43 protein-coding genes and 1 pseudogene (1 of these 44 running past the window's edge) are annotated in these 57,671 nt (G+C 67.8%); 15 read left to right on the top strand and 29 right to left on the bottom strand.

All coding sequences use genetic code 11. The features are described from left to right. From ACOZHM_RS10740 to betA, 5 genes and pseudogenes are all read left to right on the top strand, one after another. Nucleotides 1–583, top strand: partial view of a thiol:disulfide interchange protein DsbA/DsbL gene (locus ACOZHM_RS10740; RefSeq protein WP_421569243.1) — the 3' portion only. It extends 248 nt beyond the left edge of the window; only the last 583 of its 831 coding nucleotides appear in the window; its start codon lies beyond the left edge, outside the window; its stop codon occupies nt 581–583. A gap of 53 nt (nt 584–636) precedes the next feature. Then, a complete protein-coding gene (locus tag ACOZHM_RS10735) occupies nt 637–1,377 on the top strand; it encodes an endonuclease/exonuclease/phosphatase family protein (protein WP_421569394.1) in 741 nt (246 codons plus the stop codon). A 178-nt stretch (nt 1,378–1,555) separates the two neighbouring features. Next, nucleotides 1,556–3,462 (top strand): annotated as a pseudogene (gene betT, locus ACOZHM_RS10730) (choline BCCT transporter BetT). Nucleotides 3,463–3,497: 35 nt separating this feature from the next. Next, a complete protein-coding gene (gene betB / locus ACOZHM_RS10725; RefSeq protein WP_421569242.1) occupies nt 3,498–4,970 on the top strand; it encodes a betaine-aldehyde dehydrogenase in 1,473 nt (490 codons plus the stop codon). Between the two features lie 25 nt (nt 4,971–4,995). Next, nucleotides 4,996–6,672, top strand: coding sequence for a choline dehydrogenase (gene betA, locus ACOZHM_RS10720; protein ID WP_421569241.1), 1,677 nt, complete (start codon nt 4,996–4,998; stop codon nt 6,670–6,672). Nucleotides 6,673–6,726: 54 nt separating this feature from the next. Here the strand turns inward: betA and ACOZHM_RS10715 are convergent, their stop codons facing one another. The 3 genes from ACOZHM_RS10715 to ACOZHM_RS10705 form a co-directional block, all read right to left on the bottom strand. After that, nucleotides 6,727–7,599, bottom strand: a complete 873-nt coding sequence (locus ACOZHM_RS10715; protein ID WP_421569240.1) for an EamA family transporter — start codon at nt 7,597–7,599, stop codon at nt 6,727–6,729. Between the two features lie 56 nt (nt 7,600–7,655). Continuing rightward, on the bottom strand, nt 7,656–8,369 hold the full coding sequence (locus tag ACOZHM_RS10710; RefSeq protein WP_421569239.1) for a hypothetical protein: 714 nt from the start codon (nt 8,367–8,369) through the stop codon (nt 7,656–7,658). A 72-nt stretch (nt 8,370–8,441) separates the two neighbouring features. Continuing rightward, complete coding sequence (locus tag ACOZHM_RS10705) at nt 8,442–8,921, bottom strand: VOC family protein (RefSeq protein WP_421569238.1); 480 nt, start codon at nt 8,919–8,921, stop codon at nt 8,442–8,444. A gap of 304 nt (nt 8,922–9,225) precedes the next feature. Here ACOZHM_RS10705 and fhuE point away from each other — a divergent pair, with 304 nt between their 5' ends. Further along, on the top strand, nt 9,226–11,388 hold the full coding sequence (fhuE, locus tag ACOZHM_RS10700; RefSeq protein WP_421569237.1) for a ferric-rhodotorulic acid/ferric-coprogen receptor FhuE: 2,163 nt from the start codon (nt 9,226–9,228) through the stop codon (nt 11,386–11,388). A gap of 69 nt (nt 11,389–11,457) precedes the next feature. Here the strand turns inward: fhuE and ACOZHM_RS10695 are convergent, their stop codons facing one another. The 3 genes from ACOZHM_RS10695 to ACOZHM_RS10685 all read right to left on the bottom strand — a co-directional run bounded on the left by ACOZHM_RS10695 (nt 11,458) and on the right by ACOZHM_RS10685 (nt 15,797). Continuing rightward, nucleotides 11,458–12,087: a LysE family translocator gene (locus ACOZHM_RS10695; protein ID WP_421569236.1), complete on the bottom strand. Its 630-nt coding sequence runs from the start codon at nt 12,085–12,087 to the stop codon at nt 11,458–11,460. A gap of 122 nt (nt 12,088–12,209) precedes the next feature. Further along, entirely contained in the window at nt 12,210–15,080 is a 2,871-nt protein-coding gene (locus ACOZHM_RS10690) for a TonB-dependent receptor plug domain-containing protein (RefSeq protein ID WP_421569235.1), read from the bottom strand. Nucleotides 15,081–15,389: 309 nt separating this feature from the next. Beyond that, nucleotides 15,390–15,797, bottom strand: coding sequence for an ExbD/TolR family protein (locus ACOZHM_RS10685; RefSeq protein WP_421569234.1), 408 nt, complete (start codon nt 15,795–15,797; stop codon nt 15,390–15,392). Nucleotides 15,798–16,028: 231 nt separating this feature from the next. Between ACOZHM_RS10685 and ACOZHM_RS10680 the strand changes: the two genes are divergently transcribed. After that, complete coding sequence (locus tag ACOZHM_RS10680) at nt 16,029–18,008, top strand: transglycosylase SLT domain-containing protein (RefSeq protein ID WP_421569233.1); 1,980 nt, start codon at nt 16,029–16,031, stop codon at nt 18,006–18,008. A gap of 69 nt (nt 18,009–18,077) precedes the next feature. Beyond that, nucleotides 18,078–19,313: a multifunctional CCA addition/repair protein gene (locus tag ACOZHM_RS10675; RefSeq protein WP_421569232.1), complete on the top strand. Its 1,236-nt coding sequence runs from the start codon at nt 18,078–18,080 to the stop codon at nt 19,311–19,313. On the opposite strand, the gene ACOZHM_RS10670 is transcribed toward ACOZHM_RS10675, so the two are convergent. From ACOZHM_RS10670 to ACOZHM_RS10640, 7 genes are all read right to left on the bottom strand, one after another. After that, the gene (locus tag ACOZHM_RS10670) at nt 19,310–22,111 is read right to left on the bottom strand and encodes an autotransporter outer membrane beta-barrel domain-containing protein (protein ID WP_421569231.1); all 2,802 of its coding nucleotides are present in this window, start codon (nt 22,109–22,111) and stop codon (nt 19,310–19,312) included. The two genes, ACOZHM_RS10675 and ACOZHM_RS10670, sit on opposite strands and share 4 nt — an antisense overlap. A gap of 128 nt (nt 22,112–22,239) precedes the next feature. Continuing rightward, complete coding sequence (locus tag ACOZHM_RS10665; protein ID WP_421569230.1) at nt 22,240–25,170, bottom strand: autotransporter domain-containing protein; 2,931 nt, start codon at nt 25,168–25,170, stop codon at nt 22,240–22,242. A 141-nt stretch (nt 25,171–25,311) separates the two neighbouring features. Beyond that, a complete protein-coding gene (locus ACOZHM_RS10660; protein WP_421569229.1) occupies nt 25,312–26,379 on the bottom strand; it encodes an acyltransferase family protein in 1,068 nt (355 codons plus the stop codon). Then, nucleotides 26,376–27,524 (bottom strand): N-acetylglucosamine-6-phosphate deacetylase, encoded by a 1,149-nt coding sequence (nagA, locus tag ACOZHM_RS10655; RefSeq protein ID WP_421569228.1) that lies wholly within the window; start codon nt 27,522–27,524, stop codon nt 26,376–26,378. Before nagA ends, ACOZHM_RS10660 begins: the two co-directional genes overlap by 4 nt. Further along, nucleotides 27,524–28,552: an SIS domain-containing protein gene (locus tag ACOZHM_RS10650; protein ID WP_068854024.1), complete on the bottom strand. Its 1,029-nt coding sequence runs from the start codon at nt 28,550–28,552 to the stop codon at nt 27,524–27,526. Before ACOZHM_RS10650 ends, nagA begins: the two co-directional genes overlap by 1 nt. Nucleotides 28,553–28,559: 7 nt before the next feature. After that, nucleotides 28,560–29,627, bottom strand: coding sequence for a LacI family DNA-binding transcriptional regulator (locus ACOZHM_RS10645; RefSeq protein ID WP_421569227.1), 1,068 nt, complete (start codon nt 29,625–29,627; stop codon nt 28,560–28,562). A 42-nt stretch (nt 29,628–29,669) separates the two neighbouring features. Then, nucleotides 29,670–30,962, bottom strand: coding sequence for a sugar MFS transporter (locus ACOZHM_RS10640; RefSeq protein WP_421569226.1), 1,293 nt, complete (start codon nt 30,960–30,962; stop codon nt 29,670–29,672). Between the two features lie 413 nt (nt 30,963–31,375). Between ACOZHM_RS10640 and ACOZHM_RS10635 the strand changes: the two genes are divergently transcribed. The 3 genes from ACOZHM_RS10635 to ACOZHM_RS10625 all read left to right on the top strand — a co-directional run bounded on the left by ACOZHM_RS10635 (nt 31,376) and on the right by ACOZHM_RS10625 (nt 37,611). Further along, nucleotides 31,376–32,350, top strand: coding sequence for a glucokinase family protein (locus ACOZHM_RS10635; protein WP_421569393.1), 975 nt, complete (start codon nt 31,376–31,378; stop codon nt 32,348–32,350). A gap of 152 nt (nt 32,351–32,502) precedes the next feature. After that, nucleotides 32,503–35,166: a TonB-dependent receptor gene (locus ACOZHM_RS10630; RefSeq protein ID WP_421569225.1), complete on the top strand. Its 2,664-nt coding sequence runs from the start codon at nt 32,503–32,505 to the stop codon at nt 35,164–35,166. A 108-nt stretch (nt 35,167–35,274) separates the two neighbouring features. Beyond that, nucleotides 35,275–37,611, top strand: coding sequence for a family 20 glycosylhydrolase (locus ACOZHM_RS10625; protein ID WP_421569224.1), 2,337 nt, complete (start codon nt 35,275–35,277; stop codon nt 37,609–37,611). 106 nt (nt 37,612–37,717) lie between these two features. Here ACOZHM_RS10625 and ACOZHM_RS10620 read toward each other — a convergent pair whose 3' ends face one another. Further along, a complete protein-coding gene (locus tag ACOZHM_RS10620; protein ID WP_421569223.1) occupies nt 37,718–38,092 on the bottom strand; it encodes a VanZ family protein in 375 nt (124 codons plus the stop codon). A 15-nt stretch (nt 38,093–38,107) separates the two neighbouring features. Next, entirely contained in the window at nt 38,108–39,292 is a 1,185-nt protein-coding gene (locus ACOZHM_RS10615) for a class I SAM-dependent methyltransferase (protein ID WP_421569222.1), read from the bottom strand. A 55-nt stretch (nt 39,293–39,347) separates the two neighbouring features. On the opposite strand from ACOZHM_RS10615, the gene ACOZHM_RS10610 reads away from it, so the two are divergent. After that, nucleotides 39,348–40,085 carry a pteridine reductase gene (locus ACOZHM_RS10610; RefSeq protein ID WP_421569221.1) on the top strand — a complete coding sequence of 246 codons (738 nt, stop codon included), beginning with the start codon at nt 39,348–39,350 and terminating at the stop codon, nt 40,083–40,085. 4 nt (nt 40,086–40,089) lie between these two features. Here ACOZHM_RS10610 and folK read toward each other — a convergent pair whose 3' ends face one another. Further along, a complete protein-coding gene (gene folK, locus ACOZHM_RS10605) occupies nt 40,090–40,575 on the bottom strand; it encodes a 2-amino-4-hydroxy-6-hydroxymethyldihydropteridine diphosphokinase (RefSeq protein WP_421569220.1) in 486 nt (161 codons plus the stop codon). Between the two features lie 85 nt (nt 40,576–40,660). On the opposite strand from folK, the gene ACOZHM_RS10600 reads away from it, so the two are divergent. Further along, entirely contained in the window at nt 40,661–41,398 is a 738-nt protein-coding gene (locus ACOZHM_RS10600) for a 20S proteasome subunit A/B (protein WP_421569219.1), read from the top strand. A gap of 8 nt (nt 41,399–41,406) precedes the next feature. Here ACOZHM_RS10600 and ACOZHM_RS10595 read toward each other — a convergent pair whose 3' ends face one another. The 4 genes from ACOZHM_RS10595 to ACOZHM_RS10580 all read right to left on the bottom strand — a co-directional run bounded on the left by ACOZHM_RS10595 (nt 41,407) and on the right by ACOZHM_RS10580 (nt 45,750). Further along, entirely contained in the window at nt 41,407–42,921 is a 1,515-nt protein-coding gene (locus ACOZHM_RS10595) for a response regulator (RefSeq protein ID WP_421569218.1), read from the bottom strand. A 4-nt stretch (nt 42,922–42,925) separates the two neighbouring features. After that, complete coding sequence (locus ACOZHM_RS10590; protein WP_421569217.1) at nt 42,926–43,366, bottom strand: response regulator; 441 nt, start codon at nt 43,364–43,366, stop codon at nt 42,926–42,928. Continuing rightward, on the bottom strand, nt 43,363–45,183 hold the full coding sequence (locus ACOZHM_RS10585) for a sensor histidine kinase (RefSeq protein ID WP_421569216.1): 1,821 nt from the start codon (nt 45,181–45,183) through the stop codon (nt 43,363–43,365). Before ACOZHM_RS10585 ends, ACOZHM_RS10590 begins: the two co-directional genes overlap by 4 nt. A gap of 189 nt (nt 45,184–45,372) precedes the next feature. Beyond that, entirely contained in the window at nt 45,373–45,750 is a 378-nt protein-coding gene (locus ACOZHM_RS10580) for a BON domain-containing protein (RefSeq protein ID WP_421569215.1), read from the bottom strand. A gap of 171 nt (nt 45,751–45,921) precedes the next feature. Between ACOZHM_RS10580 and ACOZHM_RS10575 the strand changes: the two genes are divergently transcribed. Further along, nucleotides 45,922–46,965, top strand: a complete 1,044-nt coding sequence (locus tag ACOZHM_RS10575; RefSeq protein ID WP_421569214.1) for an oxidoreductase — start codon at nt 45,922–45,924, stop codon at nt 46,963–46,965. 47 nt (nt 46,966–47,012) lie between these two features. Here ACOZHM_RS10575 and gnd read toward each other — a convergent pair whose 3' ends face one another. From gnd to ACOZHM_RS10540, 7 genes are all read right to left on the bottom strand, one after another. Continuing rightward, the gene (gene gnd, locus ACOZHM_RS10570; RefSeq protein ID WP_421569213.1) at nt 47,013–47,918 is read right to left on the bottom strand and encodes a phosphogluconate dehydrogenase (NAD(+)-dependent, decarboxylating); all 906 of its coding nucleotides are present in this window, start codon (nt 47,916–47,918) and stop codon (nt 47,013–47,015) included. Nucleotides 47,919–47,921: 3 nt separating this feature from the next. Beyond that, nucleotides 47,922–49,208, bottom strand: a complete 1,287-nt coding sequence (locus ACOZHM_RS10565) for a hypothetical protein (RefSeq protein ID WP_421569212.1) — start codon at nt 49,206–49,208, stop codon at nt 47,922–47,924. Nucleotides 49,209–49,221: 13 nt separating this feature from the next. Continuing rightward, nucleotides 49,222–49,890 carry a DUF2242 domain-containing protein gene (locus tag ACOZHM_RS10560; protein WP_421569211.1) on the bottom strand — a complete coding sequence of 223 codons (669 nt, stop codon included), beginning with the start codon at nt 49,888–49,890 and terminating at the stop codon, nt 49,222–49,224. Nucleotides 49,891–50,006: 116 nt separating this feature from the next. Continuing rightward, nucleotides 50,007–52,184 carry a carboxy terminal-processing peptidase gene (locus ACOZHM_RS10555; RefSeq protein WP_421569210.1) on the bottom strand — a complete coding sequence of 726 codons (2,178 nt, stop codon included), beginning with the start codon at nt 52,182–52,184 and terminating at the stop codon, nt 50,007–50,009. Between the two features lie 433 nt (nt 52,185–52,617). Continuing rightward, complete coding sequence (gene lipA / locus ACOZHM_RS10550; RefSeq protein WP_421569209.1) at nt 52,618–53,628, bottom strand: lipoyl synthase; 1,011 nt, start codon at nt 53,626–53,628, stop codon at nt 52,618–52,620. Nucleotides 53,629–53,646: 18 nt separating this feature from the next. Beyond that, complete coding sequence (gene lipB / locus ACOZHM_RS10545; RefSeq protein WP_421569208.1) at nt 53,647–54,354, bottom strand: lipoyl(octanoyl) transferase LipB; 708 nt, start codon at nt 54,352–54,354, stop codon at nt 53,647–53,649. After that, nucleotides 54,342–54,620: a DUF493 family protein gene (locus tag ACOZHM_RS10540; protein WP_421569207.1), complete on the bottom strand. Its 279-nt coding sequence runs from the start codon at nt 54,618–54,620 to the stop codon at nt 54,342–54,344. Before ACOZHM_RS10540 ends, lipB begins: the two co-directional genes overlap by 13 nt. Before the next feature lie 192 nt (nt 54,621–54,812). Between ACOZHM_RS10540 and ACOZHM_RS10535 the strand changes: the two genes are divergently transcribed. Beyond that, a complete protein-coding gene (locus ACOZHM_RS10535) occupies nt 54,813–55,871 on the top strand; it encodes a lipid A deacylase LpxR family protein (RefSeq protein ID WP_421569206.1) in 1,059 nt (352 codons plus the stop codon). Between the two features lie 92 nt (nt 55,872–55,963). On the opposite strand, the gene ACOZHM_RS10530 is transcribed toward ACOZHM_RS10535, so the two are convergent. Continuing rightward, nucleotides 55,964–57,181 (bottom strand): D-alanyl-D-alanine carboxypeptidase family protein, encoded by a 1,218-nt coding sequence (locus ACOZHM_RS10530; protein ID WP_421569205.1) that lies wholly within the window; start codon nt 57,179–57,181, stop codon nt 55,964–55,966. Nucleotides 57,182–57,279: 98 nt separating this feature from the next. Further along, nucleotides 57,280–57,671: SPOR domain-containing protein (locus tag ACOZHM_RS10525; protein WP_421569204.1), on the bottom strand; the 392-nt coding region annotated here is incomplete at its 5' end.

Below are 57,671 nucleotides of genomic sequence, written 5' to 3'. Positions count from 1 at the left end.
GGGCCCGGCCCCGGTGGAAGGCACCGACTACCTGGTGATCGCCGACGGCAAGCCGTTCCAGCCGGCAACCGGCAAGGTCGAAGTGGTCGAAGTCTTCGGCTTCGTGTGCCCGGCCTGCGCCGCGTTCCAGCCGATGATCGGGCCGTGGAAGGCGGGCCTGCCGAGCGACGTGAACTTCGTGTACGTGCCGGCCATGTTCGGCGGCACCTGGGACAACTACGCCAAGGCGTTCTACGCCGCGCAGGCACTGGGCCTGGAAGACAAGACCCATGAGGCGCTGTACAAGGCCATCCACGTCGACCAGGAACTGAAGGGCGAGCGCGGCCGTGATTCGGTCGAGGACATCGCGGCCTTCTACGCCAAGCACGGCGCCGATGCCAAGCAGTTCGCCAGCACCATGTCGAGCTTCGCGGTGACCGCCAAGACCAACGCCGCCAAGCAGTTCGCGCTGCGCAGCAAGATCGAAGGCACGCCGTCGGTGATCATCAACGGCAAGTACCTGGTCAAGGGCAAGAGCTTCCCCGACATGCTGCGCATCGCCGATCACCTGATCGCCCGCGAACGCGCCGCCATGAGCAACTGATCCCCAACGAGCCCGCTACCGTCGTGACTTCCCCCAACACGCGGACCCTGCGCCTGCTGACGGCCAACATCCAGGCCGGCTCCAGCACCCGCCGCTACAGCGACTATGTGACCCGCAGCTGGTCGCATGCGCTGCCGGCGGGGCGCAAGCGGACCAGCCTGGACGCCATTGCCCAGCTGGCCCGGGGTCACGACATCGTCGGCCTGCAGGAGGCCGACCCCGGCAGCCTGCGCTCGGGCTTCACCAACCAGACCCACTATCTGGCCGAGCGCGCCGGCTTCAATTACTGGAGCCACCAGCCCAACCGTCGCATGGGCGGGGTGGCCTCCAGTGCCAACGGCCTGTTGAGCCGGCTGGAACCGGTGGAAGTCCAGGACCACGCCCTGCCCGGCCGGATCGGCGGGCGCGGCGTGTTGCTGGCCAAGTTCGGCGACGGCACCGAGGGCCTGGCGGTGGCGGTGGCACACCTGTCGCTGGGCACCAACTCGCGCATGTCGCAGCTGGCCTTCATCGCCGACCTGCTCACCGACCATCCCAACGCGGTGCTGATGGGCGACTTCAACTGCCTGGCAGAGCGGCCGGAAATGCAGGTGCTGTACCAGAAGACCACCCTGCAGCCGCCCGGCTGCGCGGTGCCGACGTTCCCGAGCTGGCGCCCGGATCGTGCCATCGACCACATCCTGCTGAGCAATGGCCTGCAGCAACGCAGCGCCGAGGCCGTGCCGGCGGCGTTCTCCGATCACCTCGCATTGGCGATGTCGATCGACGTGCCCAGCGCCGCATTGCGTTCGTAACGTAGCCGGGCACTGCCCGGCGGCTTGCCTCTAAACGGTCTGTCCACAGCGCGTATGCGCTAATGCTCCGGGTCCGCCGGCAACGGCACCGTGAGCCCCTTCGTCCATGAGTATCGTGGAGACGCCTCCCAGCGAGGTGCGCACGCTTCGACCCGTCTTCCTGCTTGCCGCCACCGTCGTGGCGGCATTCGCCATTCTGGTCACCGCGTTTCCCATCCCGTCCGGCGTGCTGCTGCTGGAGGCGCAGACCTGGGCGTCGCGCAACGTCGGCTGGTACTACCTGCTGGCGATGACGCTGTACCTGGTGTTCGTGGTCGGCGTGGCGCTGTCCGGCTATGGCCAGGTCAAACTGGGCGCGGACCATGACGAGCCGGAGTTCAGCTACCTCTCGTGGGCCGGCATGCTGTTCGCCGCCGGCATCAGCATCACCCTGTTCTTCTTCTGCGTCTCCGAACCGCTCACCCACTACCTGATGCCGCCGCAGGGCGGCGTGGGCGGCGGCGAGGCCAGCGCGCGCCAGGCCATGCAGCTGCTGTTCCTGCATTGGGGCCTGCATGGCTGGGGCGTGTTCGCGCTGGCGGCGATGGCGCTGGCCTACTTCGCCTACCGCCACAACCTGCCGCTGGCGCTGCGGTCGGCGCTGTACCCGTTGATCGGCAAGCGCATCAACGGCCCGATCGGCTACACCGTGGATGCGCTGGGCATCGTCGCCACCGTGTTCGGCATCGGCGCGGACATGGGCTTCGGCGTGCTGCACCTCAACGCCGGCCTGAATGTGCTGCTGCCGATCCCGCATGCGCCGTGGGTGCAGGTGGCGCTGATCGTGCTGATGATGGGCGCGGCGATCGCCGTGGCGGTGTCGGGCGTGGAAAAGGGCGTGCGCTGGATGTCGGACATCAACATGCTGCTGGCCATCGCGCTGTTGCTGTTCATGCTGTTTGCCGGGCCCACCCAGTACCTGCTCAGCACCTTCATGCAGAACCTGGGCGACTACCTGGGCATGTGGTCGGCAAGAGCTTCGATGTGTATGCCTATGGCGGCCGCGCGGACTGGCTGGGCAACTGGACGGTGTTCTACTGGGCCTGGTGGATCGGCTGGGCACCGTTCGTGGGCCTGTTCATCGCGCGCATCTCGCGCGGCCGCACCATCCGCGAGTTCGTGCTGGGCGTGCTGTTGATTCCGCTCGGCTTCACCCTGGCGTGGCTGTCGATCTTCGGCAACAGCGCGTTGGACCAGGTGCTGCACCACGGCCAGGAACACCTGGCACAGATGGCCGTGGATAACCCGCCCACCGTGCTGTACACCCTGCTCGACAACTACCCGTGGAGCCGCACGCTCATCACGGTCACGGTCATCGTCAGCTTCATCTTCTTCGTCACCTCCGCCGACTCCGGCACGGTGGTGCTGTCCACGCTGTCCTCGCATGGCGGCGCCCCCGAAGACGACGGCCCGCGCTGGCTGCGCGTGTTCTGGGGGGTGATGACCGCACTGGTCACCACCGGGCTGCTGCTGGCCGGCAGCATGGACGCGCTCAAATCGGCGGTGGTGCTGGCCTCGCTGCCGTTCTCGGTGGTGCTGCTGCTCATGATGTGGGGCCTGACCCGTGCGCTGGGCGAGGAATCGCAGCGCAAGAAGGCCTCGCAGTATTCGCCCATTCCGCTGGTCGGGCAGTCGCGCCACCAGCGTGGCTGGCGCCAGCGCATTACCCAGGCGGTGCACTTCCCGGTCCGCGACGAGGTGTACCGCTTCATGGACACCGACGTGCGCCCCGCGATGGAAGCGGTGGCCACCCAGCTGCGCGAGCAGGGCCTGGACGTGAGTACCCACTTCGAGCCCGGGCAGATGGAGCTGGTGGTGGACCACGGCGAACAGCAGGTGTTCCGCTACCAGGTGGTGATGCGCGGTTACCTCACCCCGTCCTTCGCCGCCCAGCGCTTCCGCAACCAGCGCTACTACCGCGCCGAGGTCCACCTCTATGAGGGTGGCCAGGATTACGAGCTGGTGGGCTACAGCCGCCAGCAGATCATCAACGACATCATCGACCAGTACGAGCGCCACCTGCAGTTCCTGCATCTGACCCGTTGAACCCGCTGGTCTCCCGCCGCAAAGGAGTCATCGCCATGTCCACCCTCCCCGACCAGTTGCTGTACATCGGCGGCCGCTACGTGCCCTCGCAGGGCAACCGCACCTTCGAGGTGGTCAACCCGGCCACCGGTGAGGTGCTGGCCAAGGTGCACAGCGCCAACAGCGACGACCTCGACGCCGCGGTGGAAGCCGCACAGGCCGGGCAGAGAGTGTGGGCCGCACTGACCACGGTGGAGCGTTCGCGCATCCTGCTGCGCGCGGTGGCCCTGCTGCGCGAGCGCAACGACGCCCTCGCCGAGCTGGAAACCCGCAACACCGGCAAGCCGCTCAGCGAAACGCGCAGCGTGGACATCGTCACCGGTGCGGACGTGTTGGAGTACTACGCCGGGGTGATGCACGGGCTGGAAGGCAGCCAGGTGCCGCTGCGCGAGGGCAGCTTCTTCTATACGCGGCAGGAACCGCTGGGCGTGGTCGGGGCGATCGGCGCCTGGAATTACCCGATCCAGATCGCGCTGTGGAAGGCCGCCCCCGCGCTGGCCGCGGGCAACGCGATGATCTTCAAGCCCAGCGAGGTCACCCCGCTGACCGCGCTGAAGCTGGCCGAGCTGTTTACCGAGGCGGGCCTGCCCGATGGCGTGTTCAACGTGCTGCCCGGTGACGGCGCAGGCGTGGGAACGGCACTGACCGAGCACCCCGGCATCGAGAAGATCTCCTTCACCGGTGGCACCAGCACCGGGCGCAAGGTGATGGCCAGCGCCTCCAGCTCGACACTGAAGGAGGTGACGATGGAGCTGGGCGGCAAGTCGCCGCTGATCATCTGCGACGACGCCGACATCGAACTGGCCGCCGATGTGGCGATGATGGCCAACTTCTACAGCTCCGGCCAGGTGTGCACCAACGGCACCCGGGTGTTCGTGCCGCATCACCTGATGGCCGATCTTGAACTGGCGCTGCAGGAACGCGTGGCACGCATCCGCATCGGCGACCCGCTGGACGAAAACACCAACTTCGGCCCGCTGGTCAGCGCCGCGCACATGCGGCGGGTACTGGACCATATCGAGAGCGGCAAGGTGGAAGGCGCGCGCCTGGTATGCGGCGGCCAGCACCTGACCGAGGGCGCGCTGGGCAAGGGCTGCTACGTGGCCCCGACCATTTTCAGCGACTGCCGCGACGACATGCGCATCGTGCGCGAGGAGATCTTCGGGCCGGTGCTCAGCCTGTTGTCCTACGAGGACGAAGCAGAGGCAGTGCGCCGTGCCAATGCCACCGAATACGGGCTGGCGGCCGGCGTGGTGACTACGAACCTGAGCCGTGCGCACCGGCTGATCCACCAGTTGGAGGCCGGCATCTGCTGGGTCAACTGCTGGGGCGAGTCGCCCGCGACGATGCCGGTGGGCGGCTACAAGCAGTCGGGCGTCGGCCGCGAAAACGGGCTGACCACGCTGCGTGCCTATACGCGCACCAAGTCCATCCAGATCGAACTCGACCGCTATGCGTCGGTGTTTTGAACCGGCCTGACCAGGAGACCCCGCGATGAAGCGCGAGTATGACTACATCATCATCGGCGCCGGTTCGGCCGGCAACACGCTGGCCGCGCGCCTGACCGAAGACGCCGGCATCAGCGTGCTGCTGCTGGAGGCTGGCGGCCCGGACTACCGGCTCGATTTCCGCACCCAGATGCCGGCCGCACTGGCCTACCCGCTGCAGGGCCGGCGCTACAACTGGGCCTATGAGACCGAGCCCGAACCGCACATGGACAACCGGCGCATGGAATGCGGGCGCGGCAAGGGCCTGGGCGGCTCCTCGTTGATCAATGGCATGTGTTACATCCGCGGCAACGCGCTGGACTTCGACCAGTGGGCCACGTTCGACGGGCTGGAGGACTGGAGCTATCTCGACGTGCTGCCGTACTTCCGCAAGGCCGAGACCCGCGACATCGGTGCCAACGATTATCACGGCGGCGACGGCCCGGTCAGTGTGGCCACGCCGAAGAACGGCAACAACGTGCTGTTCCACGCCATGGTCGAGGCCGGCGTGCAGGCGGGCTACCCGCGCACCGACGATCTCAACGGCTACCAGCAGGAAGGCTTCGGCCCGATGGACCGCACGGTAACGCCGCGCGGCCGCCGCTCCAGCACCGCGCGCGGCTACCTGGACATGGCCAAGGGCCGGCCGGGGCTGGAGATCGTCACCCACGCCACCACCGACCGCATCCTGTTCGATGGCAAGCGCGCGGTGGGCGTGCGCTACCTGGCCGGCGGCAGCGCCGAGCCGATCGACGCGCAGGCACGCCGCGAAGTGCTGCTGTGTGCCGGCGCGATCGCCTCGCCGCAGATCCTGCAGCGCTCGGGTGTGGGCGCGCCGGCGTTGCTGGCTGCGCTCGGCGTGCCGCTGGTGCACGACCTGCCCGGCGTGGGCGAGAACCTGCAGGACCATCTGGAGGTGTACATGCAGTACGCGTGCACCAAGCCGGTGTCGTTGTACCCGGCGCTGCAGTGGTGGAACCAGCCGGGCATCGGTGCGGAGTGGCTGTTCAACGGCACCGGCATCGGCGCCAGCAACCAGTTCGAGGCCGGTGGGTTCATCCGCACCCGCGACGACTTCGACTGGCCCAATATCCAGTACCACTTCCTGCCGGTAGCGATCAATTACAACGGCACCAATGCGGTGAAGGAACATGGCTTCCAGGCGCATGTGGGCTCGATGCGCACGCCCAGCCGCGGGCGTGTGCATGCGCGCTCACTCGACCCGCATGCGCATCCGTCGATCCTGTTCAACTACCAGTCCACCGACCAGGACTGGCAGGAATTCCGCGATGCGATCCGGATCACCCGCGAGATCATCGCCCAGCCCGCGCTGGACGAATACCGGGGCCGCGAGATCAGTCCCAGCGCCGACTGCCGCACCGATGCGGAGCTGGATGCCTTCGTGCGCGCCCGCGCCGAGACCGCCTACCACCCGTCCTGTTCGTGCGCGATGGGTACCGATGCGATGAGCGTGGTGGACGGCCAGGGCCGCGTGCACGGCATGCAGGGCCTGCGCGTGGTGGACGCCTCGATCATGCCGCGCATCATCACCGGCAACCTCAACGCGACCACGATCATGATCGCCGAGAAGATCGCCGACCGCATTCGCGGGCGGGCGCCATTGCCGAGAAGCACCGCGACGTATTACGTGGCAGGCGACGCGCCGGTGCGCCACATCACGTAGCGCCGGGCTCTGCCCGGCCGGTCGTAGCGCCGGGCTCTGCCCGGCCGCATCAAATTACGCAGGCGTCACCTCCACCGGGCCCCGCTTCGCCGTCACCGTACTCCCCACCGACGCCAGCACCGTGCAGCCGATCGCCGCCCACTGCAGCGGCGTGAGGTGTTCGGCCAGCAGCCCCATCGCCAGCAGCGCGGCCACCGCCGGCTCCATGCTGATCAGGATGCCGAAGGTCTCCTTCGGCAACCGCTTCAACGCCGCCATCTCCAGCGACATCGGAATCGCGCTCGACACCACCGCCACGCCCAGCCCGAACAGCAGGATCTTCGGGTCCAGCAGCGCCATGCCCGCGTGCGCCACGCCCACCGGCACCACCACCAGCGCCGCCGCGCACATGCCCAGCGACACCGTATGCCCGGCGGGCAGGTGCCCGGCACGCTTGCCGAAGATGATGTACAGCGCCCAGCACACCGCCGCGCCCAGCGCGTACAGCACACCGGTCAGGTCCAGCGGCTCGCCATGGCCCAGCGGCAGCAACAGCAGCAGGCCCGCGGCCGCACACCCCACCCAGACGAAATCGATGGGGCGGCGCGAGGACCACATCGCCACCGCCAACGGACCGCAGAATTCGATCGCCACCGCGATGCCGAACGGGATCGTGCGCAGCGCCATGTAGAACAGCAGGTTCATCACCCCCAGGGTGATGCCGTAGCGGAAGATCGCGCCGGCATCGGCCCGCGTGGTGGTCCAGCGCCACGGCCGGAACACCGCCAGCAGCACCAGCGCGGAGAAGCCCACGCGCAGCGCACTGGTGCCCTGCGCACCGATCACCGGGAACAGATCCTTGGCGAACGAGGTACCCACGGCAAGCGAGGTGACCGAGCCGAGCACGGCCAGGACGGGGAACAGGCTGGAGAGGCGTGACGTAGACATCCGCGCAGCATACGCCGAGCGCCGTCCCGCACTTCAACAAGTGTCGCCGCATGACGCTATCGGCGAACGTCGACCTCACCGCTGAGGACGGCGATCTGATGGTCGCGCAGGGCTGCAATGCGCGCGGCGTTCACGTGGGCGGCCTGCGCCTGGGCCGCCATTTCCTCGGCGTAGATCCTTGTGACCTGCTGGGCGAGCGCGCGCTCTACCGTGCCCAGGTAGTCGTGCAGGAAACTTTTGTGCAGCGCTTCGGCGTCGTCCATCGACGTGCCCTGCTCCACGGCGTCGCGGACAACGCTCCAATGTGAGCGCGCCAACTCCCGCACCATCTCCGGATCATGCAGGTCCAGCCCGGAAAAGTCGTTCCGCCGCGGCGGCGGTGCGACCCAGGCCGGCGGAAGCGGGGCCTCCGGCGCCGCAGGCGGCCAGTGTTCGTATCCGAACAGTGCACGCTGCGACCAGATGCCCAGTTTCATCAGCAGCAGCGCCCCCGGCACCGGCAGGAGCAGCGCCACAGCTCCGGACCAGTACGTGCGCGCCCAGTGCGACACGTGCAACGCCGGGAAGTAGTCGGACAGACCGTCGAGAATCAGCAGGACGACCCCAAAACTGAGGAAATGGCAGCAGGGATAGGCGAGTGCACGGTTAAGCCACCGCCGCCAGCGCACCGGGTGGCCCAGATTCGGCGCAATTCGCGGTTTGCCGTACAGCACCACGTTGACAAGCAGGAGGCCGAAAACCAATCCGATCACTGCGGTGCTGATATCCACCCTGTTTCCCCCTCTCCGTGGGCCGCCCGGTTCCGTCGGGGCCGATGCGCGCCAGCATAAGGGATGCCGGGCTCAGCCGCGCACCGCGGCCTCGATCTTCGCCACGTCGATCTTGCGCATGGTCATCATCGCCTCGAAGGCGCGCTGGGCCACGGCCGGGTCCGCGCTGTTGAAGGCGGCGGTCAGCACGCGCGGGGTGATCTGCCACGACAGCCCCCACTTGTCCTTGCACCAGCCACAGTCGCTTTCCTGGCCGCCGTTGCCGACGATGGCGTTCCACAGCCGGTCGGTTTCGGCCTGGTCGTCGGTGGCGATCTGGAACGAGAACGCTTCGCTGTGCTTGAAGACCGGCCCGCCGTTCAAGCCGATGCAGGGAATGCCAACCACGGTGAATTCCACCGTCAGCACGTCGCCCTTCTTGCCGCCGGGGAAATCCGAGGGCGCGCGGTGCACGGCCTGCACCGCGCTGTCGGGGAAGGTTGCGGCATAGAAGGCGGAGGCTTCCTCGGCGGTGCCGTCGTACCAGAGGCAGAGCGTGTTCTTGGCGATCATCGGTCGTTCCTTGGGAACGGGCCACGGCCCGGGTGCGCCCACGGTAGGCCCGCCAGCGTTAAGGCGCGGTGGGTCACGAGCGTTGGCCATATGTCGCTGCGGCCATGGATCGCATTGCGGATAGGACTGATTCGCATTACCATAATGTGATCCCGTTCGCGCCAGGGAGGCGCAGCGGCGATCAGTCAGCCGAAGCCCGTGCCCTGCTCAATCGCACCCGCCAGCCGCGTACTGCCCCCACCGTTCGCAGCGCCCCGGCATCCGAGGATCCCGCCTGGTGCGCGCCGCCGCCCAGGAATCGCCGATGACCCGTACTTCCGCTGTGCTGTCCCGCCCCCTGCCCCACGCCCGCCTGCCGCAGGCGCTGCTGATCGCGCTGGCCACCCTCGCCACCGCGCCCGCCCTCGCGCAGGACGCGACCGCCGACGCCACCACCCTGGACAAGATCGTGGTCAAGGGCGAGCGCGCCGAAGGCTACTCGGTCCGCAAGACCTCGGCGGCCACCCGCTTCGACCTTGCCCCGCGCGAGATTCCGCAGTCGATCAGCATCATCAGCCACCAGCGCATCGAGGACCAGAACCTCGACGACATCATCGACGTACTGGCCAACACCACCGGCATCAGCAGCACCCAGTCCGACACCGAGCGCACCGAGTTCTACGCGCGCGGCTTCTATATCGACAGCTACCAGTACGACAACCTGCCCACCCAGATGGTGCAGAACTGGAGCTACGGCGATTCCGGCCTCGACCTGGCCCTGTACGACCGCGTGGAAGTGGTGCGCGGCGCCACCGGCCTGCTCACCGGCGCGGGCAACCCGTCGGCCTCGGTCAACCTGATCCGCAAGCACGCCGACAGCGCCGAACTCACCGGCAGCGTGTCGGTCAACGTGGGCAGCTGGGGCCGCACCCGCAGCACCGTGGATGTGACCACCCCGCTGAATGCCAGCGGCTCGGTGCGCGCGCGGGTGATCGGCAGCTACCTCGATACCGAATCGCAGATGGACGGCTACGACCAGCACAAGACGCTGGGCTATGCGGTGATCGACGCCGACCTGACCCCGGACACCCAGCTGAGCGTGGGCTACGACTACCAGCAGAAGCGCGCCAACGGCGTGACCTGGGGCGGGTTCCCGATGCTGTTCTCCGACGGCAGCCCGACCCCGTTCGACGCGTCCTTCAGCGCCAACCCGCGCTGGACGTACTGGGACACCACCAGCAAGCGTCTGTTCGCCACGCTCGAACACGGCTTCGCCAACGACTGGAAGGTCCGCGTCGGCGCCACCCATGACGAGACCAAGGCCGACGACAAGCTGTTCTACCCGGCCTACAACGACTGGACCACGGGCGCCTCGCTGCTCGACCCGGTCACCGGTGCGGGCGTCACGCCGTCGGCCGGCTTCTACAACACCGAGCGCAAGGTCGATGCGGTGGACGGCTACGTGGAAGGCCCGTTCCAGCTGTTCGGCCGCGAACACCAGGTCATGGCCGGCCTGAGCTACAACAAGCGCCGGTACGCGAACTACGGCGATTACCAGGGGGGCTGGGCACCACTCGACAACTACCTCAATGGCGTTGCCGACTTCCCGGAACCCAACTGGCTGAGCACCCTGCCGCTGCAGAGCGAAGGCACCATCACCCAGAAGGCCGGTTACGCGGCCACGCGCCTGTCGCTGGCCGACCCGCTGAAGCTGATCCTCGGCGCGCGCTACACCGACTGGAAGAGCGAGGGCGAAGGCGCCGACCGTTCGCACAAGGTCACCACGCCGTACGCCGGCCTGGTCTACGACCTCAACGACACCTGGTCGACCTATGCCGCCTACACCGAGATCTTCCAGCCGCAGACGCTCAAGCAGCAGGACGGCAGCTACCTGGACCCGGTGGACGGCAAGAGCTACGAGGTGGGCGTCAAGGCGGCCTGGTTCGACAACCGCCTCAACGCCTCGCTGGCGGTGTTCCGCATCGAGCAGGACAACGTCGGCCAGGCCACCACCATTCCGGTGCAGGGCAGCCCGAACGAATTTGCCTACATCGCCGCACGCGGCACGGTGAGCCGTGGTTTCGAGCTGGAGTTGAACGGTGAGCTGGCGCCGGGCTGGAACGCCACCTTCGGTGCCTCGCGCTATGTGGCCAAGGACATCAATGGCGCGGACATCAACACCAACCTGCCGCAGACCACCCTCAAGCTGTTCACCAGCTACACCCCGCGGTCGCTGGATGCGCTGACCCTCGGCGGCGGCGCCAACTGGCAGAACGGCATCTACTACCCGGTGCCGGCGTACGGCCGTATCGAACAGGGCAGCTATGCGCTGGTCAGCGCATTCGCGCGCTACCGCATCTCGCCGGAGTTCAGCGTGCAGGCCAACCTCAACAACCTGCTGGACAAGAAGTACTTCTCGCAGATCAACGGCTACGGTGCGTTCGGCGACGGCCGCAACGGCTCGCTCACCTTCACCTGGCAGTTCTGACGGTGGTGCCGGGCTCTGCCCGGCCACCTTTGACACCCAGAAAGCCGGGCTCCGCCCGGCTTTCTGCATTCACACCCGCGCGCGCAGCAACAACGCGCCAAAACCGATGAAGATCGTGCCCACCACCCGGTCGAACACCTTGCGCAGGCCCGGGCGCGACAGGTAGCCGGCCAGGCTGTGGCCGCCGGCGGCATACACCGCGTACCAGAACACCTCCATCAGCGCGAAGGTCGCCACCAGCACCACGAACTGCGGCAGCTGCGGCTGGGAAAGGTCGACGAACTGCGGCAGGAACGCCGATGCGAACAGCAGCAGCTTCGGATTGCTGATGCCGATGATGAAGCCATCGCGGAACAGCACGCGGCGCAACGTGGGCGTCACTACGCCCTCGGCACTGCCCACATCCAGCGGCGCATCGCCGCCGCGCCAGGCCTTGATGCCCAGGTAGACCAGATACGCGACGCCGGCATAGCGCAGCACATCGAACACCAGCGGTGACGCCTTCAGCACCGCGCCGAGGCCGGCCGCGGAAATCGTCAGCGCCAGCACCAGCGCGGTCAGGCAGCCGGCCATCGCCGCCACGCTGCGGCGGAAGCCCACGCGCACGCTGCGTGTCATCACATGCAGCATGTTCGGGCCCGGCGTGCCGCACAGGACGAACACGGTAACGGCGAAGATCCACCAGGTATGCAGGTTCATGACAGAGTCCAAAAGGTAGCGCCGGGCGCTGCCCGGCAGCCCATCATGCCCGCGACGCCGCCAAAAACAACCGGGGCGCCCAGCAGGCGCCCCGGTTGGTACAGCGTTGAATCAACCCCAGCTTAGAAGCGCAGGTCCGCGCGCAGGTACCAGTAACGCCCCTTCGGGATGTCGTAGGTGGACGCGTCGTAGCCGTTGAGCGAGCACGACAGGCAGATCGGCGGATCCTTGTCGAACGCGTTGTTCAAGCCGGCGCTGAGCTGCAGGCCCTTCATCCAGTCGAACTTGTAGCCCACCTGGAAGTCGTTGTAGGTGGTCGCCGCCAGTTCGTTGGTGCCGGCTGTCTGGTCGCTGCACACCGGGAAGGCGGCGGCATCACCGCACTGTTCGGTGAGCTTGGAGATGTGGCGCACCGTCCACGATGCATTCCACGCGCCCAGGTTCCAGCTCAGCGAAGCATTGCTGGTCCATTCCGGAATCGAGCTGTCAGTGACTTCCACGCCCGGTTCCTGCGGCTGCCGCTGGCCTGCCGCACCCACCGCCTCGTAGCGGCCGACGAAGGTGTTCTGCCAGCCGATCTTGAACTGGCCGATATCGCTCTGCGGCAGCGTCCAGAACAGGTCCACGTCCCAGCCGTCGGTCTTGATCGAGCCCAGGTTGGTGAGCCGGTTGTTGAAGCCGCTGACCGCGCCGGTGGAGGCACGGGTGATGCCGCCGCAGTACAGCGGGTCGAGGGTGTCCACGCACAGGTCGAGCTGGGTCTGCGCGTTGATGGCCTGGATGGCGCCTTCGATGTTGTGGCGGTAGAACGTCACCTCCACGTCGAAGCGCTCGGACCACGAGGCGTTGTTGCCGAACCACGGGCTCCACACGAACCCGGCGCTGAAGCTGCGCGAGGTTTCGGGATCCAGCTGGTCATTGCCGCCGGTGGTGACCGAGATCTGCGAGTTGGCCTGCTGGAAGCCGGTGGGCACGCCGAGCGCGGCGCAGTTGGCCGCACTGCCACGCGGTGGCGTGCCGCCCAGGCCCACCGAGCACGGGTCGAACAGCTGCAGGTCGGCACGCGCGGCCGAGCCGTACAGTTCACCGATGGACGGTGCACGGAAGCCTTCGGCATAGCTGGTGCGCAGCACGAAGTCGTCGGTCACCTGCCAGCGCAGGCCGTACTTGGGCGTGAACTCGCCACCGAAGGTGGAATAGTCCGAATAGCGCCCCGCCAGGCTCAGGTCGAGCTTCTCACCGAGCGCGCTCTTGGCGAAGATCGGAATCGCCAGTTCCAGGTACATCTCGTTGACGTCATACGAACCGGAGGTGGGCAGCGACGGCACGCCGTTGTAGTGCCCGGCCACGGTGATCGGATCCGGCTGGTACTCGCCCTCGTACTTGCGGTACTCGTACCCGGTGGCGAACGACACCGGGCCGGCCGGCAGGGTGAACAGGTCGCTGCTCAGGTTCGCGGTGAACAGGCTCAGCTCGTTCTGGCTGCGGTCGTGCACCACCGGCTGGATCCAGTCCAGCATCGGCCGGGTGATCGTGCCCGGGCCGCCGAAGATGTTCAGCGGCACACAGCCCGGCGTGGCCGCGCAGATGGCCGGATCACCCAGCGCGATGTTGGCGTTGTAGATGTTGTAGCTGCCGTAGTTGGTCTGCTCGGCCTTGTTCTTGCTGTACATGCCGTTGATGTCCCACGACCAGCTGCGGTTGGCGGCCTGGAACAGGCCGACCAGACCGGTGGCGAAGTACGTGGTGTTCACTTCCTGCTCGAAGATGCGCGGGCCGCCTTCCACCGGGCGGCGGCCGATCATGCTCAGGTTGCTGGACGAATCCAGGTCGAAGCCGAACGGGTTGTACGGGTTGAGCGCGGAGATGACGATGTTGTCGGCGAGCGGATTGCCGGTAGCGCCGTCAGGCCCGAAGAACAGCGGCTCGGGACCGGCCTGGTTGGTCGATTCGCGGCGGTTGCCCAGCGCCTTGATGTACCACTGCAGGTTGTCGGTGATGTCGAAGCGGAACTGGCCGAAGATGCCCTTGCGCTCGGACGGGGTGAGCAGCAGGTTGTATTCGGCGAAGTTGAAGCGGTCTGCCGTGGTGAAGCAGTGGTAGTCGTCGGTGCGCGCGCACCCGCCAACGCCGTTGAAGGTGGGGTTGGTCGCGCCGTTGTTGGGCGTGATGTTGTAGGCGATGCCGGTATTCGGGTCGGTGAACATGAAGCGGCCGGTCGGCGTGGCCGAGCTGCCGAATGACAGGCCGGTGCCGGGGATCGGGTAACGCGACTGCTCGCGCGTGTTGGCATACACCGGATCCTGCTTGGTCCAGCTGGCGCCGAGGAACAGGCTGTAGCGGTCACCGCTGGTGCCCCAGGCCAGGTCCACGCCCTTCTGGGTGCCGTCGCCCTTGCTGTATTCACCGTAGTTCACGGTGACCTGGCCGCCATCGAACTCGCGGCGGGTGATGATGTTGACCACGCCGGCGATCGCGTCCGAGCCGTACAGCGACGACGCGCCATCTTCGAGCACTTCGATACGTTCGACGATGGCCAGCGGAATGGTGTTGAGGTCGGTGGCCGCGCCCACGCCGGAGGCGGAGGACTCGTTGACCCAACGGATGCCATCGACCAGCACCAGCACGCGTTTGGCGCCGAGATGGCGCAGGTCGACCTGCGCCGAACCGGCGCCCACGCCGCTGCCGTCGGGCGGGAAGCCGAAGTTGCCGGAGGAATTGAACTTGGCATTGAGGGCCGAACCGGACCCGGTGAGCTGCTGCAGCACCTCGCCGATGGAGTTCAGGCCGGTGCGTTCGATCTCACTCCGGGTCAGGGTCTGGATCGGCACCTGGCCTTCGACCTCGGCCCGCTTGATGCGGGTGCCGGTCACTTCCACCCGGTCGAGTTCGGTGGTGGTACGGGGAGTTTCCTGTGCGCTTGCAAGCGCGGGTACGGCCAACAGGCACAACGCTACGGCAACCGCCAGCGGGCGGTGGTGCAGGGTGTTCATTCGCTTCTCTCTCCAAAGGAATGTTGGTCTGGGACCGCCTCGTCTCCCCCTGAAACGCGGCAGCGTCTCCTTTGTAAACAACCTGTAAAGATGAAGGTGTGATGAAAATGCCTATTTCACCCGCACTTAACGAAAACGCCATTCGGCGGCGTATTCAGCCGACAAACGGAAGGCAAAGGCGGCGGATCTTGCGATCGCGGGAGGGGTAGAGCCACCCCATGGGTGGCTGCGCGGTGCCCATCGAAAAACAGCCACGCATGGCGTGGCTCTACAGCCGGGGGGATCCCCCCCGGCCGGGCAGCGGCGCGTTTATGGCTGCACGAACGCGATCTTTTCCATGTTCGCGTTGTTGGCCGCCGCCAGCACCTTGGCCATCACGTCGTATTCGGCGTTGGGGTCGGTGGCGATGCGCAGTTCCGGCAGGTTGCCGATGTTGGCCTGCGCCGCCTCCTGCATGCGTTGCTGCAGCGAGGCCACCGCGACCACCTGGCCATTCCAGCGGACCTGGTTGCTGGCATCCACGCGCAGCTCGATCGGCGGCGGGGGTTCGGTCGGCGGAACCACCGTGGTGGGTTGCGGCAGATTGACCGGGATGGGCATGGACACCATCGGGGCGGTCACGATGAAGATGATCAACAACACCAGCATGACATCCACCAACGGGGTGACGTTGATGTCGGCCAGTGGTCCCGAGCTGCCTGCTGCACTGAATGCCATGGTGTGGTCCCCTTGTCGAACGGTGATGGTTCACGGGTAGCCGGCCAGAGGCCGGCGCTACGCTGCTGCAATGCAGCCAGCCATGGGCTGGCGCTACGGTGCGATCCATTGCGCCGGCAGCTAGGACATTACGCCCGCAGGAGGGGCCTGTTCAGGAGGGCGACGGCTGCCGTTCATGATCGAGTCGGCTTGCCCTCACCGCCTTTCACCCTCGCCCGCTATCCTTTCGGCATGAAACGACTTCCCCTGCTTATCCTCGGTTCCGCCACCCTGCTGGCCTGCACCGCCGTCGTCGCCGACAGCGGCGCCCAGAGCCTGGACGCGCAGCGCGCGCAGATGAAGGCCGCCATCGAAAATGCCGAGCGCGGCCAGTTCGATCCGAGCCAGGCGGCGGCACTGGGCAAGCACCCGCTGTACGGCTGGCTGGAGTACGCCAACCTGCGCCGCAGCATCGATACCGTCAGCAACGCGCAGGCCCAGGACTTCCTTGCCCGTTACAACGGCCAGGCCGTGGCCAGCAGCTTCCGCAGCGTGTGGCTGCCGGCGGTGGCGCGCCGCCAGGACTGGCCCACCCTGCTGGCCAACTGGACGCCCACCGACAATGTCGGCCTGCGCTGCGCCCAGCTCAACGCCCGCCAGGCCACCGGCAAGGCCGATGCGCAGTGGATCAGCGAGGCGCAGGCGATCTGGCGCAGCACCGGCAAGTCGTTGCCCGACGCCTGCGATCCTGTCTTTGCCGTGCTGGACGCCAAGGGCGGGCTGAGCGCCGAGCTGCGCTGGGCGCGCATCGATGCCGCCGCCGACGCCCAGCAGCCCGCCGTGATGCGCAGCGCCGCCCGCGGCCTGCCCGCCGCCGATCTGGCGCTGGCCAATACCTACGCCGCGTTCGTGGACAAACCCAACGCCGGCGCCTTGAACTGGCCGCGCAACGAGCGCAGCCGGCGCATCGCGACCGATGGCCTGGCCAAGCTGGCCAAGGCCGACCCGGATGCCACCGAGCAACAGCTGCCGCAGTACGCCAACGCGCTGCAGCTGAGCCCGGCGCAGCAGGCCGACGTGCTGTACCAGATCGCCTTGTGGACGGTGGCCTCCTACGGCCCGGACTCCGCGCGCCGGCTCAATGCCGTGCCCGACTCGGCCTACGACGAGCGCCTGCACGAATGGCGCGCACGCGAGGCGATGTCGCGCGGCGACTGGCCGGCCACGTTGAGCGCCATCCGCAAGATGGGCCCGACCCAGCGCAGCGACTCGCGCTGGCGCTACTTCGAGGCGCGCATGCTGGACAAGACCGGCAAGCGCAGCGAAGCGCTGCCGCTGTACCGCGAGGCCGCACGCGCCGCCACGTTCCATGGCTTCCTGGCCGCCGACCAGCTGGGCCAGAGCACCTACACGCTGTGCCCGTGGGAACCCAACGACAGCAAGCAGGCGCAGGCCGCCGTGGCGCGTGACCCGGCCATCGTGCGTGCGATGGAGCTGTTCAAGATCGAACGCGCCGGTTGGGCCGTGGCCGAATGGAACGATGCGCTGACCCGCTTCGATACCACCCAGCGCCGCATCGCGGTGGAAGTGGCGCGTGACAACGGCTGGTTCGACCGCGCGGTGTTTTCGCTCGGCAAGACCCCGGACGAACAGCGCCTGTACAGCCTGCGCTTCCCCCTGCACCACGACGATGCGATCCGCCGCGAATCGGCACGCAATGCGATCGATCCGGCCTGGGTAGCGGCCGAAATCCGCGCCGAGAGCATCTTCAATCCGAAGGCGCGCTCGCCGGCCAATGCGATGGGCCTGATGCAGGTGCTGCCGGCCACCGGCGCGAGCGTGGCCAAGTCGGTCGGGCTGACCAACTATGGCGGCGCGGCCAGCCTGTACGACGCCGACACCAACATCGCCATCGGCACCGCTTACCTGCGGCAGCTGATGAACAAGTACGACAGCCTGCCCTACGTGACGATCGCCGCCTACAACGCGGGCCCCACCCCGACCGCACGCTGGCAGTCGCAGCGCCCGAACTTCGACCCGGACATCTGGATCGAGACGATCAGCTACAAGGAAACCCGCGAATACGTGGCGCGCGTGCTGGCCTTCAGCGTGATCTACGACTGGCGCTTGAACGGCAACGCGCTGCCGGTCACCGACCGCATGAACGGGCGACTGCAGGCCAAGCGCAAATCCTTCACCTGCCCGACCGACGCGGACAAGGGCGGCGATTGACCATCGCTGATCATGCAGGGCCGACGGGGGGAGCCGGCCAGAATTACCCGGCCATGGCATCATTCCCCCATGAAAATCTATCTGGTCGGCGGCGCGGTGCGCGACCGCCTGTTGCAGCGTACGCCCGGCGACCGCGACTGGGTGGTGGTCGGTGCCACCCAGCCTGAAATGGAAGCGCTGGGCTACAAAGCCGTGGGCAAGGACTTCCCGGTGTTCCTGCACCCCGACTCGGGCGAGGAATACGCGCTGGCGCGCACCGAACGCAAGTCCGGCCGCGGCTACCGCGGCTTCGTGGTCGATGCCGACCCGTCGGTGACGCTGGAACAGGACCTGCTGCGCCGCGACTTCACCATCAACGCCATCGCCTGCGACGAGGCCACCGGTACGCTGGTGGACCCGTATGGCGGCGTGCGCGACATCGAACAGCGCGTGCTGCGCCACGTGGGCCCCGCCTTCGTTGAAGATCCCCTGCGGGTGCTGCGCGCGGCGCGCTTCATGGCGCGCTTCGCACCGCTCGGCTTCACCGTCGCGCCCGAGACCCTGCAGCTGATGCGGCAGATCGCCGAGAGTGGCGAGCTGGACGCGCTGGTGCCCGAACGCGTGTGGCAGGAACTGCGCCGTGCGCTGGGGTCGGCGCAGCCCTCGGCGTTCCTGCGCACCTTGCACGACGCCGGTGCGCTGCGCGCGGTGCTGCCCGAGCTGGACGCACTGTACGGCGTGCCGCAGCGCGCCGAGTTCCATCCGGAAGTGGATACCGGCGTGCATCAGGAAATGGTCAGCGACATGGCCGCGCGGCTCGCCCCGGGCGACGACCTGGTCGGCTTCGCCGCGCTCACCCACGACCTGGGCAAGGGGCTCACCCCCGAGTCGGAGTGGCCGCGCCATCTCATGCACGAACAGCGCGGCCTCGAACCGCTGCAGGCGCTGTGCGAGCGCATGAAGGTGCCGCTGGAACACCGCCAGCTGGCCGAGGCCGTCTGCCGCGACCACCTCAACGTGCACCGCATCGACGAACTGCGTGACGCCACGGTGCTGGAACTGCTGGGTCGCTTCGACGGCTTCCGCCGCCCCGAGCGCATCGCCCGTATCGCACTCTGCTGCGAGGCGGACAAGCGCGGCCGGCTCGGCTTCGAAGACAGCGAGTACCCGCAGGGCGAGACGCTCAAGCGCGTGCACCAGGCGGCGCTGGCCGTGCAGGCCCGCGACCTGGACCTGACCCACCTGAAGGGCCCGGCCGTTGGCGATGCGCTGGCCCGCGCCCGGATCACGGCAATCGCTGCAGCGCGTGGGCGGTCGTTGCGCTAGAAATCGAACCGCAACCCGAGGCTGCCCTCCAGCACCGTGCGCTCCTTCTGCCGGCTGCTTTCCAGGTCGCGCGTGTAGTCGGCCACGGCAAACGCGCTGACGTTGGCGTTGAAGCGCGCTACCACACCCACGCCCGCTTCCAGCGCGCGGTAGGCCTGCTGGCTCACCAGCGGGTCGCCGCCGATGTCGATGCGGTCTTCGCCGCTCAGCGCCTGCCAGTAGTTGAGCTTGAGGTAGGGCTGCCAGCCGGTGTCGGCGAGGCTGTAGTCGCCCATGAGGCGCAGGCCGGCGCGGCCGGTCCAGGCGTTGTCGGTGTCGATCTTCAGTGTGGATACCGCGTCGGCGGTGTCGTCCATGGCGGTGCGCTGCCAGATCACCTGCAGCTGCGGCTCCAGCCACCAGTTCGACTGGCCGAAGCGCAGCAGCGGCTTGCCGATCTCCAGCGACGCGGTGGTGCCGTCGCCCTTCAGGTCCACACCGATGCCGCGGTTGGACACGCTGTCGCCGTCGTAGCGGCTGCGCATCAGCACCGCATCCAGATAGCCGTTGGCGGCACCCACGCGGGTCCAATACAGGCCCACATGCTTGTCGTCCAGGCTGGCGCGACCGGCGGCGACGTTCTCCCACCCCAGCGCGAAGCCGGTGACGTTGCCGCGCGCACGGGTGCGGCCGACGAACACGCCGATCTGGTCGCGGCTGTCGCCGGCATGTGCGTACAGATCCGCGCCGGCCTGCACGCCCACGAAATCGCCATCGAAGCCGGGCTGCGCATCGCCTTCCCAATGCTGTTCGTGGCTCTGGCCGATCATGCGGCCCCATGCCGTGCGGAACCCACCCTCCCCGCGCAGCAGGCGCTGTTCACCCTGCCGCTCATGGAACGTGCCCAGGCTGGCCAGGCTCGCTTCGCGGACCAGCGGTGGCACCACCGCATAAGGCGGGGTCTCCACGCGGTAGATGGGAATGACCGCCAGCTCCGAGGGCCGCGCGTTGGGCGTCGGCGGCACCAGCAGCGGGCTCACCGTCGGCGCGGGTGTGGGGTCGCCGGGCGTCGCCACCACAACGGGCGCGGGCACCGGCCCGGGAACAATGGTGGAACGCAGGTACCAGCTCTCACCGGTACCTGCGTTCACACCCCCCTTGAAGAGAAAATAGTCGTACGCGCCGGCCGATACCGAGCCGCCGAGCGCGAAGGCGGTGGGGCTGGTGGTGGCGCCATCCACCGCCTGCACCACCAGGATGCCGTCGGCCACGGTACTGCCGCCGGCGCCGCCCACGTTGAGGATGTTCATCACGGTGCTGCCGCTGGCGGTTCCCCCCGCGATCACCAGCCGGTCGGACGCCGACGCATCGCCGCCCAGCACCGTCTGCAGCCGCAGCGAGCCGCCGCTGCCCACGTAGTTGCCCACGATGGTGAAGGCATCGCCGGGCGCGCTCGCGCCGTTGCCCAGATCGATGCGCCCGGCATTGGTGACGGTGACGCGCTGGCCGGCGCCGAACGGCGCGACGCGACCCTGGCCACCGCCGGCGAGCAGCGTACTGTTGGCGTCAACGGTCAGCGTACCGGTGCCGCTGGCCGCATCGCCGAGCGTCAGCGTGCCGTCCATGTCGAGCTCGGTCCCGCCGGTGGCGTTGACCTGCTCCCAGTTGCTGAAACGCGCCACGCCGCCGGTCTTTACGTTGCCCATGTCGAGGCGGTCGGTGCCCGCGCCGCCGTCGAATGCCGACAGCACGCCCAGCTGGGCAGGCGTCAGGTTGGCCAGGCTGGCGCTGTCGTTGCCCTCGCCGAAATCCAGCAGGCCGCGCACCACGCCGCCGCCGCTCCATTCCAGGCGATCGTTGCCCACGCTGAGCAGCACGTTGCCACCGACGCTGCCGCCGGTGATCCTCACCACGTCGTCGCCGCCGCTGACGCTGATGTTGCCGCCGATATCGCCGCCGGACAACTCCACAAGGTCCTTGCCAAGACCGGTGACCAGATTCACGTCGATGCTGCCGCCCGACATCCGGAACACGTTGTCGTCCAGCTTCATGTTGACCCGTCCGATCCGGCCGCCGCTCATCTCGGCGAAATCGCCGTCGTCGAAGCCGCCGACGATGTGCCCGGCGGTCATGTGGAAACTGTCGTAGCCGTCGCCCTGCACCAGCGAGCCGATCGTGCCCCCGGTCATCACGAACGTATCGGGATCGCGGCTCTGGTTCACTTCACCGGTCACGGTACCGCCGCTGATTTCCAGGCTGTCCTGGCCATCGCCCTGGTCGGTACGGTCGATCACCCCGTCGCGCATCACCAGCGTATCGGTGCCTGCGCCCTGCAGCACGCCGCCGGTGATCGTACCGCCCAGCATCTCCACGCGGTCGGCACCGGCACCGAGGAACAGCGCGCCGCTACTGCCGCTGATGACGCCGCGATTGACCACGGTGGTGGCGGTGTTGCTAAGGATCGCGAAGCCGCCCGTGTTGACGATGCTGCCGCTGTTGTTGATCTGCTGCCCGCCGCCGCCGTCCAGCGCGATGGCCACGCCGCTGGCCAGCGCCAGTTGCGCGCCGCTCTGTACGTTGAGGGTGACGTTGGCCGACCCGACCTGGCTGGCGACCGGCGTAGTGTCCGGATTGGGCGCGGCGGTGCTGCAGGTGACGGTCTGTCCGCTGGTGGGCGAAGCGTTGTCGCAGCCAGCCCAGGCCGGGGCCACGGTGCCCAACAGCAGGGTCCCCAATGCGCCCCGCCAGCCGAAGCCGAGGCAGCGCGCGACAGCAGAGGCCAGCCCATTGCGGGCGGGCAGGGAGGCATGGTGTTGCATACACCCTTCCTTTCATCGAGTGAGGAGGCGTACTGCAACGGACCTTTGGTTCCCCCCGTAGGGCCGGCGGGGTTACTGTCTGCCGGCCGCCGTGACGGCCAGGTCAAGATCGGGGGGCGGATAGGCGGCTACCAGTCGAAGCGCAGCCCGAGGTTGCCTTCGATCACCCTGCGTTCCTTCAATGCGCTGCTTTCCAGGTCGCGCGTGTAGTCCGCCACCGCGAAGGCGCTCACATTGGCATTGAAGCGCGCCACCACGCCCACGCCAACTTCCAGCGCGCGCGAGGCCTGCTGGTTGATGATGCGGTTGCTGTCGAAGTCGATGTGGTCTTCGCCCGTCAACGTCTGCCAGTAGTTGAGCTTCAGGTAAGGCTGCCAGCCGTTGCCGGCGATGTCGTAGTCGCCCGCCAGGCGCAGCCCGATGCGGCCGGTCCAGGCATCGTCACCGCCGAAGCGCAGCGGCGCGATGCGGTCGGCCGCATCATCGATCGCAGTGCGTTGCCAGATCACCTGCAGCTGCGGTTCCAGCCACCATGCGGACTGCCCGACGCGCAGCAGCGGCTTGCCGATTTCCAGCGAGGCCGTGGTGCCGTCGCCCTTTACATCAATGCCCAGCCCGCGCGACGAGGTGGCGTCACCGTCGTAGCGGCTCTGCATCAGCACCGCATCGAGGTAGCCGCCGGCACTGCCGACGCGGGTCCAGTACAGGCCCACATGTTTGTCGTCCAGGCGTGTGCGCCCTACCGCCACGTTCTCCCAGCCGATCGCGAAGCCGCTCACGTTGCCCTGCGCGCGGGTGCGCCCGACGAATACGCCGGCCTGGATGCCCTGGATATCGCCATCGAACCCGGGCTCTGCGTCGCCGTCCCAGTGCTGTTCATGGCTCTGCCCGATCAGCCGCGCCCAGGCCGCGCGCACGCCGCCTTGCCCGGCCAGCACGCGCTGTTCCCCCTGGCGCTCATGGAACGTGCCCAGGCTGGCCAGGCTCGTCTCGCGCAGCAAGGGCGGCACCACCGAATACAGGCCGGTTTCGAGGCGATACAGCGGAATGATGTCGCCCTGCGCCGGCGTGGCATCCGGCGAGGGGGGCACCGACAGTGGACCGGGAACGGCCGCAGCGGCCGTGGGCACCGCCGGTGGCGGTTCTTCCGCGGCGGCGGCAACCGGGGCAGGTTCCGGCGGCGGCGGCGGCGGCGCCGGTTCGGCAGCCACGGGGTTGGGGTTCTCCGGAACGTCCGGCGAGGGCGGGGGTGGCAGCGGCGGCGGCGGTGCGCCCAAGGCATCCGGCGGCGGCGGTTCGGGGGTGACCGATGCCACGCCGGTGGGTGGCGCGGCGGCGGCCGCCGCTGCCCCGCCCACCAGGGTGGAGCGCAGGTACCAGTTTTCACCGCTGCCGGCGCTGACGCCGCCCTTGAACAGGAAATACTCGAACGCGCCGGCCGCCAGCGGGTTGTACAGCGCGAACGCCGTCGGGGTGGTGCTGGCGCCGTTGATGGACTGCACCACCAGGATGCCGTCGGCGGCGGTCGCCGCGCCCTGCCCGCCCACGTTGAGAATGCCGATACCGGTCGTGCCACTGGCCACGCCATTGGAAATGACCAGCCGGTCCGACGGTGAATCGTCCGCGCCCAGCACGCTCTGCAGGTACAGCGCGCCACCGTTGCCGGTGTAGTTGCCGGCGATGGTGAACACATCGCCCGCGCCGGTGCCGCCGTTGCTCAGATCGATGCGGCCGGCATTGGCCACCGTCACCGGCAGTGCGCTGTTGAACGCCACGATGCCGGCGCTGACGCCGCCCGCGAACAGCGTACTGGTGGCATCGACATCCAGACTCCCGGTGCCGCTGCCCGCGTCGCCGAGGCGCAGGGGGCCGTCGAACATCATCTGGCTGTCGTTGCGCAGCGCGATCGATTCCCACCCGGTGAAGCGCGCCACGCCGCTGGTCTTGACGTTGTCCATCAGCAGGGTGTCGTTGCCCAGCCCACCGTCGAAGCCGGGCAGCGCGCCCAGGTGGGCCGCATTGAGGCTGGACAGGCTGGCCACATCGTTGCCTTCACCGAAATCCACCAGGCCATACACCACCCCGCCGCCCGCCCAGTCCAGCCGATCGTTGCCCAGGCTGAGGCGGATCTCACCGCGCACGGTGCCACCGGAAATGGTCACGGCATCATCGCCACCGCTGACGCTGATGTTGCCGCCGATGTAGCCATCGGACAGGACGATGGTGTCGCGCCCGAAGCCGGTCACGAGATTGCCGTCGATGGTGCCGCCGGACATGAGGAAGACGTTGTCATCCAGCTTCATGTTGACCCGGCCGATCTGCCCGCCGGTCATCTCGGCGTAATCGCCATCGTCGAACGCGCCAACAATGCGCCCGCCGGTCATGCGGAAGCGGTCATACGCATCGCCCTGCAGCAACGCACCGATGCTGCCGCCGGTCATCAGGAACGTGTCGATGCCGTTGCCCTGCTGGACGGTGCCGGTGATGGTGCCGCCGCTGATTTCCAGGCTGTCCTGGCCATCGCCCTGATCGACGCCGCTGACGGTGCCGGCACGCATCACCATCGCGTCGTTGCCTGCGCCCTGCAGCACGCCACCAGAGATGCTGCCGCCGAGCATGTCCAGGCGGTCATCGCCGGCGCCGAACACGATGCCGCCGGCGCTGCCACTGATCACGCCGCGGTTGACCACCGTGGCGGCGCCACTCAGGAACAACCCGGCCCCCGCCGTGGCGAGAATGCTGCCATCGTTGGTGAGCACATGCCCGCTGCCGCCCTGCAGCGTGATGGCATTGCCGCTGGCGACACTGAGCTGCGCACGGGGCACGATGTTGACGGTGATGGCATTCGCACCGGCCACGCTGGTGACGGCCGTGGTGCCGGGATTGGGCGCTGCAGTGCTGCAGGTGACCGTTTGTCCCGTCGTGGGTGCGGTGTTGTCGCAACCGGCCCAGGCCGGTGCGCTGGCGGCGATCAGCGCGCCGCTGCAGGCGAGCCGGAGGCTGCGGGAGATGCGTTCGCCCAGCAACGAGCGAACCGGCAGGCGGTTCATCGAATGCATACAGCGTTTCCTTGCAGAAGAGGAAGTACCGCAGATGCGACCACCGGAATACACAGGCGGTCGCAGCTACTTTCGCTGCTGCGGTGTGACGCCGCGGTCAACAACAGCGCGCACGGGCGCGCTGCAGGTCACTGAATCAATTCAGATTTTGAAGTACACGCGACGCCGGTCGAGGATCCACACCACGCCCCACCAGAAGGCGACGAAGCCTGCCGCGCACACCAGCGACGCCAGCCTCGGCGCGTCGGGCAACGCCGACAGCAGCAGCGCGTAGCAGGCGGCCCACGCGCCGCTGGAGATCAGCACGAGTGCCATCACCGACGAGCCCAGGTACGCCGCGATCGCATTGACACCGAAGCGGCGACCGATGGCAGGCCAACCCATGCGGTCGATGAGCAGGTGCGCCAGCAGCAACGCCGCAATCGACAACCCACCGCTCCACAGCACGTAGCTGGGCGTCCACAGGTTCTTGTTGAACGGCAGCATCGGCGCCAGCAGCAGGCCGGCGCCGAGCAGCGCCAGCGCAAGCCCGGCCAGCGCGCCCAGGCTGCCGGCGCGCAGCCAGCGCCCGGCGATCAACCCCAGCAGCGTGGTGGCAATGGCCCCGGCACTGCTGAGCAGGCCTTCGGGATCATGACCAAGCCTGGTGATGGCGTCGTACTTGTACAGGAACGGCGCGAACAACGCGGTGTCCACCCGGCTGACCGGATTGAGCCAGGGCTCGAGCGTGTCGGCACCGAGCAGCAACACCGCATAGCCCAGCAGCAGGCCCCACAGCACCCCCCACTGCGTGCGTTGCCGCGTGTGGATGGCCAGCAGACCCACCACCGCCACGCACAGCGCGATGCGCTGCAGGACGCCCCACAGCCGATACGCCGGCAGCTCGAACAACCACCACGCCAGCACGTGCAGCAACGCGCCGGCAATGAGAATGCGCAGCGCGCGGTGCAGCAGCGTGCGGCTCAACGCCGGGCGCGCCGTGGGATCGATGGCGCGCGGTGCGAGGCTGAAGGCCATCGACACACCGGCAATGAACAGGAACAGCGGGAAGATCAGGTCGGTTGGCGTGAACCCGTGCCACTCCGCGTGCAGCAACGGTGCATACACGTGGCTCCAGTCGCCCGGATTGTTGACCAGCAGCATGGCGGCCACGGTGAGTCCGCGCAGGGCATCAATCGAGCCCATCCGCGATGACAGAGGCGTGCTCATGCGTCCTCGCGCTGTCCGGCAATCCAGGTGCTGCGAACCTGCAGCGCATCGTCGAGCAGCACCAGGTCGGCCTGGTAGCCTTCGGCGATCTCGCCCAGGCGATCATCCACGTTGAGGAACTGCGCGGGGTAGCGGGCGGCCATGCGTGCGGCCTCATCCAGCGGCACGCCCAGCAGTTGCACCGCGTTGCGCACGGCGGTAGCCATATCCAGCGCGGAGCCGGCCAGCGAACCGGCGGCGTTGCGCACCACCCCATCGACGGCGGTGATCACCTCGCCATAGAGTTCGTAGCTGGGGCTGTCGGCGCCTACCGGCGGCATCGCGTCGGTCACCAGCATGACCTTGCCGCGCGGCTTGGCCGCCAGCGCCACGCGCAGGCTGGCCGGGTGCACGTGCACGCCGTCGGCGATGATGCCGATCCAGCTGTCGCGGTCTTCCAGTGCGGCGCCCACCGCGCCCGGCTCGCGCCCGGTCAGTGGGGACATCGCGTTGTACAGATGGGTGAAGCCGCGGATGCCGGCGTCCAGCCCGGCACGTGCTTCTTCGTATGTTGCCGCGGTATGCCCGGCGGCAACGATCACGCCGCGCTCGACCAGCGCGCGGATGCTTTCCAGTGGTACCCGTTCCGGTGCCAGGGTCAGCAGGGTCACGCCGTTGTCGAGCGAGGCGGCCAGCGCGATCTCCTCGGCATCGGGCACGCGGAACTTGTTGGCGTCGTGGGTGCCCTTGCGCGCGGGCGCGATATACGGGCCTTCCAGATGGATGCCGATCACGCCGGGCACGCCCTCACGGATCGCCTCACGGGTGGCATCGATCGCCTTGCGCATCACCTGCACGTCGTCGCTGATCAGCGTCGGCAACAGCGCGGTGGTACCGAAGCGGCGGTGCGCGGCGGCCAGCGTGCGCAGGCTCGCCACGTCGGGGGTGTTGTTGAACAGCACTCCGCCGCCGCCATTGACCTGCGCATCGATGAAGCCGGGCAGCAGCCAGCCGCCGCCCAGGTCGACCTGCTCGTCGGCCAGCCCCAGCTGCGGCGCGGCGTCGGAGACCAGCGCGGTGATGCGCCCGTCCTCGATCACCACGGCCAGGTCGTCGCGGAACTCGTCGCCGGCCAGGATGCGGGCGTTGCGCAGGACGGTCTTCATCAGACGGTCTCCGTCACCTTGTTCAGGTGCGGCGGCAGGTCCGGGTTGTGCCCGCGTCGCAGCGCCAGCGCGTTGATGGCCTTGTAGAAGGCCTGCACGGTCAGCAGCGGCGCGCATGCGGGGTGCGGTGCCTGCGGCAGCGGCAGGTCACCGTCCGGCGCGGCCAGCCACACCTGCGCGTCGCGCGCGGCGAACTCGGCGGCCACCGCGCGGGTGCCGGCGCCGGTTTCATCCGGCTGGGCGAAGGCCAGCACCGGGAAGCCCGGGCCGACCAGCGCCATCGGGCCGTGCTTGACCTCGGCCGAGCTGTAGGCCTCGGCGTGCAGGCCGCAGGTTTCCTTGAACTTCAGCGCCGCTTCCTGCGCCGCGCCCAGGCCCAGGCCACGGCCGACCACGAACAGGTTGTGGGCGGGCACCAGGCCGTCGGTCAGTGCCGACCAGTCGCTGTTCCAGGCCTGGCGCAGCGCGTCGGGCAGCGTGCGCAGCGACGCGATCAGCCCGGCATCCTGGCTCCAGTAGGCCACCAGTTGCAGGATCGCCGACAGCGAGGCCAGGTAGCTCTTGGTCGCCGCCACGCTGCGCTCGGCGCCCGCACCCAGCGGAATCACCGTTTCGGCCAGCTGCGCCAGCGGCGAATCTTCCACGTTCACCAGCGCCACCACGCGTGCACCGGCCGCACGCGCGGCCTCGGCATTGCGCAGCAGGTCCGGGCTCTTGCCGGACTGCGAAATGACGATGTACAGCGCGCCGCGCAGTTGCAGCGGCGATTCGTACACCGAACCCACCGACGGTGACGCCGACGCGGTGACCAGACCCAGCTTGGTTTCCAGCAGGTACTTGGCGTAGGTCGCGGCATGGTCGGAACTGCCACGCGCACAGGTCACCACGAACGGCGGCGGCGCCGCGCGCAGGGTCGCGGCCAGCGTCTGCACCGTCGCTTCGTTGCGCGCGAACTGCGCGGCGATCACGTCGGCCGCTTCGGCGGCTTCGCGGAACATCAGGGTGTCGTGCGGGGCTGGCAGGGACATGCGGGACTCAGGTGGTTTCAGGAGTGGGGGGCCGCGACGCGAGCGGCCGCATCGGCGCGGTGGAACCGCGCACGACCAGCTGCGGGACGAAGCCCTGGTTCTGCAGCTGCAGCGGCACATCGTCGTACGCGTCGCTGCGCAGCTGCGCGATCAACAGGCGCGCGGCGTGGCGCGCGATGTCCTCGGTGGCCTGCTTGGCGGTGGTCAGCGGCGGCCACGACTGGCGCGAGAACGGGCTGTCCTCGAAGCCGGCGATGGACAGGTCATACGGCACGTTCATGCCCGCGGACTTGGCCGCCGCCAGCACGCCGGCGGCGATCTCGTCGTTGGAGCCGAAGATCGCAGTGGGCGGCTCGCGCAGCGCCAGCAGGCGGCGCGCGCCACGGAAGCCATCGTCGAAGGTGTAGTCGCCCTGCACCACCAGGTGCTTGTCGACCGTCATGCCGTAGTCGCGCAATGCGGCCTCGTAGCCGGCATGGCGTTCGCCGCTGGAGCGGTGCGACGAGCCACCCCAGAGGAAACCGATGCGCTGGTGGCCGAGCTGGATCAGGTGTTCGGTGATTTCGTAGGCGGCCTCGCGGTCGTCGACGAACACGCAGGCACCGTCCTGCGGATCGGCGGTGGCGGCGATGATGCGCACCAGCTTGATGCCGCGTGCGCTCAGTGCCGCGACCAGGTCGCGGCGTTCGGACATCGGCGCGGTCAGCACCAGCCCGGCCAGGCGCGAGCGCTGCACCCAATCGGCCAGTTCCTCGGCCAGCATCGGCGAGCTGGAATCACAGGGATGGATCTGCAGCCCGAAGCCGGTCTCGCGGCAGGCCGCCAGCACGCCGTTCTGCACGCCGATGATGTGGTACGGGTTGGGGTTGTCGTAGACCAGCCCGATCACCAGCGTGGTACCCGTGCGCAGGTTGCGCGCGGCGGGATCGGGCTCGTAGTCCAGCTCGGCAATGGCGCGGAGCACGCGCGCACGCGTGGCCTGCATGACCGACGGTTCGTTGTTGATGACCCGCGACACGGTCTTCAACGACACCTTGGCCCGTTCGGCGACATCCTTGATGGTCGCTCTGCGCATGCTCTTTTCCTGGCTCACCGGTTGAGCGTCCATGATCGCCGATCACTGCCCGTCGCGGGGCAGTCCGATCCGGTAGCCCCGCAGGGAGTAGAACAGGATGTACAGGTAGCACGGCACCATCAGCCCGGCGAACACCCATTGAAAGTCGAAATGCTGCTTCAGTACCGCGAACGCCTGCGGGATGATCGCGCCACCGGCGATGGCCATCACCAGCAGTGCCGAGCCGGTTTCGGTGAAACGGCCCAGCCCACGGATCGCCAGCGGGAAGATGGCCGGCCACATCATGGCGTTGGCAAAGCCCAGCGCGGCCACGAAGCCCACCGACACATAGCCGTGGGTCAGCAGCGCGCCGATGCAGAACAGCACGCCCAGGCTGGCCGAAATGCTCAGGTAGCGCGACTGCGAGACCAGGTGCGGGATCAGCGCCAGGCCGGCCAGGTAGCCCACCAGCATGGCGAACAGGGTGATGGAGGTGAACAGCTTGGTCTGGTCCAGCGGCAGGCCGAAGCCGTGGCCGTAGGTGCCGATGGCATCGCCGGCCATCACCTCCACGCCCACGTAGACGAACAGGCACAGCACGCCCAGCCACAGATGCGGGAACTGGAAGATGCTGGTGCGCTCGGCCAGGCCGGGCGCACGCGCCGGGGTGGCATTGGCCTCGGAGGTCTTGAGTTCCGGCAACGGCGAGAACAGCACGCCCACCGCCAGCACCACCAGCAGGCCGGCCATGGCCATGTACGGCATCTGGATCTTGGCGGCGAAGGTGTCCAGCAGCGCGTTGCGGGTCACCGGGTCGGCGCTGGCCACCTGTTCGGACAGGTCGCCGATGCCGTGCAGCACCAGCGTGCCGATCAGGAACGGGGCGATCATGCCGGCGATCTTGTTGCAGATGCCCATCAGTGCGATGCGCCGCGCGGCGGTCTCGATCGGGCCGAGGATGCTGATGTACGGGTTGACCGCCGTCTGCAGCAGGGCCAGGCCGCTGCCGATGATGAACAGGCCACTGAGCGCGCCCGGGTACCAGCGCTGCTGCGCGAAGTGCGCAAACACCACCGCGCCGGCCGCCATCACCAGCAGGCTCAGGCTCAGGCCCTTCTTCATGCCGGTGCGCTTGAGGATCCACGAGGCCGGCAGCGCCAGGAAGAAGTACGAGAGGTAGAAGACCATCAGCACCAGGAAGGCGCCCACCTCGTCCAGCTCGAAGGCCAGTTTGACGAAGGTGATCAACGGACCGTTGAGCCAGGTGAAGAAGCCGATCAGGAAGAACAGCACCCCGATGATCATGATCGAGGTGACCACGCTGGAACGCGCGGAGGCAGCAGGCACTGCAGACATCTGGAAGGCTCCTGCATCGACGGCGCGCGGGCGGCGTCGGAAGAGTGGCTGGGAACAACGTTGTCACATTTATTCGATGGGCCACCCGGCTTTGTCAACAATTGGTTTCTGCGCACATCGCGAAAAACCGCATGCTGCACCTGCGCAAAGACACCGCAACGCCCCGCCACGCCTTCACGCGGCCACTGATTGCAACGGCTTTACGAAATCTTGACGGGAGTGGACTGAAAACGTTTTCTTGTGACGCAGGTCGCTGCGGCGCAGCATCGAAAGTGTGAGGTTATCGTTGACATCGTTGTCAGAACGATTACAGACTCCGCTCAATCGCCGGGTCCAGACCTGGCCGTACGTATCCCAAGGGAGCCCGTGTGACCGCAGCCGCCCACGCCGTATCGGCCCATGCCCCCGCCGCGATGCCGCCGCCGTTCCTGGCCGCCGACGTGGGGGGCACGCATGTCCGCGTGGCCCGTGTGCAGGCCAGCCAGGACCCGGCCCACCCGGTCCAGCTGCTGGAATACCGCAAGTTCCGCAACGCCGATTACCCCGGCCTGAGCGCCATCCTGCAGGCGTTCATCGCCGACGGCGAACGCCCCGCGCACTGCGTCGTGGCCACCGCCGGGTATGCCCGTGAAGACGGCACGGTGATCACCGCCAATGTGCCGTGGCCGCTGTCGGCACGCCGGATCGAAGCCGATCTGGGCCTGGAAGCGGTCTACATCGTCAACGACTTCGAGGCCGTGGCCTACGCCGCCGCCCAGGTGGATGCCAGCGGCGTGCTGCAGCTGACCGGCCCGGCCACCGCCCCGCGCGGCCCGACCCTGGTGGTCGGCCCGGGCACGGGCCTGGGCGCGGCGCTGTGGATCCCCACCGCGCATGGCGCGGTGGTGCTGGCCACCGAAGCCGGGCAGCCGACGCTGGCGGTCAGCACCGAACTGGAAATGGCGATCGTGCGGCAGATGCAGACCGAGCACGCGCACGTGTCGGTCGAACATGCGCTGTCCGGCCCCGGCCTGATGAATCTTTATCGCGCGCTGTGCGCCATCGAAGGCCAGCCGGCCGTGCTGGCCACGCCCGATGCGATCACCGCCGCGGCGATGGGCAACCAGGACGTGCTGGCACGCCAGAGCCTGGACGTGTTCTGCGGCCTGCTGGGCAGCACCATCGGCGACATGGCGCTGCAGTACGGCGCACACGGTGGTGTGTACCTGGCCGGCGGCATCCTGCCGCAGATCCGCGAATTCCTGTTGAACAGCAGCTTCGTCACCCGCTACCTCAACAAGGGGCCGATGCGTGAGGCGCTGGAACGTATTCCCGTGAAGGTGGTCGAGCACGGGCAGCTGGGCGTCATCGGCGCCGCCAGCTGGTACCTCGGCCGCACGGACGCTTGATTCACCGCGCCGCCCCTCCCGGGCAGACGGCAATGCAACACGCAGTACGTGGAAGGTAAGTCGCGCACCGGCAACGGTCGCTGGGCAAGGTCGTACGCATCGCAAACCGCACGCCGTCGCTGGCGCACAAACGATTGATGAGGAGAGACATCATGAACCACCGCAAGAGCCTGCTTTCGGCAGCCATTTTCAGCTGTATCGCCTTCGGCGCCCACGCGCAGGACGCACAGCCCACCGCCACCGACCTGGACACCGTGGTTGTTACCGGCATCCGCGGTTCGATGGAGAAGTCCCTCGACACCAAGCGTGAAGCCAATGCGCGCCTGGAAGTGGTGACCGCCGAAGACGTCGGCAAGCTGCCGGCGCACAACGTGGCCGACACCCTGCAGCGCCTGCCCGGCGTGAACATCAGCTCGGCCAGCGCCGACGAAGGCGGCTTCGACGAAGCCGACCGCGTCAGCCTGCGCGGCACCAGCCCGAGCCTGACCCAGACCCTGATCGACGGCCACAGCGTTGGCTCGGCCGACTGGTTCGTGCTCAGCCAGGGCAACAACGTGGGCCGCAGCGTCAGCTACTCGCTGCTGCCGTCCGAGCTGGTCAGCTCGGTGGAAGTGAACAAGTCCTCGCAGGCCAAGCTGCAGGACGGCGGCACCACCGGTACCGTCAACATCATCACCCGCAAGCCGCTGCAGTTCGCCAAGCCGTTCAGCGCCGAAGCGTCCCTGGGCGCGGTGCGCTCGGACCAGGCCGATTCGACCGATCCGCAGTTCTCGGGCCTGGTCAACTGGAAGAACGACAGCGACACCTTCGGCGTGATGCTGCAGGCCTTCTACCAGAAGCGTGAGCTGCGCCGCGAGGCGCAGGAAATCCCGGGCGGCTTCTTCAAGATCGCAGCGACCGATCCGGTCGCCGCGACCAACCCGGACCTGATCGGCGTGAACGTGCCGGGCCTGCTGGGCTCGACGCTGTTCGAACAGACCCGTGAGCGCAAGGGCGGGTTGCTGACGTTCCAGTGGAAGCCGATGGACAACCTGACGCTCGGTCTGAGCGGCTTCACCTCGGAACTGGAAGCGAACAACTACAACCGCAACTACATGATGTGGGGCGGCAACTTCGCCAAGACCCAGGCGCCGAACCCGGGCTACACCATCACCGACGGCGTGTTGAGCAATGCCACCTACGCGGGCGTACCGGGCACCAACTACGCCGTGTACGACATGATCTACCGTGAAGCCACGGCCAAGACCAGCTACGTCACCTTCGACGCCGACTGGCAGATCAACGACAACCTGGGCGCCAAGTTCCAGGCCGGCACCACCAAGGGCACCGGCGAAACGCCGCGCCAGTTCATCGCCGAAGTCACCCTGGGCCAGGGCGGCGGCGCCAGCTGGGCCACCCATGGGGCAGGTTCGCCGGTGGATTGGAACGTGGGCGGTGACACCAGCCCGAGCGGCGTAAGCAGCTTCGGCACCTGGGGCAACCAGCTGGTCCGGGCCGAGGACAAGGAAGACTGGGCCTCGCTCGACTTCAACCAGTACTTCAGCGATGGCGGTGCACTGAGCTCGCTGGACTTCGGCCTGCGTTTCGCCGACCACGAGCGTGAAGCGCTGTCTCCGGAAGGTGCCAGCCCGGGCGACATCTGGTCCGCCCTGCGCGGCAGCGCCACCGGCAACTACCCGGGCAACTTCGCCAGCGGCATCGGCGGCAACTTCCCGCGCGACGTCTGGTATTACACCCCCGGCGCGCTGCAGAACGCGATCGTCAACAACTCCACCTGGCTGTACAACAATGACGGCCCGACCGGCCGCCACAACTACGGCGCCGAGTGGAAGGTGAAGGAAAAGAACTTCGCCGGTTACGTGCAGGCCAACTTCACCGGTGACTGGTGGAGCGGCAACATCGGCCTGCGGTACGTGGACATCAAGCAGGACATCGACACCTACCTGGCGGTCAGCGACGCGGCCCGTGCCGACGTGAGCAGCCTGTTCGGCATGTGGCAGCGCCAGGCGTTCCAGAACAAGTACGACCGCGTGCTGCCCAGCGCCAACATCAAGTTCGACCTGGACGACAACCTGGTGCTGCGCGTCGCCGCGTCGCAGACCCAGACCCTGCCGGACTACTCGGCACTGGGTGCGTCCGCGTGGGGTTCGGACCTGAACAAGACCGGCGGTGGCGGCAACCCGGAACTGAAGCCGACCATCGGCAGCAACCTGGATGCCAACCTGGAGTGGTACTTCATGCCGCGCGGCCTGCTGTCGGTCGGTGCGTACCATATCGACCTGAAGGACTACGTTGCGTTCGACGTGATCAACAAGCAGCTCTTCAGCGAACTGACCAACCAGCTTGAAACCTACGCGGTGTCCACCCCGATCAATGCCGACGGCAAGGTCACCGGCGTGGAAGTGGCCTACGAACAGCCGATCGGCGAGAACTTCGGCATCAACGCCAACTACACCTACGCCAACGGCACCTCGGCGCACACCTGGGCCGACGGCAGCCACAACCTGCTGGGCACCTCGAAGAACACCTACAACGTGGGCGCCTTCTTCGAGAACGACACCTTCGGTGCACGCGTCAGCTACACCCACCGCTCGTCGTTCCTGATCAGCCTGTCCGGTGCCAACCCGTACTACCAGGATGATTTCGGCACGCTGTCGGCGTCGCTGAGCTACAAGGCCACCGACTGGCTGAGCATCACGCTGGACGGCCTGAACCTCAACAACCCGACCTACAAGTACTACCAGAGCGCGGCCATTCCGACCTCGTTCTACTCCAACGGTCGCCAGTACTACCTGAACTTCCGCGTCAAGTATTAAGGTATGCCGGGCAGAGCCCGGCACTACCGTGAGCCGTAAAGGCCCACGAAAAACGGGCCCGGAACCGGGCCCGTTTTTTTTTCACCAACGCACCAAAGGAATGACCCGATGCATACCCGCACCCGTCGTACCTCGCTGTCGCTGCTGTCCTTCGCACTGGCACTTTCCCTGGCCCCGCTGGCGCATGCCGCCGATACCGCGGCCGCGCCCGGCCCGCGCGCCCTGCCCGGTTCGCTCCCCCTGATTCCCGCACCGGCCCATCTCGAACGCATCGATGGCGCCGGCTACACCGTGACCGCCAGCACCGCGCTGCGCGCGCAGGGCGACACCGCCCGCCGCGTGGCCGGCCAGTTCGCCGGCGTGCTGCGCAGCAGCGGCGGCCCGGCGCTGCAGTTGTCCAGCGCGCGCGGCACCGACGGCGTGCGCTTCGTGCTCGACGGCAGCCTCTCCACCGGCGCCGAGGGCTACCAGCTGCGCAGCGATGCGCGCGGCATCACCGTGCAGGCCGCCACCGAGGCCGGCCTGTTCTACGGCGCCGCCACGTTGTCGCAGCTGCTTACCGGTGGCAGCAAGGGCGCCGTGCCCGCGCTGCGCATCGACGATGCGCCCCGCTTCAGCTGGCGCGGCCTGATGCTCGATTCGGCGCGCCACTTCCAGAGCCTGGACGAGATCAAGCAGGTGCTCGACGCCATGGCCGAGCAGAAGCTCAACACCTTCCACTGGCATCTCACCGATGACCAGGGCTGGCGCATGGAGATCAAGCGCTACCCGAAGCTCACCGGCGTGGGCAGCTGCCGCATTCCCGCCGGTGACGGCGGCCGCGACCCGGCCACCGGCGCGCCGCGCCCGTACTGCGGCTTCTACACGCAGGACCAGATCCGCGAGGTCATCGCCTATGCGGCGGCACGCCACATCCAGGTCATTCCCGAGATCGACGTGCCCGGCCACGCCACCGCCGCGATCGCCGCGTATCCCCAGCTGGGTACGATCGACACGCCGCTGCAGCCGCTGAGCGAATGGGGCGTGTTCCCGAACCTGTTCAACACCGAAGAGAGCACGTTCCAGTTCCTGGAGAACGTGCTGGACGAAGTGATCGAGCTGTTCCCCGCCAAGTACGTGCATGTCGGCGGCGACGAGGCGGTCAAGGACCAGTGGGAGGCCTCGGCACGCGTGCAGGCGCGCATGCGCGAGGTAGGCGCGAGCAATGAAATGGAAATGCAGAGCCACCTGATCAAGCGCCTGGAGAAATACCTGGAGCAGCACGACCGGCGCCTGATCGGCTGGGACGAGATTCTCGAGGGCGGCCTGCCGCCCGAGGCCACGGTGATGTCCTGGCGCGGTACCGAAGGCGGGCTCAAGGCCGCCAGCGAAGGGCACGACGTGGTGATGTCGCCCGTCACCGACATGTACATGGACTACCTGCAGACCAATTCGCCCAACGAGCCGCCGGGCCGGCCGCTCAGCACCCCGCTCGGCCGCGTCTATGGCTTCGAGCCGGTGCCCGACACGCTGGCCAAAGACAAGCAGCAGCACATCCTCGGGCTGCAGGCCAACATGTTCACCGAGCACACGCGCAGCTACGCGCGCCTGCAGCACAACCTGTTCCCGCGCCTGGCCGCCGTGGCCGAAACCGGCTGGTCGCCGCGCGAGCGCCGTGACTTCGCCGACTTCCTGGCCCGCCTGCCCACGCAGCTGCAGCGCTGGCAGGCGATGGGCATCGCGTATGCGCAGACCCCGTTCGAGGTGGAGGCCGATATCAGTGACGACCGCAAGGCCGGCACCGCCACCGTGGCGCTGCGCACGCCGCTGGGCTACGACATCCGCTACAGCGTGGACGGCAGCCCGGTCACCGCGCAGTCGCCGCAGTACACCGCGCCACTCACCCAGCCGCTGCCGGTGGGCCTGCAGGCGGCCACGTTCTTCGATGGGCAGGCACTGGCCAGGGCGGCGAGCCGTTTCGATGTCACCGCCGCCTCGCTGCTCCGCCGCACCGACGAGCAACTGGCCATGTGCCCCGGCGAGGGCAAGCTGCTGCTACGGCTGGAAGACGACGGCCCGGCGGACGGTGCGCGCGCGATCTTCAACGTCAACATCTTCAACCCGTGCTGGCTGTGGCAGGGCGCGAACGTGGACGGCATCGCCACGCTGCGCGTGCGTGCCGGCCAGATTCCGTACTACTTCCAGCTGGCCCATGACGAACCGCAGCGCCGCTTCGTCAAGGCACGCAGCGCACACGGCGAGATGGACATCCTCAACGCGCAGTGCGATGGCAAGCCGCTGGCCACGGTGCCGCTGCCGGCCAACCCGGGCGCAGATGGATTCATCACGCTGGAAGCCGCGCTGCCGCGCACGCTGAAGGGAACGCAGGACCTGTGCGTGCGCTTCACCGGCGACACCCGCCCGACGATGTGGGTGCTGGACACCCTGGAGCTGGTGCCGCGCTGACCGCAACACGGTGCCGGCCAATGGCCGGCACCGTGCAGATGGAGCTCCACGCACGGTAACCGCAGTTCGCGAACGAAATCGGGCAACCTGCTCCCGCACTCCGGGATCAGCCCTTCAGGCGCAGCAACACATCGCGCAACGGCGTGAACACCAGCGCCATGCCGGCCAGCACGCCCATGCTGTTGGCCAGCGCATCCATCGGGTCGGCCATGCGGTTGACGGTCAACGCCCCCTGCAGGAATTCGATGCCGACGCCCAGGCCGACCAAGCCGACGCACGCCCACAGCAGCGCCGCACGCGTGCGGTAGATCTGCACCGCCGAACCGGCCAGCAGGAAGTACGCCAGGAAATGCTCGACCTTGTCGCTGTTCGGCGGCAGATCCAGCGGCGGCGGCGGAATCAGGCAGACGGTGATGGTCAGCGCGATCGCCAACCACCACAGGCCCAGCCAGAAGCGCGGGAAGCGCAGCGGTTTCAACATCCCTGTCGTGGCCACTCAGAGCCGCCAGGTCAGATCGCCGAGCTGGAACGCAGCCTCGAAATCGACATCACGCTGGAACCCCATCACCTGGAAGCGCTCGCCCATCCCACTGGGCAGGGTGAGCTTCTTGACCTGCTCGCGCAGGCGCAGCCTGCCGACCTCGTCGGAGCGTGATTCGGCCAACGCCAGCAGTGCATCCAGCCCGTTGCCGAGCAGGAAGCTGGACTGCGTGGCGTAACCGGCCAGCTCGAAGCCGGCGTGGGTGCCGGCCTCGGCCAGCGCGGTGAAGTCCACCGACGCGGTCAGGTCCTGCAGGCCGGGCCAGCGGAAGACATCGTTGTGCACGTGATGGCGGTAGAACGCGCGCACGGTGCCGTCGTCGCGGTCATCCTGGTAATACTCGTTGCGCGGGTAGCCGTAGTCGACAAACAGCATCGCGCCGCGCTTCAGGCCACCCGCCACCGCCTGGATCCAGTACGGCAGATGCGGCAGCAGCTCGGAACGGTAGCCATCGGCAAAGGGTTTCTCGCGGTAGCGTTCGAGATGACGCACCGCTGCGGTGAGCATGGCATCGGCCGGCTGCGCGCCGCGCATGAACTGCCCCTCGGCATCGAGCTCCACGGTCTCTTCGTAGACCATGCCATCGCGGGCGAGGAAGCGCGGGGTCGGCAGCGCGTCGATCACCTCGTTGGCGAACACCATGCCGTCCCAGTCGTCGTCGAACGGGCCGTCCAGCCACTCCACCAGGGCGAACAGCGGCGGAATCAGGGCCTGTTCCAGACGCTCGCGTTGGCGTTCGCGCAGGTCGGCGCTGGGCTCCAGGATCGCGTAGCGCTCAGGCAGCGCATCCAGTTCCAGCAACCGCTTGAGCAGGATCTCGGCGAAGGCGCCGCTGCCGCCGCCCAGCTCGAGGAACCGCGCCGTCGGGCCGAGCTGCTGCATGACCGGGGCGATGGCGTTGGCCAGGGTGGCGGTGAACAGCGGCCCCATTTCAGGCGCGGTGGTGAAATCGCCGGCCTCCCCGAACTTGCTGGCACCGGCGCTGTAGTAGCCGAAGCCGGGCGCATACAGGCTGAGTTCCATGAACCGCGCGAACGGCATGGCGCCGCCGTTGGCGAGGATCTCCGCGCGCAGCGCGTCGGCCAGCTGGTCGCTGTGGGCCAGGGCGTCGGTATCGGGGGTGGGCAGTGAGGAATGCATGGCGCAGGCAATTGCGGTGACAATGCACAGCATAGCCGAGCAGGAAGGAGCCCCGATGACCGCCACCACACCCGTCGTGCTGATCACCGGCAGCGCGCGCCGCATCGGCGCGGCCATTGCCCGCCAGTTCCACGCCTGTGGCTGGTCGCTGGTGCTGCACGCGCATACCTCCACCACCGAGCTGCAGCAGATGGCCTTCGACCTGGACATGCTGCGCCCGGGCAGCGTGCTGGCGCTGCAGGCCGACCTGCGCGATGCCGACGCCCTGCCCGACCTGGTGGAACAGACCGTGGCCCAGTTCGGCCGGCTGGACGCCCTGGTCAACAACGCCTCCAACTTCTACCCCACTCTGCTGGGCCAGATCACCGCCGCCCAGTGGGACGACCTGTTCGCGGTCAATGCCCGCGCCCCGCTGCTGCTGGCCCAGGCGGCCGCGCCGCAGCTGCGCCGCCACCAGGGCTGCATCGTCAACCTGACCGATTTCCACGGCACCCAGCCGATGCGCGACCATCCGGTATATGCCTCCGCCAAGGCCGCGCTGGAAATGATCACCCGCTCCCTGGCGCTGGAGCTGGCGCCCAAGGTGCGGGTGAATGCCGTGGCCCCCGGCGCGATCCTGTGGCCGGAACAGGGCAAGGACGACTACGCCCAGCAGGCACTGCTGGCGCGTACGCCGCTGGCCCGTACGGGTACGGTGGAAGAGATCGCCGAGGCCGTCTATTGGCTGGTGAATGACGCCCCGTTCGTGACCGGCCATACCCTGCGGGTGGATGGCGGGCGGATGTTGTCGTAACCGATCAACCCAGTTCGACGACCTCGAAGACGTCGTCGTGCTGCGCATGCGCCCGCCACAATGCGGCCAGGGGCAGGCCGCTGACCGGGTCGATGAAGGTCGGCGCGATGTCTGCCAGCGGCTTCAGCACGAACGCATGCTTGAGCTCGGGCCGCGGAATGCGCAGATGGCCGGGGCCCTCCACGATCAGGTCGCCGTAGAACACCACATCGATGTCCAGCGTACGGTCGCTGAAACGCGGCCCGCTGCGGTCGCGCCCGTGGGCGTCTTCCAGCGCGTGCAGCCACGGGTCCAGCGCCTCCAGCGGCATATCGGTCTCGAGCGCCACCGCGTTGTTGAGGAAGGCCGGGCCGTCGAAGCCCACGGCGGCGGTACGGTAGGCCGGCGACACCCGGATCGCACCGAAACGCTCGCGCAGCGCGGCCACCGCGGCGTGAAGATGCTGTTGCGGCTGCAGATTGCTGCCCAGGCTCAGGAGCACAGTGGTCATGATATTCAGCGTACGTGGGGGCGAATCCACACGGGGCCAACATGGCCAGCGCATAGAATCGGGGTGCACATCATAGGACACCGACATGACCTATTGCGTCGGCATTGCGGTGGATGAGGGCCTGGTCTTCGCCGCCGATACCCGTACCAACGCGTCGCTGGACGACGTACGCGTGCACCGCAAGCTGCACGAATTCGAGTTCCCGGGGGAGGCCGCCTTCGTGATCATGGCGGCCGGCAACCTGGCCACCACCCAGCTGCTGATCTCGCGCCTGCACCGCGACGTGGAAGAGCAGCGGCCGGAGAACCTGCGCAGCTACCGCCACCTGTTCGAGGTGGCCGAGTACGTGGGCCGGGTGCTGGTGGACAGCCAGGTCAAATCCAGCACCCCCGAGCACGGCCACGATGGGGTCAATACCCAGGCCACGCTGATCCTGGGCGGCCAGGTCGGCGGCGAGCACCCCGGCATGTACATGATCTACCCGCTGGGCAATGCCATCGCCGCCTCGCCGGAGACGCCGTTCCTGCAGATCGGCGAGTCCAAGTACGGCAAGCCGATCCTGGACCGCATCATCCGCCCGCAGACCCGGCTGGACGACGCGGCGCGCACCGCGATCGTGTCGCTGGACTCGACCATCCGCTCCAACCTGTCGGTCGGCCTGCCGGTGGACCTGGTACTGCTGCGCGCGGGCGACCTGCGCATCAGCCAGCGCATGCGCCTGGCCGGCGACAGCCCCCTGTACGCCGAAATCCACGGCAACTGGTCACGGCGATTGGAACAGGCTGTGGCCAGCCTACCCCGCTTCCCTTGGGAAGCGGGGTAGCTCGCGACCTACCCCGCCAACGCCTCCGCCACCGAACGGAAGACCTGCTGCATTTCCAGCGGCTTGCGCAGCACGTGCACGCTGATGCCGGCCGGGAAGCGCGCCCGCGACACCGTGACGTCGGCCTCCTCCAGCACCAGCGCCGGGCCGCGATAGCCCAGCGCCGCCATTTCACGCAGCAGGTGGCTGGCCGACAGCAGCTTCGCGCCGGCGTCGGCGATCACCAGCGCCGGCATTGCCTCCTGCTGCATCCAGCGCAGCGCGGCGCCGCCGTCGGAGGCCAACTGCAGGTGGTACCCCTGGCTGGACAACGCATTGCCCAGCAGCGACAGCCGCGTCGCCTCGCCATCCACCACCAGGATCGATTGGCCGGTACCGGCGGCCACCGGCAGCTCCAGCGGCGCAACTTCGGCAGGCAGTGCGCGCATCGGCAGCAACAGGTCGAAGCGCGTGCCCACGCCCGGCGAACTGTCCACCCGGATGCTGCCCTGCGCGCCTTCGATGATGCGCTTGCACGACACCAGGCCCAAGCCGGTGCCGTTGGGCTTGGTGGTGAAGAAGGGATTGAACAGATGCGACAGCACTTCGGCGTTCATGCCCACGCCTTCGTCGGCGACCGAGAGGTGCAGCCATTCCTGGCCCTGCAGGTCGCGTTCGCCAAACGCGCGCAGGCTCAGCCGCCCGCCGGACGGCATCGCCTGGATCGCATTCAACGCCAGGTTCAACAGCACCTGCTGCAGTTCGGTGTAGTTCGCATCCACCGCCAGGGTCGGTTCGGCCACCTCCAGGTGCAGGCTGACCTTGGGCGGCAGGTTGCTGCGCAACAGCAGCTCCATCGCCTCGAACAAGTGCGCGATCTGGATCCGCTCGCTCGGGTTGCGCGAACCGCGCACGAACGACAGCATCGACTCGGCCATCTCATGGCCGCGTCGCCCGCACTCGGCAATCACGTCGGCCAGGTGGTGCAGATGCGGGTCGTCGGTCCGCGCCTTGAGCAGCTCGGGCATGATCAGCAGCGGCTGCAGGATGTTGCGCAGGTCGTGACTCAGTCCGGCGGCAAGCAGCGACAGGCTCTCCAGCCGCTGCGCGCGCATCAGCTCGGCCTCCACCCGCTGGCGGTCGATCGTGCCGCGCGATTCACGCACCGCACGTGCCACCGCCGAGGGCAGCCGCGCCGGCTGGTGCTTGATGATGTAGTCGTTGGCGCCCTGGTGCAGCGCGGCCACGGCATTCTCTTCGCCGATCGTGCCCGACACGAAGATGAAGGGCACGTCCGGATGCCAGCCGCGCACGATCTCCAGCGCCTGGTTGCCGGAGAAGCCCGGCATGGCCAGGTCCGAGAGCACGATGTCCGGCGCGAAACGCAGCAGCGCCTCGCGCAGCTCGGCCGAGGTCTCCACCCGCTCGAAGCTGGCCTCCAGCCCCGCCTCGAGCATCTGCTCACACATGAGTTCGGCGTCTTCCGGCGAATCCTCCACCAGCAGGATGCGCAGATGTCCCAGCGAGGGCCCGGTCAGCGGCATGGGATCACTCGACCTCGGGTGCCTGGTTGATGAGGGCCCAGAACTTGCCCAGGGTCTGCACGGCGCCGAAGAACTGCTCCACATCCACCGGCTTGACCACATAGGCGTTCACGCCCAGGTCCCAGCTGCGGGCCAGGTCGCTCTCTTCGCGTGAGGAGGACAGGATCACCACCGGCAACCGCTTGAGTTCCTCGGTGGTACGGATCTCGCGCAGCACTTCCAGCCCGTCCATGCGCGGCATCTTGATGTCCAGCAGCAGCACCGCCGGCAGCCCTTCCTCACGGTTGGCGAAGGCGCCACGGCGCAGCAGGTAGTCCATCGCCTCCACGCCGTCCTCGACGTGCACGATCGGATTGGCCAGGCGCGCCTCCTCCAGCGCATCGATGGCCATCTCGGCGTCGGCAGGGCTGTCTTCGGCAAGCAGGATGGTTCGAAGTGCGGTCATGCGACGGGGCCTTTGTTGAGTGCATCAAGGGAGGAAGGAAGCAGGAAGTGGAAGGTGGCGCCCTCGCCCACTGCCGAGGCGGCCCAGATGCGGCCGTTGTGGCGGGCCAGTACCCGGCGCGCGCTGGCCAGGCCGATACCGGTGCCGGGGTACTCGCTCGCCTTGTGCAGGCGCTGGAAAACACCAAACAACTTGTCGGCGTAGGCCATGTCGAAGCCGGCGCCGTTGTCGCGCACACTGAACAGGTGGCTTCCATCGGGCTGGCGCTCGTGCTCCACCTCGATCCGGGCCGGGTTGACGTTGGCCGAGTACTTCACTGCATTGCCCAGCAGGTTGAGCCACAGCTGACGCATCATGTTTTCGTCCGCCACCAGGATCGGCAGCGCGGCGATGTTCCACTCCACCCGGCGCGCCGTGCCGCCGTCTTCGGCGTCGCTCTGCAGGTTGGCATCTAGCAGCGCGCGGGTGTCGGCCACCAGCGACTGCATGTCCACCGCCTGCAGGCGCATCGCGGCGCGCCCCAGCCGTGAATAGACCAGCAGGTCGTCGATCAGGGCGGCCATGCGCCGCGCCGAGCCGGCGATCACATCCAGATAGTGGCGCGACTTCTCATCGGCGCCCTCGCCCAGGTGCCGCGCCAGCTTGTCCGAGAACCCGGCCACGTGCCGCAGCGGCGCACGCAGGTCGTGCGAGACCGAGTAGCTGAAGGCTTCCAGCTCGCGGTTGACCTCCGATACCTGCTCCACCTTGCCTTCGAGCTGGCGGTTGAGCTCTTCCACATGCTGCTGCACGGCACGCTGCACGGTGACATCGCTGACCGTCATCAGCACCACTTCGTCATCGCGGTCGGGCAGCGGCATGCGCCGCGCGTTGATCAGCATGGTGCGCACCTGGTCGTCGTCGGTGCGTTGCTCGTGCTCGAAGTCCCACAGTTCGCGACCGCGCAGCAGCACGTCCATCAAGCGCTGGCGCACGGCCGGATCACTCCAGGCGCCCGCGCCCAACGTATCGAGGACGCGGCCGTCGGTGCTCTCGTCATCGGGCAGGCCATACAGCTCGGCGAAGGCCGGGTTGTGCAGCTGCACCCGGAGTTCGCGATCCAGCAGCACGATCGGCTCACGCACGGTATGCAGCACCGATGCCGCGCGTGCGGAGGCGCGGCGGGTGGCGCGCTCGGCCGTGGCGCGGTGCAGGATCTGCCGGTGCAGCAGCCACAGCACCAGGCTGAGCAGCAGCAGCTGCACCACCAGCGCGCTCCAGGACACGAGTTCGCTTTGCCGCTGCTGTTGGGCGAAGAGCGCAGAACGCTGGGCCAACAGCTGCTCTTCGCGCTTCTGCAGTTCCTCGATCAATCCGCGGATGGGATAGCGGGTGGTGAGGTCCTGTACCAGCTGGCGCTGATCGTCGTCCGGCTTGGATCGCGCCAGCTGCGTGGCCAGCTCCATGCGCCGGTCGAGCAGCGACTGGATGCGCCCGACGCGCACCAGCTGCTCGGGATTGTCGCGGGTCAGTTCGGTCAGCCGGGCCAAGCGCTGCGGAATGTAGCGGGCCTGGCCCAGGCGCTCGCGCAGGCCGGGGGCGTCGATGCCCTTGGACATCGTCAGCGCGGCCGATTCCACGTCGCGCACGTCGGCCTGCAGCTGGTAGACCGCCACACCGACGTCCTGGGTGTGGGTCACCCAGCGCATCGCGTCCAGGTTCTCGTCGGCAAGTTTGCGCAGGGTCAGCCATGGCACCACGATGATGGCAACAGCCGCCAGCCCGAGAGCCGGCAACCGCCAGCGGTCCCAGAGTTCATCACTGAAAACCAGTGCCATAGACCCTCGTCAGCTCGCATGTCCCCCTCCCTGCCTGCAGCGCCCCGGTTCCGGAACGACGCCCGCAGGGGCGAAGTCCTGAATATACTCCAGGCGACCGTGAATACGGGACGAGACCGGACAGCCTCCGGGCGCAACGAAAAGGGCGCGCCCTGCGGCGCGCCCCCTGGTGTTCCGGTGCTGCGTCGATCAGCGCTTGGCAGCCGCGGGGGCGACCTTCAGCATGCTGGCATCGACACTCTTGACGCCCTTGATGGCCTTCGCCTTGGCGATGGCGTTGTCGTGCTCGGCCTTGGTGGCCACGGTGCCGGACAGCGAAACCACGCCGTTCACGGTTTCAACCTTTACTTCGGTGCCGGGAACGCCCTTGCTGGTGACCAGGTCGCTCTTGACCTTGGTGGTGATCCAGGTGTCGGTGACCGGCTCGGCCGACTCATGCGTGTCGGCATGGGTCATGGCGCTGTGATCGGTGGTCTTCGGCGGATCCTTTGCCATCGCCGCCGAGGTGCCAAACAGCATGCCGAAGGCGAGCGAAGCAGCAAGCAGATTACGGGTGGTGTTGGTCATGTGCGGTGTCTCCTGGTGTGTGTCGCCAGTGTCCGGGTAAAGGTGTACAGGGCGCGTCGCCGCCGCATCACGCTGCCGTGAACCTTTAGGAGTTGTCCGAAAACCGTTCATATTTCCGCACTGCATCATTCGCGTTTACCCTTAGGGCAGGCTCCGCAACAGGCACATGACATGACCACGATCGCGCAGGTGGGATTGATCGGCTACGGGCTGGCCGGCAGCGTATTCCATGCGCCGCTGATCCAGCACACCCCGGGGCTGGCATTGCACAGCATCGTCAGTTCGCAGCGCGACCGGTTGCTGCGCAGCTTCACCGATGTGCACGTGCATGCCGACGTGGCGCCGCTGCTGGCCGACCCGGCGGTGGACGCGGTGGTGATCGCCACGCCCAACGCGCAGCACGCGCCGCTGGCGCTGGCCGCGCTGCAGGCGGGCAAGCATGTGCTGGTGGATAAGCCCTTCGCGCTGAGCAGCGCCGAGGCTCGCGCCGTAGTCGACGCCGCGCGTGACGCCGACCGCGTGGTCAGCGTGTTCCAGAACCGACGCTTCGACGCCGATTTCCTCAGCCTGCGCAGCGTCGTTGAACAGGGCACGCTGGGCCGCATTGCCGAATGCCATTCGCACTTCGACCGCTTCCGCCCGCAGGTGCGCGACCGTTGGCGGGAAAGTGACGCACCGGGTGGCGGCCTGTGGATGGACCTCGGCCCGCACCTGCTCGACCAGATGCTGCAGCTGTTCGGCTGGCCCGAGGCGATCAGCGCCGACATCGCCGCACAGCGCGAGGGGGCGCGCAGCGACGACTACTTCCATGCGGTGCTGCATTACCCGGGCCTGCGCGCGATCGTGCATGCCGGTTCGCTGGTAGCGGCATCGGCACCGCGCTTTGCGGTGCATGGCAGCCTGGGCAGCTATCTGAAGGACGGCCGTGACGTGCAGGAAGACCAGCTGCGCCAGGGCACCGCGCCCGGCGCACCGGGCTGGGGCTTGGACCCGGTGCATGGGCAGATCGTACGGGCCGATGCGGAGGGGCATGTGCAACGCCATAGCGTGGACAACGCGCTGGGCGATTACCGGCGGTTCTATGCCGCGTTCCGCGATGCGATGCTGGGGGTCGGCGACGCGCCGGTCAGCACGGAGGAGGCATTGCAGTTGATGCGACTGCTCGAAGTGGGCCGCGAAAGCGCCGACAGTGGCCGGCGCGTGGCATTGGCGTAGAGCCACGCCGCGCGTGGCTACGCCGTGCCGGTTGAATCCAGATTGCCTCAGTCGGTTTTCATCGCGTGGCCGCCGAATTGATTGCGTAGCGCCGACAGCATGCGGTCGCTGTACGAATTCTTTTCGCGTGAGCGCAGGCGCTCCAGCAGCGACAGGGTGATGACCGGGGCGGAGACGTCCAGGTCGATCGCCTCGGCCACGGTCCAGCGGCCCTCGCCCGAATCGGACACGAACGGGGCAATGCCGTCGAGCTGCGGGTTCTGCTCCAGCGCCTCCACGCTGAGGTCGAGCAACCACGAACGCACCACGCTGCCGTGCTGCCACGCCTGCGCGACCTTGCCCAGGTCAAGGTCGAACCCGGTCTTGCGCTGCATGATCGCGAAACCCTCGGCGTAGGCCTGCATCATGCCGTACTCGATGCCGTTGTGGACCATCTTGCAGAAGTGCCCCGCCCCGCTCGGCCCCACGTGCGCCCAGCCACGGTCCTCGGCCGGCGCCAGCGTGCGGAAGATCGCCTCGACCTGCCCCACCGCAGCGGCATCGCCGCCGATCATCAGGCTGTAGCCTTCCTGCAGGCCCCACACGCCGCCACTGGTCCCGCAATCCAGGTAGGCCACGTCCTCTTCAAGCAACTGCGCGGCGCGGCGCATCGAGTCCTTGTAGTACGAGTTGCCGCCATCGATCACGACATCGCCTTCGGACAGGTGCGGCGACAGCGCGGCCAGGGTCTGGTCCACGACTTCACCGGCCGGCACCATCAGCCACACCACGCGCGGCACCGGCAGCGCGGCCAGCGCCTCGGCAGCGGTCGCGCTGACCTGGAAGCCACGCGCGGCGGCGCTGGTACGTGCCGCCTCACCGGGATCCACGCCGATGACGCGGTGGCCGCCGCGGTGCAGCCGCTCGGCCATGTTGGCGCCCATGCGCCCCAGTCCAATCATTGCAATGTCCATGACTCACCTTTGCTCGGTTTGCGAATAGGTCGTTGCTGCCGCGCACTGCCGAAGCTGCGTGTCGATCCAGCGGCGGTACAGCGTGGTATGCAGGTTGTGCAGGCCCAGCTCGAACGCGAACGGCGTGCGCGGATTGCGGTCGAGCAGGCGTGCGATGTAATAGCCCACGGGACGTATACCGCGTGGGTGCACATAAATCACGAACTCCCGGTAGAACGGATCGTCCAGCAGCCGGTCCAGTTCAGCCAGCAGCGGCTGCTGGTCGGCCGGCAACCCGGCGCGCAGTTCGGGGTCGCGCTCGGCCAGCAGCCGCTCGAAGCGGCGCAGGCCCGGGCCGGGCATGCGGCTGGCCAGCTCCCAGATGCGATGGTTGACGCCGTCGTAATGCGCGAAACCGCCATGCGTGCGCAGTGCATCAGCCGCTGCGGCGCTGACGTCGACGATGACGAAGTTCTCGGCCTGGTTGTTGATGTCATCGAGATACACGCGGTCGAACACGTGTTCGATGAAACCCGGCGCGCCCACGAACGCCTGGCGGCCGCGCTGCGCCGTGCGCACCGCCTTGCCGTCGGCAAGGAACTCCCCCGCGTGGTGGCCGAGCAGGATGCTGTCGGTGTCGTGCAGGGTGAGGAAGGTGCCGATGGACAGCTCGCCCGGGGTGAACGCCGTATCGAAGGCTGCATCCCCATACAGTTCGCGCTGCGTCGCGAGCTGCGCGACCTGGCGGCCCACGCCGCACTCGCTACGCACCCGGCCGTCGTAGAACGCCTGCAGGGCCTCGCTGTTGCGGCCCGCCGGCTGGTAGCCGCGGCCCAGGCTGCGGAAGCCCTCCCACCCCTGTGCACGCGAACCCGCCGCACCAAACCCGATCCAGCCCAGTTGCAGGGCGGAGAAGCGGTAGCCCGGGTTGTCCTGCAGCCGGGTGGCGGCGCGCCGGGTCGCCTCACCCAGGACGAATGCATACGCGCAGACCGTGGCCGGATCGTCCACCAGCGTCTGCAGGAAGCGCTGGCGCTGGTCGGCCGCCCATGCGCGCGGCAGTTCCACCCGCAGGTCACCTGCGGCCTGTGCCTCGCGCCGGTCGGCGCGTTTGCAGACCGGACCACCGTGCACACGCGGTGCATCGATGGCGGCAATGTCTATTTGCCAGCCCAGGCGCTCCAGCAGTGGCTGCAGGCAATCGCCCGTACCTGCCTCAGTGCCCGCGACTGACCCGACGCAAAGCAACGCGGCCAGCGCCACGCCTGCGGCATGCGCACGGCACAACGAACGGAGACGCGCCCGTGGCACGCTGCGCGCCTGCTCAGTTCGCCGGGATCGGCGTATCGGCCGTCGGCGCAGGCGTTGGCGCGGGGACAGGAACGGGCGCGGGTTCGGAGACGGTCGGCTGCGGCTGCGGCTGCGGTTGCGGCACCACCGCCGCCGGTGCCGGCGCCACCGGCTCGGGCGTACCGGCCTTCGCGGCCGGGAGGTACTGCTGCAGGCGGGCGAAGAAGCGGCGATAGAAGTCCGCATCCTGCACCGTGCTGCTGGCCACCTTCACCAGCGAATCGTCGTTGCTGCCGAACGGCAGCGACACCGAGCCCAGCGCACCCACGCCAACACTGGCCGAAGTCGGGCTCTTCTTCAGCGCATAGCGGTCCTGCACCGCGCTGATGAACACCAGCGCCTCATCGCCGCGTGGCGCACAGGAGATGCGCAGCACCAGCTGCTCATGTTCGTCCTCGCGCGGCTGGAAGTTCTTGTTGCCTTCCACGGCATCCGGATCGGCACGCGCGATGGCGTAGCCCTGGCTGAGCAGCGTACGCCGCGCCGCTTCGCAGGCTTGGGCGGGGGTGCCCGGAACAGTGCGCGAATAGGTATCCCCCGAATCGAAGGACTCGCGGAGCAGCGTGCTGTCGGCCGCGCGGCCGCCGCAGGCGCTGAGGGATACGGCCAGCAGGCTGGCCGCCAGTGCATGGGAAGGCCGCATGGGCGCTCCTGCAGGAGGGGATCGCCCCAGCATAGGCCCGGCCGCGTATGCGCGGGGTCTAAACGCGAAGGGCCGGCGTTTCCGCCGGCCCTTCGTTTTCTGTTGGTTCACGCCGGTCAATCGGCCCAGCGGCCCGCCGCGGTCGACTGCGGCAGCACCTGCGCCGACAGCGGGCGGTCCTGCTCCAGCAGGTTCACCGCATCGGCCAGGATCGCGGCCGACTCACGCAACAGCGGGTCCGGGCGCTTCTCGGCGGCCTTCTCGCGCGCGGCGTCCTTGACGATGTCGCGCTCGTTGCCGGTCAGGCCGTCGTCATTGCTGTCGTCGGCCAGCGGGTCCAGGTCCAGGCCCAGTTCCTTGCGGATGGCCTGGCGCTGCTTGCGCTGGGTGTCCTGACGCTCGCGCTCGGCACGGCGCTCGCCCTCGTTGAGCGAGATGTACTTCTTGGCGGCTTCGGTGCGGAACTGCTGCACGTCTTCATTCCACCACTGGAATTCCTTGTCCGCCGCGATGCGCGAGGCATGCCGCGTTTCCAGCTTGGGTAGCAGCGGGCCGAAGTTGCCGTACTGAGTGTGCGGCACGGCGGCGATGCGGGTCCACGGCAGCGCGTTGTCGTAGGTGCTTTCGCCGAACTCGCTGGCATCCACGCTGGCCGGGAACGCCAGGTCGGGCACCACGCCCTTGTGCTGGGTGCTGCTGCCGCTGACGCGGAAGAACTGCGCGATGGTCAGCTTGACCTGGCCGTAGCGCTGGGTCTCGCCGCTCGGCCAGCGGTCCAGGTCGACGATGTTCTGCACCGTGCCCTTGCCGAAGGTGGTCTCACCAATCACCAGCCCGCGACCGTAGTCCTGGATGGCGCCGGCAAAGATCTCCGAGGCCGACGCCGAACCACGGTTGATCAGCACCGCCAGCGGACCGTCCCAGGCCACCGCTTCGCTGCGATCGTTGTTGACCGTGACCCGGCCACCGGATTCGCGCACCTGCACCACCGGGCCCTGTTCGATGAACAGCCCGGTCAGCTCGATCGCCTCGTCCAGCGAACCGCCGCCGTTGTTGCGCAGGTCCAGCACCACGCCGTCCAGCTTGTCATTCTTGAAGCCGGCCAGCAGCTTGGCCACGTCACGGGTTGCCGACGCGTAGTCGGTGGCGTTGCGGCGGCGGCCCTCGAAGTCCTGGTAGAACGTCGGCAGCTTGATCACGCCCACCCGGCGCTCCGGCTCACCGTCCTTGGCCGGGATGGTCAGCGTTTCGCCCTTGGCAGCCTGTTCGGCCAGGCGCACCTTCTGCCGGGTCAGCACCAGCATGTGGTGCTTGCCGTCCACGCCTTCCTCGGCCGGAATGAATTCCAGCCGCACCTGGGTGTCCTTCTTGCCGCGGATCTTGGCCACCACATCGTCGATGCGCCAGCCGATCACGTCCTCGACCGGGCCCGACTTGCCCTGGCCCACGCCGACGATGCGGTCGCCCGGCTTGAGCGTGCCATTGACCGCGGCCGGGCCGCCGGCGATGACCTCACGGATCACCACCATGTCGTCCTGGCGCTGCAGCTGCGCGCCGATGCCTTCCAGCGACAGCGACATCGCCTGGTTGAAGTTCTCCGCCGTGCGCGGGGTGAAGTAATCCGTATGCGGATCCACCGCGCTGGTATAGGCGTTGAGGAAGAACTGGAACACGTCCTCGCCCTTCAACTCGTTGACCGACTTCTCCAGCTGCGCATAGCGCTTGTCGAGCGTCTTGCGGATCTCGGCCGGCTGCTTGCCGGCCAGCTTCAGCCGCAGCCAGTCGTTCTTCACCGACTTGCGCCACAGGTCGTCCAGCTCGGCGCTGCTCGCGGCCCACGGCACGTCCTTGCGGTCGTACTCGAAGCGCTCGTCGGTGCTGAAATCGAAGTCCTGCTTGAGCACCTTGCGCGCGTAACCCACCCGCTCGCCGACCCGCTGCTTGTAGACCGCAAACACCTGGAAGGCCGGCTCCAGCTCACCGCCGCGGATCGCCGAGGAGATATTGGCCTCGAACGGCGCGAACTTGGTGATGTCGGCCTGGGTGAAGAACTGTTTGCTGCCGTCCAGCGATTCCAGGTAACGCTTGAACACGTCCTTGGAGGTCGCCGCGTCGAGCGCGCGCGGCCGGTAGGCATAGCGGCTGTCCGAGAGCAGGCCGTAGACCAGCTTGGAGGTCGTCACCTGGTCGGGCGTCGCCGCCGACGGCAATGCCGGCGAATCGGCGTAGGCAGCCAGCGCCAGCGGCGCGGTCAGCGCCAGGGCCATCAGGAATGCGGGAACTTTGAGTTTCATCGACTTGCTCATGGCACCTTGCCAACGGGGAGACTGCGTGCGGATCAGACCACACGACAGTGCCGAAAGTTGCGGGGTTTGTCATCCACCGCGTCAGAACGCGGATTTCCAGCCTAAACGCGGCGCTGTATCAAATTGTGAATGACGCGCGGAGCGTTGGAAAAATGGGGTTTCCGGGAGAAACCGCGCAGAACCCCCAACCGTCCGGCGGTCGGCAGGCATTCAGGCCGGGAGCGGTCGCTGACCGCTTTTCCAACCGCTCGAATGGGATTCAACGGGGCCGGGGGCGGGTGGCCCTGGCCGGGACCGTGAGCGGCATGGATGCCGCGACCGAGCCCCCATGGACGGGTTTACGGCGTGTCCCGGACAGGGCCACCCGTCCCCGGCCCAGCCGACAATACGGAGGCGCCGCGCTGTTCGCGGTGCCCGAACGTCAGGCGACGCCTGCCCCCTTGGCCTGCACATCCGCATGGTACGAAGAACGCACCATCGGGCCGGAGGCCACATGGCTGAAGCCCAGCTCGTAGCCGTAGACCTCCAGCTCCTTGTATTCCTCGGGCGTCCAGTAACGCAGCACCGGGTGGTGATGCGCGGTCGGCTGCAGGTACTGGCCGATCGTGATCATGTCCACGTCGTGCGCGCGCAGGTCGCGCATCGTCGCACGCACCTGGTCCATCTCCTCGCCCAGCCCCAGCATGATGCCGGACTTGGTGGCGATGGTCGGGTGCTGCGCCTTGAAGTTCTTCAGCAGCGTCAGCGACCACTGGTAATCCGCGCCCGGCCGCACATTGCGGTACAGGTCCGGCACCGTTTCGATGTTGTGGTTGAACACATCCGGCGGGTTGGTCGCCAGGATATCCAGCGCCCGCTCCATGCGGCCCTTGCCGCGGAAGTCCGGGGTCAGCACCTCGATGCGGGTGTTCGGGGACTTCGCCCGGATCGCGCCGATGCAGTCGGCGAAGTGCTGGGCACCGCCGTCGCGCAGATCGTCGCGGTCCACGCTGGTCACCACCACATACTTCAGGCCCATGTCGGCCACCGTCTGGGCCAGGCTGGCCGGCTCACCCGCGTCCGGCGGCTTCGGCCGGCCGTGGGCCACGTCGCAGAACGAGCAGCGCCGGGTGCAGACCTCGCCCAGGATCATGAAGGTGGCCGTGCCGTGGCTGAAGCACTCGTGGATGTTCGGGCAGCTGGCTTCCTCGCAGACCGTCACCAGACGGTTCTCGCGCAGCTTCGCCTTCAGCGTCTGCACCGCGTTGCCCGAAGGAATCCGCACGCGGATCCACGACGGCTTGCGCAGCACCGGCGCGTCGGCGAACTGCACCGGCGAGCGGCCGATCTTGTCACCGCCCAGCTGTTTGACCCCGGCCTGCAACGGCGCGGCGGACGGCGTGTCGCCCTGCACGACCTGCAGGGGAATGATGCGAGCGGTGGTTTCAGTCATGGCCTTGGTCGGCGGCACTCAGGCCGCGTCAGTCAGATCGGGCAAAGCATCGGCAGGCTGGAGGTCCAGTCCGAACTGGCGGGCCAGATGGCCCAGCAGCACCGGCTTGACGGCCGCCATGCCGGACGGTCCCCCCAAGTCTACCATCGAGGTCACCTGCAGCCCCTGGTACCCGCAGGGGTTGATGCGGTGGAATGGCTCCAGGTCCATGGCCACATTGAAGGCCAGCCCGTGGAAGGTGCAGCCGCGGCGGACCCGGATGCCCAGCGCGGCCACCTTGGCCCCGCCCACATACACCCCGGGCGCGCCGTCCAGCCGTTCAGCGCCGATATTCCATTCGTCCAGCGTGTCGATGATCGCCTGCTCGATCCGGCACACGTAATCGCGCACCCCGATCCCCAGCCGGCGCAGCTGCAGCAGCGGGTAGACCACGATCTGGCCGGGCCCGTGATAGGTCACCTGGCCGCCGCGGTCCACGTGCAGCACCGGGATGTCCCCCGGCGCCAGCACGTGTTCGTCCTTGCCGGCCTGGCCCAGGGTGAACACCGGGTCGTGTTCCACCACCCACAGCTCGTCCGGGGTGTCGTCGGTACGCGCATCGGTGAAACGCTGCATTGCATGCCAGACCGGCGCGTAGGGCTGCCGGCCCAGGTCGCGCACCACCGCCGGCAGCGCCGGGCGTTCGCCCGGGGCCGCCTTCAGATCGCAGCTGGCTACAGCGTCCACTTCACTTCCGGGTGGTCGCGCAGCGCGACATGCGCCGTGTCCAGCTGTTCACGGGTTTCCGCCATGAAGACCAGCTTTACGGAGACGTACTTGCCATTGGACGAGGTCTTCCAGGTGATGCGCTCTTTGAGCACCTGGATGCCGGCCGCCTGCAGCAGCAGTGGAAGGTCGTGCTCCAGACCGATGTTCGCCGAGCCCATCGCACTGAGCTCGAACTGACCGGGGAACTGGAAGCCGTGTTCGGGATTGTCAGACTTGATTTCCATGACGGCGATTATGGGGACGGATGCGCCCGAACCCAAGCGGTACGCAATCGTGCGCACAGCTGCGCCCAACGCCACGTGAAAATCGCCGTTCAGCAGCAAAACGCAGCAGTGCGTGCGCAGTGCTGGTCATGGCATCACGCCCTGAATACCCTGCTCCCGCTTAAAAATGAATAAACCATCCGCGGGAACCTTATGCTTCTGAAGCGATACGCGTTACCGGCCGCACTTGCCGGTGTTCTTGCAGCAGCTGTGCCTGTACAGGCAGCCGAACAATGCGGGCCCGACGCGATGCGCGAGCACCCGCCCCAGATCAACTTCCGCGTCGACAACGATCTGTTCGGCGGCGCGGACCAGGACCAGGGCTATACCAACGGCGCCCAGATCACCCTGGTCTCGCCCAACCTGGTCGACTACACCGACGATCCCTGCCTGCCGCGGCTTGCCCGCTGGGTCAACCGCCATCTCGAACGCCTGGCGCCTGGCGAGTTCGAGCAGCAGAACATGATCTTCAGCCTGGCCCAGGGCATCTTCACCCCCACCGACTTCACCCGCAAAGACCTGATAGAGGACGACCGGCCGTATGCCGGCGTACTGATCGGCAGCTTCGGCTACAACGCGCGTCGCGGCGACCGTCTGCAGACCACCCAGCTGGCGCTGGGCGTGGTGGGGCCGTGGGCGCAGGGCAAGCAGGTGCAGAACGCGGTGCATGAGCTGCTGGGCGATGAGAAATTCCAGGGCTGGGACAACCAGCTGCACAACGAGCCGGTGTTCATGCTCACCCACGAGCGCATGCGCCGCTGGGGCAATGCCGAGGACAACCTGGCCGGCTGGGGGTGGGATGCGATCAGCCACTACGGCGGCGCGGTCGGCAACCTCGCCACCCACCTCAACGCCGGTGGCGAAGTCCGCTTCGGCTGGAAGCTGCCGGACGATTTCGGCAGCACGCCGCTGCGCCCGGCCGGCGAAAACACCGCGCCCACGCGCGGCGGCAAGCCCAGCGGCTGGTCGTTCCACCTGTTCGCCACCACCGATGCAGCCTGGGTGATCCGGGACATCACGCTGGACGGCAACACCTTCCGCAACAGCCACAGCGTGGACAAGCGCAACTGGGTCGCCCAGGGCGGTTACGGCCTGGCGGTGATGTATAACCGCTGGAAATTCGCCCTGGCCCGCTACCACAGCACCCGCGAGTTCGACCTGCAGGACCAGTCGCCGATCTATGGGTCCTTCACGATCAGCCGGTCGTTGTAGAGACACGCCATGCGTGTCGCGCGGTGCCGGCGACCCCATGAACGAAAAAAAGACCGGCTTTCGCCGGTCTTTTTCTCCTGCGGGGTTCGGAATTACTCCGATTCCCACCACATCCAGAAGCTGTCCCACAAACGCTTGAAGAAGCCGGCTTCTTCCACTGCGGCCACGGCCACCAGCGGGGCCTGCGCCACCACCTTGCCGTCCAGCGTGACCTTCAGCGTGCCGACCTGCTGGCCCGCCGTGAACGGCGCTTCCAGGGTCTTGGGCACGTCGATGCTCGGCTTGAGGTCGTTGTAACGACCGCGGGGCACGCTCACCAGCAGCGGCTGGGCCACGCCCAGCTGCAGCGTGGGGGTCTTGCCCTTCCACACCTTGTGCTCGGCCACGGCCTTGCCCGGCTCGTACATGCGGTGGGTTTCGAAGAAGCGGAAGCCCCAGTTGAGCAGCGCCAGGCTGTCATCGGCGCGCTGCTTTTCCGAGCTGCCACCCAGCACCACGGCGATCAGGCGCTGGTCGCCACGCTGGGCCGAACTCATCAGGCAGTAACCCGCCTCGGAGGTGTGGCCGGTCTTGATGCCGTCCACGCTCTGGTCGCGCCACAGCAGCAGGTTGCGGTTGGGCTGGGTGATGCTGCCCACGGTGAATTCCTTCACCTTGTTGTAGGCGTAGGTCTCCGGGTAGTCACGCACGAACGCACGGCCCAGCAGGGCCAGGTCGTAGGCGGTGGTGTGGTGGCCCGGGGCGCTCAGACCATGCGCGTTGACGAAGTGCGAGTCCTTCATGCCGATCTTGGCGGCGTAATTGTTCATCAGCGAGGCGAACGCTTCTTCGCTGCCGGCCACGTGTTCGGCCAGCGCGATGGCGGCGTCGTTGCCCGACTGGATCGCCATGCCCTTTTCCATGTCTTCCAGACGTGCGGTCTGGTTGACCGGGAAGCCGCTGTAGCTGCCGTCGGTGCCGGCGCCGCCTTCGCGCCAGGCACGCTCGCTCATCATCACCTGGTCGTCGGTGCGGACCTTGCCGTTCTTCACTTCGGCGGCGACCACGTACGAGGTCATCACCTTGGTGATGCTGGCCGGGGCGAGCTGTTCATTGATGTTCTCGCCGGCCAGCACCTGGCCGGTGGCGTAATCCATCAGGATCCAGGCCTTGGACACGCTGGGCTTGGGGGCCGGCGGGATGGCAACGGAGGCCGGAGCGGCGGCGGCAGGAGCGGGTGCCGGCGCCGGGGTCGGCAAGGGGGTCTGGGCGGAGACCATGCCCACGAACAGGGTCGTGGCCATGGCAGCAGCGGCAAAGCGGAATTTCATCGGACAGCAAGCTCCAGAAGGGCGCCAAGGGGATTACAGGGGACGGCCATTGTAGGCCCATGGGGAGGCCGGACGCAGGCGCGCCCGGCGGGAGGCATTCAGTCTTTGACGATCTGCGGCAACCCGAATCCCAGACCGGCAATGCGGCCTGCAAGTTCCGAGGCAGTGGCGTGGTCGGTCGCGGACACCCGCAACCGCCACAGGGTGCGGTCGCCGCTGACGATATCGCTGATGCTGGCGCCCACGATGCCGGCCGCAGACAGCTTGCCCAGCGCGCGGGTGGCGTTGTCGCGGCTGGCGAAGCTGGCCACCTGCAGCAGCACGTTGCCGACCTGCTGCTGCAGCGACGGCGCAGGTACCGCAACCGGCGCCGGGCGCGCTGCGGCCACCACCGGCGCGGCCGCCGGCAAGGCGCTGACCGCGACCGCCGGATCGTCGATCGCGGCCGCCTGGGTGGCCGCCGCACGGGTGCCGACGGGGACCGCAGGGG

The sequence above is a fragment of the Stenotrophomonas sp. PD6 genome, assembly GCF_049199305.1.
Classification (GTDB): domain Bacteria; phylum Pseudomonadota; class Gammaproteobacteria; order Xanthomonadales; family Xanthomonadaceae; genus Stenotrophomonas.
This window is presented reverse-complemented; position numbering and strand designations above follow the sequence as displayed.

Excerpts from the sequence above, each read along its gene's own strand:
- betB (WP_421569242.1), top strand. The coding sequence starts at position 3,498 with ATGTCCACCCTCCCCGACCAGTTGCTGTACATCGGCGGCCGCTACGTG.
- betA (WP_421569241.1), top strand. The coding sequence starts at position 4,996 with ATGAAGCGCGAGTATGACTACATCATCATCGGCGCCGGTTCGGCCGGC.
- ACOZHM_RS10715 (WP_421569240.1), bottom strand. The coding sequence starts at position 7,599 with ATGTCTACGTCACGCCTCTCCAGCCTGTTCCCCGTCCTGGCCGTGCTC.
- ACOZHM_RS10705 (WP_421569238.1), bottom strand. The coding sequence starts at position 8,921 with ATGATCGCCAAGAACACGCTCTGCCTCTGGTACGACGGCACCGCCGAG.
- fhuE (WP_421569237.1), top strand. The coding sequence starts at position 9,226 with ATGACCCGTACTTCCGCTGTGCTGTCCCGCCCCCTGCCCCACGCCCGC.
- ACOZHM_RS10695 (WP_421569236.1), bottom strand. The coding sequence starts at position 12,087 with ATGAACCTGCATACCTGGTGGATCTTCGCCGTTACCGTGTTCGTCCTG.
- ACOZHM_RS10690 (WP_421569235.1), bottom strand. The coding sequence starts at position 15,080 with ATGAACACCCTGCACCACCGCCCGCTGGCGGTTGCCGTAGCGTTGTGC.
- ACOZHM_RS10685 (WP_421569234.1), bottom strand. The coding sequence starts at position 15,797 with ATGGCATTCAGTGCAGCAGGCAGCTCGGGACCACTGGCCGACATCAAC.
- ACOZHM_RS10680 (WP_421569233.1), top strand. The coding sequence starts at position 16,029 with ATGAAACGACTTCCCCTGCTTATCCTCGGTTCCGCCACCCTGCTGGCC.
- ACOZHM_RS10675 (WP_421569232.1), top strand. The coding sequence starts at position 18,078 with ATGAAAATCTATCTGGTCGGCGGCGCGGTGCGCGACCGCCTGTTGCAG.
- ACOZHM_RS10670 (WP_421569231.1), bottom strand. The coding sequence starts at position 22,111 with ATGCAACACCATGCCTCCCTGCCCGCCCGCAATGGGCTGGCCTCTGCT.
- ACOZHM_RS10665 (WP_421569230.1), bottom strand. The coding sequence starts at position 25,170 with ATGCATTCGATGAACCGCCTGCCGGTTCGCTCGTTGCTGGGCGAACGC.
- ACOZHM_RS10660 (WP_421569229.1), bottom strand. The coding sequence starts at position 26,379 with ATGAGCACGCCTCTGTCATCGCGGATGGGCTCGATTGATGCCCTGCGC.
- nagA (WP_421569228.1), bottom strand. The coding sequence starts at position 27,524 with ATGAAGACCGTCCTGCGCAACGCCCGCATCCTGGCCGGCGACGAGTTC.
- ACOZHM_RS10650 (WP_068854024.1), bottom strand. The coding sequence starts at position 28,552 with ATGTCCCTGCCAGCCCCGCACGACACCCTGATGTTCCGCGAAGCCGCC.
- ACOZHM_RS10645 (WP_421569227.1), bottom strand. The coding sequence starts at position 29,627 with ATGCGCAGAGCGACCATCAAGGATGTCGCCGAACGGGCCAAGGTGTCG.
- ACOZHM_RS10640 (WP_421569226.1), bottom strand. The coding sequence starts at position 30,962 with ATGTCTGCAGTGCCTGCTGCCTCCGCGCGTTCCAGCGTGGTCACCTCG.
- ACOZHM_RS10635 (WP_421569393.1), top strand. The coding sequence starts at position 31,376 with ATGCCGCCGCCGTTCCTGGCCGCCGACGTGGGGGGCACGCATGTCCGC.
- ACOZHM_RS10630 (WP_421569225.1), top strand. The coding sequence starts at position 32,503 with ATGAACCACCGCAAGAGCCTGCTTTCGGCAGCCATTTTCAGCTGTATC.
- ACOZHM_RS10625 (WP_421569224.1), top strand. The coding sequence starts at position 35,275 with ATGCATACCCGCACCCGTCGTACCTCGCTGTCGCTGCTGTCCTTCGCA.
- ACOZHM_RS10620 (WP_421569223.1), bottom strand. The coding sequence starts at position 38,092 with ATGTTGAAACCGCTGCGCTTCCCGCGCTTCTGGCTGGGCCTGTGGTGG.
- ACOZHM_RS10615 (WP_421569222.1), bottom strand. The coding sequence starts at position 39,292 with ATGCATTCCTCACTGCCCACCCCCGATACCGACGCCCTGGCCCACAGC.
- ACOZHM_RS10610 (WP_421569221.1), top strand. The coding sequence starts at position 39,348 with ATGACCGCCACCACACCCGTCGTGCTGATCACCGGCAGCGCGCGCCGC.
- folK (WP_421569220.1), bottom strand. The coding sequence starts at position 40,575 with ATGACCACTGTGCTCCTGAGCCTGGGCAGCAATCTGCAGCCGCAACAG.
- ACOZHM_RS10600 (WP_421569219.1), top strand. The coding sequence starts at position 40,661 with ATGACCTATTGCGTCGGCATTGCGGTGGATGAGGGCCTGGTCTTCGCC.
- ACOZHM_RS10595 (WP_421569218.1), bottom strand. The coding sequence starts at position 42,921 with ATGCCGCTGACCGGGCCCTCGCTGGGACATCTGCGCATCCTGCTGGTG.
- ACOZHM_RS10590 (WP_421569217.1), bottom strand. The coding sequence starts at position 43,366 with ATGACCGCACTTCGAACCATCCTGCTTGCCGAAGACAGCCCTGCCGAC.
- ACOZHM_RS10585 (WP_421569216.1), bottom strand. The coding sequence starts at position 45,183 with ATGGCACTGGTTTTCAGTGATGAACTCTGGGACCGCTGGCGGTTGCCG.
- ACOZHM_RS10580 (WP_421569215.1), bottom strand. The coding sequence starts at position 45,750 with ATGACCAACACCACCCGTAATCTGCTTGCTGCTTCGCTCGCCTTCGGC.
- ACOZHM_RS10575 (WP_421569214.1), top strand. The coding sequence starts at position 45,922 with ATGACCACGATCGCGCAGGTGGGATTGATCGGCTACGGGCTGGCCGGC.
- gnd (WP_421569213.1), bottom strand. The coding sequence starts at position 47,918 with ATGGACATTGCAATGATTGGACTGGGGCGCATGGGCGCCAACATGGCC.
- ACOZHM_RS10560 (WP_421569211.1), bottom strand. The coding sequence starts at position 49,890 with ATGCGGCCTTCCCATGCACTGGCGGCCAGCCTGCTGGCCGTATCCCTC.
- ACOZHM_RS10555 (WP_421569210.1), bottom strand. The coding sequence starts at position 52,184 with ATGAAACTCAAAGTTCCCGCATTCCTGATGGCCCTGGCGCTGACCGCG.
- lipA (WP_421569209.1), bottom strand. The coding sequence starts at position 53,628 with ATGACTGAAACCACCGCTCGCATCATTCCCCTGCAGGTCGTGCAGGGC.
- ACOZHM_RS10540 (WP_421569207.1), bottom strand. The coding sequence starts at position 54,620 with ATGGAAATCAAGTCTGACAATCCCGAACACGGCTTCCAGTTCCCCGGT.
- ACOZHM_RS10535 (WP_421569206.1), top strand. The coding sequence starts at position 54,813 with ATGCTTCTGAAGCGATACGCGTTACCGGCCGCACTTGCCGGTGTTCTT.
- ACOZHM_RS10530 (WP_421569205.1), bottom strand. The coding sequence starts at position 57,181 with ATGAAATTCCGCTTTGCCGCTGCTGCCATGGCCACGACCCTGTTCGTG.